Source organism: Caballeronia sp. M23-90 (assembly GCF_053574605.1).
Genome location: NZ_JBSIPA010000007.1, coordinates 1 through 47,318, shown reverse-complemented (window position 1 = coordinate 47,318; position 47,318 = coordinate 1). Strand labels below are relative to the sequence as shown.

At 59.8% G+C, this 47,318-nt stretch carries 44 protein-coding genes and 3 pseudogenes; 29 read left to right on the top strand and 18 right to left on the bottom strand.

Annotation, left to right across the window (positions count from 1 at the left end; translation table 11 throughout):
- The 5 genes and pseudogenes from ACRXB1_RS01890 to ACRXB1_RS01870 all read right to left on the bottom strand — a co-directional run.
- A pseudogene (locus ACRXB1_RS01890) lies at positions 1-127 on the bottom strand (polysaccharide deacetylase family protein); the annotation flags it as partial.
- A 447-nt stretch (positions 128-574) separates the two neighbouring features.
- A pseudogene (locus tag ACRXB1_RS01885) lies at positions 575-1,072 on the bottom strand (fused MFS/spermidine synthase); the annotation flags it as partial.
- Positions 1,073-1,296: 224 nt separating this feature from the next.
- Positions 1,297-2,988 (bottom strand): arylsulfatase, encoded by a 1,692-nt coding sequence (locus tag ACRXB1_RS01880; protein WP_449490899.1) that lies wholly within the window; start codon positions 2,986-2,988, stop codon positions 1,297-1,299.
- A 104-nt stretch (positions 2,989-3,092) separates the two neighbouring features.
- Positions 3,093-4,172 carry an HAD family hydrolase gene (locus ACRXB1_RS01875; RefSeq protein WP_449490898.1) on the bottom strand — a complete coding sequence of 360 codons (1,080 nt, stop codon included), beginning with the start codon at positions 4,170-4,172 and terminating at the stop codon, positions 3,093-3,095.
- Positions 4,173-4,216: 44 nt separating this feature from the next.
- Positions 4,217-5,449: a formylglycine-generating enzyme family protein gene (locus tag ACRXB1_RS01870; protein WP_449490897.1), complete on the bottom strand. Its 1,233-nt coding sequence runs from the start codon at positions 5,447-5,449 to the stop codon at positions 4,217-4,219.
- A gap of 470 nt (positions 5,450-5,919) precedes the next feature.
- On the opposite strand from ACRXB1_RS01870, the gene ACRXB1_RS01865 reads away from it, so the two are divergent.
- From ACRXB1_RS01865 to ACRXB1_RS01840, 6 genes are read left to right on the top strand one after another with little or no spacing between them, the layout of a single operon-like run.
- Positions 5,920-6,879 carry an AAA family ATPase gene (locus tag ACRXB1_RS01865; protein ID WP_449490896.1) on the top strand — a complete coding sequence of 320 codons (960 nt, stop codon included), beginning with the start codon at positions 5,920-5,922 and terminating at the stop codon, positions 6,877-6,879.
- A 17-nt stretch (positions 6,880-6,896) separates the two neighbouring features.
- Complete coding sequence (locus ACRXB1_RS01860) at positions 6,897-7,859, top strand: DUF58 domain-containing protein (protein WP_449490895.1); 963 nt, start codon at positions 6,897-6,899, stop codon at positions 7,857-7,859.
- Positions 7,856-8,383: a DUF4381 domain-containing protein gene (locus ACRXB1_RS01855; RefSeq protein ID WP_449490894.1), complete on the top strand. Its 528-nt coding sequence runs from the start codon at positions 7,856-7,858 to the stop codon at positions 8,381-8,383. Before ACRXB1_RS01860 ends, ACRXB1_RS01855 begins: the two co-directional genes overlap by 4 nt.
- A complete protein-coding gene (locus ACRXB1_RS01850; protein WP_449490893.1) occupies positions 8,370-9,392 on the top strand; it encodes a vWA domain-containing protein in 1,023 nt (340 codons plus the stop codon). Before ACRXB1_RS01855 ends, ACRXB1_RS01850 begins: the two co-directional genes overlap by 14 nt.
- Positions 9,382-10,971 (top strand): VWA domain-containing protein, encoded by a 1,590-nt coding sequence (locus tag ACRXB1_RS01845; RefSeq protein ID WP_449490892.1) that lies wholly within the window; start codon positions 9,382-9,384, stop codon positions 10,969-10,971. Before ACRXB1_RS01850 ends, ACRXB1_RS01845 begins: the two co-directional genes overlap by 11 nt.
- The gene (locus ACRXB1_RS01840; RefSeq protein WP_449490891.1) at positions 10,968-12,311 is read left to right on the top strand and encodes a hypothetical protein; all 1,344 of its coding nucleotides are present in this window, start codon (positions 10,968-10,970) and stop codon (positions 12,309-12,311) included. Before ACRXB1_RS01845 ends, ACRXB1_RS01840 begins: the two co-directional genes overlap by 4 nt.
- A 37-nt stretch (positions 12,312-12,348) precedes the next feature.
- On the opposite strand, the gene ACRXB1_RS01835 is transcribed toward ACRXB1_RS01840, so the two are convergent.
- Positions 12,349-12,621, bottom strand: a complete 273-nt coding sequence (locus ACRXB1_RS01835; RefSeq protein ID WP_174364295.1) for a hypothetical protein — start codon at positions 12,619-12,621, stop codon at positions 12,349-12,351.
- A 222-nt stretch (positions 12,622-12,843) separates the two neighbouring features.
- Here ACRXB1_RS01835 and ACRXB1_RS01830 point away from each other — a divergent pair, with 222 nt between their 5' ends.
- From ACRXB1_RS01830 to ACRXB1_RS01805, 6 genes are all read left to right on the top strand, one after another.
- Positions 12,844-14,133, top strand: coding sequence for a TolC family protein (locus ACRXB1_RS01830; RefSeq protein ID WP_449490890.1), 1,290 nt, complete (start codon positions 12,844-12,846; stop codon positions 14,131-14,133).
- Between the two features lie 7 nt (positions 14,134-14,140).
- Complete coding sequence (locus ACRXB1_RS01825; protein WP_449490889.1) at positions 14,141-15,592, top strand: efflux RND transporter periplasmic adaptor subunit; 1,452 nt, start codon at positions 14,141-14,143, stop codon at positions 15,590-15,592.
- Positions 15,589-18,765 (top strand): efflux RND transporter permease subunit, encoded by a 3,177-nt coding sequence (locus ACRXB1_RS01820; RefSeq protein ID WP_449490888.1) that lies wholly within the window; start codon positions 15,589-15,591, stop codon positions 18,763-18,765. The genes ACRXB1_RS01825 and ACRXB1_RS01820 overlap by 4 nt, the downstream gene beginning before the upstream one ends.
- Positions 18,762-19,112: a copper-binding protein gene (locus ACRXB1_RS01815; protein WP_449490887.1), complete on the top strand. Its 351-nt coding sequence runs from the start codon at positions 18,762-18,764 to the stop codon at positions 19,110-19,112. The genes ACRXB1_RS01820 and ACRXB1_RS01815 overlap by 4 nt, the downstream gene beginning before the upstream one ends.
- A 173-nt stretch (positions 19,113-19,285) precedes the next feature.
- Complete coding sequence (locus tag ACRXB1_RS01810) at positions 19,286-19,570, top strand: hypothetical protein (RefSeq protein WP_083637493.1); 285 nt, start codon at positions 19,286-19,288, stop codon at positions 19,568-19,570.
- A gap of 190 nt (positions 19,571-19,760) precedes the next feature.
- The gene (locus tag ACRXB1_RS01805; RefSeq protein WP_143325501.1) at positions 19,761-20,012 is read left to right on the top strand and encodes a hypothetical protein; all 252 of its coding nucleotides are present in this window, start codon (positions 19,761-19,763) and stop codon (positions 20,010-20,012) included.
- Between the two features lie 78 nt (positions 20,013-20,090).
- Here the strand turns inward: ACRXB1_RS01805 and ACRXB1_RS01800 are convergent, their stop codons facing one another.
- On the bottom strand, positions 20,091-20,477 hold the full coding sequence (locus ACRXB1_RS01800; protein ID WP_449490886.1) for an H-NS histone family protein: 387 nt from the start codon (positions 20,475-20,477) through the stop codon (positions 20,091-20,093).
- A 431-nt stretch (positions 20,478-20,908) separates the two neighbouring features.
- Between ACRXB1_RS01800 and ACRXB1_RS01795 the strand changes: the two genes are divergently transcribed.
- The gene (locus tag ACRXB1_RS01795; protein WP_449490901.1) at positions 20,909-21,226 is read left to right on the top strand and encodes a hypothetical protein; all 318 of its coding nucleotides are present in this window, start codon (positions 20,909-20,911) and stop codon (positions 21,224-21,226) included.
- Between the two features lie 98 nt (positions 21,227-21,324).
- Here ACRXB1_RS01795 and ACRXB1_RS01790 read toward each other — a convergent pair.
- Positions 21,325-21,432: pseudogene (locus ACRXB1_RS01790) on the bottom strand (DUF2934 domain-containing protein); the annotation flags it as partial.
- A 235-nt stretch (positions 21,433-21,667) separates the two neighbouring features.
- Here ACRXB1_RS01790 and ACRXB1_RS01785 point away from each other — a divergent pair.
- Positions 21,668-23,680: a VTT domain-containing protein gene (locus ACRXB1_RS01785; RefSeq protein WP_449490885.1), complete on the top strand. Its 2,013-nt coding sequence runs from the start codon at positions 21,668-21,670 to the stop codon at positions 23,678-23,680.
- A gap of 55 nt (positions 23,681-23,735) precedes the next feature.
- The gene (locus tag ACRXB1_RS01780; RefSeq protein WP_062168243.1) at positions 23,736-24,710 is read left to right on the top strand and encodes a VTT domain-containing protein; all 975 of its coding nucleotides are present in this window, start codon (positions 23,736-23,738) and stop codon (positions 24,708-24,710) included.
- A gap of 9 nt (positions 24,711-24,719) precedes the next feature.
- Here ACRXB1_RS01780 and ACRXB1_RS01775 read toward each other — a convergent pair whose 3' ends face one another.
- Together ACRXB1_RS01775 and ACRXB1_RS01770 are read right to left on the bottom strand one after the other, a co-directional pair.
- Positions 24,720-25,274 carry a carboxymuconolactone decarboxylase family protein gene (locus ACRXB1_RS01775; RefSeq protein WP_449490884.1) on the bottom strand — a complete coding sequence of 185 codons (555 nt, stop codon included), beginning with the start codon at positions 25,272-25,274 and terminating at the stop codon, positions 24,720-24,722.
- Positions 25,275-25,516: 242 nt separating this feature from the next.
- The gene (locus ACRXB1_RS01770) at positions 25,517-26,308 is read right to left on the bottom strand and encodes an IclR family transcriptional regulator (RefSeq protein WP_062001015.1); all 792 of its coding nucleotides are present in this window, start codon (positions 26,306-26,308) and stop codon (positions 25,517-25,519) included.
- Positions 26,309-26,525: 217 nt separating this feature from the next.
- On the opposite strand from ACRXB1_RS01770, the gene ACRXB1_RS01765 reads away from it, so the two are divergent.
- The 6 genes from ACRXB1_RS01765 to ACRXB1_RS01740 are packed head-to-tail and all read left to right on the top strand — an operon-like array spanning position 26,526 to position 32,312.
- Positions 26,526-27,590 (top strand): ABC transporter ATP-binding protein, encoded by a 1,065-nt coding sequence (locus ACRXB1_RS01765; protein ID WP_449490883.1) that lies wholly within the window; start codon positions 26,526-26,528, stop codon positions 27,588-27,590.
- A 36-nt stretch (positions 27,591-27,626) separates the two neighbouring features.
- Positions 27,627-28,958, top strand: a complete 1,332-nt coding sequence (locus ACRXB1_RS01760) for an ABC transporter substrate-binding protein (protein ID WP_449490882.1) — start codon at positions 27,627-27,629, stop codon at positions 28,956-28,958.
- Positions 28,959-28,986: 28 nt separating this feature from the next.
- The gene (locus ACRXB1_RS01755) at positions 28,987-29,928 is read left to right on the top strand and encodes a carbohydrate ABC transporter permease (protein ID WP_062000547.1); all 942 of its coding nucleotides are present in this window, start codon (positions 28,987-28,989) and stop codon (positions 29,926-29,928) included.
- A 13-nt stretch (positions 29,929-29,941) separates the two neighbouring features.
- Positions 29,942-30,793, top strand: coding sequence for a carbohydrate ABC transporter permease (locus tag ACRXB1_RS01750; protein WP_449490900.1), 852 nt, complete (start codon positions 29,942-29,944; stop codon positions 30,791-30,793).
- Positions 30,794-30,831: 38 nt separating this feature from the next.
- A complete protein-coding gene (locus tag ACRXB1_RS01745; RefSeq protein ID WP_062000546.1) occupies positions 30,832-31,950 on the top strand; it encodes a mandelate racemase/muconate lactonizing enzyme family protein in 1,119 nt (372 codons plus the stop codon).
- A gap of 2 nt (positions 31,951-31,952) precedes the next feature.
- Entirely contained in the window at positions 31,953-32,312 is a 360-nt protein-coding gene (locus ACRXB1_RS01740; protein ID WP_449490881.1) for an L-rhamnose mutarotase, read from the top strand.
- Positions 32,313-32,687: 375 nt separating this feature from the next.
- Here ACRXB1_RS01740 and ACRXB1_RS01735 read toward each other — a convergent pair whose 3' ends face one another.
- Entirely contained in the window at positions 32,688-32,963 is a 276-nt protein-coding gene (locus ACRXB1_RS01735) for a hypothetical protein (RefSeq protein WP_062000544.1), read from the bottom strand.
- 166 nt (positions 32,964-33,129) lie between these two features.
- A complete protein-coding gene (locus ACRXB1_RS01730; RefSeq protein WP_062168229.1) occupies positions 33,130-33,993 on the bottom strand; it encodes a LysR substrate-binding domain-containing protein in 864 nt (287 codons plus the stop codon).
- A 130-nt stretch (positions 33,994-34,123) separates the two neighbouring features.
- Between ACRXB1_RS01730 and ACRXB1_RS01725 the strand changes: the two genes are divergently transcribed.
- Genes ACRXB1_RS01725 through ggt form a run of 6 tightly spaced genes read left to right on the top strand, consistent with a single transcriptional unit; the run spans position 34,124 to position 41,277 of the window.
- Positions 34,124-35,164: an ABC transporter ATP-binding protein gene (locus tag ACRXB1_RS01725; RefSeq protein ID WP_449490880.1), complete on the top strand. Its 1,041-nt coding sequence runs from the start codon at positions 34,124-34,126 to the stop codon at positions 35,162-35,164.
- Positions 35,161-36,258, top strand: coding sequence for an ABC transporter ATP-binding protein (locus tag ACRXB1_RS01720; RefSeq protein WP_062168226.1), 1,098 nt, complete (start codon positions 35,161-35,163; stop codon positions 36,256-36,258). The genes ACRXB1_RS01725 and ACRXB1_RS01720 overlap by 4 nt, the downstream gene beginning before the upstream one ends.
- A 16-nt stretch (positions 36,259-36,274) precedes the next feature.
- Positions 36,275-37,777 (top strand): ABC transporter substrate-binding protein, encoded by a 1,503-nt coding sequence (locus ACRXB1_RS01715; protein ID WP_449490879.1) that lies wholly within the window; start codon positions 36,275-36,277, stop codon positions 37,775-37,777.
- Between the two features lie 6 nt (positions 37,778-37,783).
- Positions 37,784-38,728, top strand: a complete 945-nt coding sequence (locus ACRXB1_RS01710) for an ABC transporter permease (RefSeq protein WP_449490878.1) — start codon at positions 37,784-37,786, stop codon at positions 38,726-38,728.
- A complete protein-coding gene (locus tag ACRXB1_RS01705; protein WP_062000538.1) occupies positions 38,728-39,591 on the top strand; it encodes an ABC transporter permease in 864 nt (287 codons plus the stop codon). The genes ACRXB1_RS01710 and ACRXB1_RS01705 overlap by 1 nt, the downstream gene beginning before the upstream one ends.
- 48 nt (positions 39,592-39,639) lie before the next feature.
- Complete coding sequence (ggt, locus tag ACRXB1_RS01700) at positions 39,640-41,277, top strand: gamma-glutamyltransferase (protein WP_449490877.1); 1,638 nt, start codon at positions 39,640-39,642, stop codon at positions 41,275-41,277.
- Positions 41,278-41,337: 60 nt separating this feature from the next.
- On the opposite strand, the gene ACRXB1_RS01695 is transcribed toward ggt, so the two are convergent.
- Together ACRXB1_RS01695 and ACRXB1_RS01690 are read right to left on the bottom strand one after the other, a co-directional pair.
- A complete protein-coding gene (locus ACRXB1_RS01695) occupies positions 41,338-41,967 on the bottom strand; it encodes a flagellar biosynthesis sigma factor (RefSeq protein ID WP_449490876.1) in 630 nt (209 codons plus the stop codon).
- Positions 41,964-43,043: a DUF2515 family protein gene (locus ACRXB1_RS01690; protein ID WP_449490875.1), complete on the bottom strand. Its 1,080-nt coding sequence runs from the start codon at positions 43,041-43,043 to the stop codon at positions 41,964-41,966. The genes ACRXB1_RS01695 and ACRXB1_RS01690 overlap by 4 nt, the downstream gene beginning before the upstream one ends.
- Before the next feature lie 268 nt (positions 43,044-43,311).
- On the opposite strand from ACRXB1_RS01690, the gene ACRXB1_RS01685 reads away from it, so the two are divergent.
- Complete coding sequence (locus ACRXB1_RS01685) at positions 43,312-43,590, top strand: hypothetical protein (RefSeq protein ID WP_062000536.1); 279 nt, start codon at positions 43,312-43,314, stop codon at positions 43,588-43,590.
- A gap of 49 nt (positions 43,591-43,639) precedes the next feature.
- On the opposite strand, the gene ACRXB1_RS01680 is transcribed toward ACRXB1_RS01685, so the two are convergent.
- A complete protein-coding gene (locus tag ACRXB1_RS01680; protein WP_062000535.1) occupies positions 43,640-44,863 on the bottom strand; it encodes a DUF2252 domain-containing protein in 1,224 nt (407 codons plus the stop codon).
- 77 nt (positions 44,864-44,940) lie between these two features.
- A complete protein-coding gene (locus ACRXB1_RS01675) occupies positions 44,941-45,441 on the bottom strand; it encodes an MgtC/SapB family protein (RefSeq protein WP_449490874.1) in 501 nt (166 codons plus the stop codon).
- A gap of 108 nt (positions 45,442-45,549) precedes the next feature.
- Here ACRXB1_RS01675 and ACRXB1_RS01670 point away from each other — a divergent pair, with 108 nt between their 5' ends.
- Positions 45,550-45,942, top strand: coding sequence for a RidA family protein (locus ACRXB1_RS01670; RefSeq protein WP_062168217.1), 393 nt, complete (start codon positions 45,550-45,552; stop codon positions 45,940-45,942).
- 1 nt (position 45,943) lies between these two features.
- Here ACRXB1_RS01670 and ACRXB1_RS01665 read toward each other — a convergent pair whose 3' ends face one another.
- Together ACRXB1_RS01665 and ACRXB1_RS01660 are read right to left on the bottom strand one after the other, a co-directional pair.
- Positions 45,944-46,555 carry an alpha-ketoglutarate-dependent dioxygenase AlkB family protein gene (locus tag ACRXB1_RS01665; RefSeq protein WP_449490873.1) on the bottom strand — a complete coding sequence of 204 codons (612 nt, stop codon included), beginning with the start codon at positions 46,553-46,555 and terminating at the stop codon, positions 45,944-45,946.
- Positions 46,556-46,626: 71 nt separating this feature from the next.
- Positions 46,627-47,318, bottom strand: a 692-nt coding sequence (locus ACRXB1_RS01660) for an ABC transporter permease (protein WP_449490872.1), incomplete at its 5' end; no start/stop codon positions are given.

The following is a 47,318-nucleotide window of genomic DNA, read 5'->3' as shown; positions in this document are numbered from 1 at the left end:
AGAAATGGCGGAAGCCGGCTTCGCGAGCAACACGCAGGTAGTCATCGTCGAAGAAACCTTGCGGCCAGCACAAGTGATCCGACACTTCGCCCATGCGGGCGCTGAACGCTTCGCGAGCATCGATCAGCATGCTGCCGGTCGCGCCGAACATCATCTTCGATACCCACGCTTGCCCTTGCAATAGCCAGTCGCCCAGGAACGCGACTCCGAGCATCGCGGCGAGTCCCGCAGCAACGATCAGCAACGCGAACATGCTCCACGGATCGCGTGCCCGATCGGCTTGACGGGACACGAGCGCGCTGCCGGCCACGAGTCCGCAAAGATAGGTCGCAAGCACGATGGCAAACGCGAAGCTCCGTGTGCTGATGAACTGAACGATGGCTTGGGACCAGACGACTTCATAGCCGAGCGCAATGCCGCCGGCGATGGCATACAGAACCAGCGCCAGCCGGGCGCGATTCCTTTCTTCGCTGGTTGGGGCCATATCGACAGGCGTAGAAGCGGGTACGTACCGGCTGAGAACGAATGAGAAAATTGCTGCCGCAGCGTTCAACGCGGCCGCGGCGATAGCGCTGCCTTGCACGCCGAGCGCGGGAATGAGGATGAACGGAGCCGCGAGTGTCCCCGCGATAGCGCCCGCGGTATTGGCTGCATACAAACGCCCGCCTGCACGCCCGACGTCGCCACTCAGTGGAGCGACGGCACGCATCAAAACCGGTAGCGTGCCGCCCATCAACACGGCGGGCACGCCGACCAACGCGAACGGAAGCGCCCACGCAAGCACGCCGATATGATCCTGCATCGTGGCGAACGAGCGCGCCGAATGAGCCAGCGCGAGCGTCGTGCCAACGGCCAGAATGAGTGCAAACGATTCTAGCCACGCATACACGTGCAGCGGATGCTTTTGCCGGTCGGCAAGGCGTCCGAATAGCCAGCCGCCCAGCGCGAGCCCCGCAAAAAAAGCGCTGACGCCTGTCGTCACGGCCTGCACTTCAGCGCCCACGACGAGCGCGAGCTGCTTGATCCAGAGCACCTGGTAAATCAACGATGCCGCGCCCGATGCGAACAACATCAACGCGGGCCACGAAATATTCAGTGAAGGACGGGCCGGCTTGCCGGTCTGAGCGAACGCTTCCGGACGTCGTGGTGCACTTGCGCGTTTATCGCGATGTTGCGCCTTGGCACGCGTGGCAAGCGTCTGGGTCATGGTCGAATCAGCAAATGAGCCGCGTCCACCGGCTGTGAGACCGGTGGACGCGGCGGGTTGAAAACATGCTCAACGCGTTGCCTGAACACTCATTCCAGGCCGCGCTTCTTGAACGACTCATCGATCTTCTTGTCCACCTGCCGGCGCACGCCGTCGACGCTGAAGCTTGCCGGCCTCTGGCTCGGCGGATAGTTGACGAAGGTCTGCAGGAACGTCGATGCCTTTAGTGTGGCGACGCCATTCAGGTAGACGTTTTTCGTCGCCCAGTCGTTGTACTGATCCGAGGTGATGTCGGCTCGCTCGTACGGATCCATACGCAGGTTGAATAGCTTTGGCAGACGCAGGCAGATGAGCGGGTCCTGCCAGATGTTCAGGTTCCCTTGCGCGCGCTGCTCGCAGAACACAGCCTTCCACGCAGTGCCTTCCGAATCCCATCGCATGGCAACGAGATCGCCGTCGTCGTCGAAATAATAGAACTCGGTCCGTGCTCCCTTGGGTGACTTGCCTGTGAGATACGGCAACTGGTTGAAGCCATCGAGGTGATTCTTGAAACTCGTCCCGCCGGCTTTTGGCGACCAGCCTTTCAGCAGCCGGTCCTTCACGCCGCCATCGCCTGCTGCGGCAAGCAACGTGGGGAACCAGTCGAGCCCGGAGAACAACTCGTTCGATACCTCTCCCGGCTTGATCATGCCCGGCCACCGAACCATTGCAGGGACGCGGAAAGCACCTTCCCAGTTGGAGTCTTTTTCACTTCGGAACGGCGAGGTCGCGGCGTCGGGCCAGGTGAATGCATTAGGTCCGTTGTCCGTGGTGTACACAACAATGGTGTTCTTCGCGATCTTGAGATCGTCCAGCAGCTTCAGCAGCTTGCCGACGTCCTGATCGTGCTCCCACATGCCGTCAGCGTATTCGTTGCCCCGCATGCCGCTTTTGCCCTTGAACTCCGGCCGCACGTGCGTGAAGACGTGCATGCGCGTGAAGTTCATCCATACGAAGAACGGCGTATTGGCCTTCACCTGCTTCGTGATGAAGTCGGCGGCTTTCTGGCCCGTCTCGTCGTCGATGGTTTCCATGCGCTTTGCATTGAGCGGGCCAGTGTCTTCGACCTTGCCGTCAGCCGTGCTGTGAATCACGCCACGCGGAGAAAAGTTCTTCACGTAGGGATCGTTCTTGTCCTGCGGCCAGTTTTCGCGGTCGGGTTCTTCCTCGGCATTCAGGTGATACAGGTTGCCGAAGAACTCATCGAAGCCATGATTGGTCGGCAAGTATTCGTTGCGGTCGCCAAGGTGATTCTTGCCGAACTGGCCCGTCGCATAGCCCAGCGGCTTGAGCGCCTGCGCGATGGTGATGTCGCCCTTTTGCAAACCGACCGGTGCGCCCGGCGCGCCGACCTTCGAAAGTCCGGTACGCAGCGGAGTCTGGCCGGTGATGAACGACGAACGCCCGGCGGTGCAGCTATTCTCCGCGTAGTAGTCCGTGAACATCATGCCTTCAGCGGCAATCCGGTCGATATTCGGCGTCCTGTAGCCGACTACACCATGCGCGTATGCACTGATGTTTGCCTGACCGATATCATCGCCGAAGATCACGAGAATGTTCGGCTTGGACGAACTCTGGTTAGCCGGTCTGGCTGCGCTGGTTGCGGCGGGTGCGGCGGGCTTGACCGCCCCCTGCGTCTGCGCGGTCAGCCTGGTGGGAGGAACCACCAGCGCGATCACTGCCGCGAGGGCGACAAGCGATACCCCCAGGGCATAGCGCCCCTTTCGAAAGAACGGTCTCATCGTGTTGCTCCATGACGTTGTTGCCGGTCGTTGCTTCTCGCTTGTAAAAACGATGCGCATGACCTGATCGATCGCGAGTCCCTTGCTGATCGTTATTGCTTTTGCTATTGCCCTGTGCCCGGGTAAATCGTCTGCCAGTCGTCTTTCATGCTCACCACGGTCCAGCCGTCTTTCATGGCTTCGTCCCAGGCTTTATCGAGCTTGCCTACCTTCGATTGCCGGTCGTACGCGAACTCGCGCGTGGCGTCGTCGTGATGCACGAGCAGCGCGAGATGCGGACCGGCGCCCGCAGCCGTGTACTGCAGCATCTGCAGATCGCCGTCCGAGTTGCCGAACGCGAGGATGGGCTTGCGACCGATGTTCCGATAAATCCCGACTGGCTTGCCCGGACCGTCATCGACGAAATCGAGCTTCGGCATGCGTATGAGCGCGGGCTTGCCATCGACGAGTTCGTACTTCACGACCTGACTCGATCCGATCACCTGTTCCGGCGGAATGCCGTAGACCTTTTCCGCCCAGGGGCGCATGAACTCGATCGTCCCGCCCGACACAATGAACGTCTTGAACCCGTTCGCGCGCAAGTAGCCGAGCAGTTCCAGTTGCGGCTGATAGACGAGCTCGGTGTAGAGGCGTTTGAATTTCGGGTGTTGCGCCGTTGCAAGCCAGCCGCGGATGGTCTTGTCGTAGTCATCCACGCTCATGCCGCTGTTTGCAACCGCGATCAACTGCATCAACTCCTTTTGCTGACCGGCGAGCGCGCCGTAGTCCTTCGCGACCAGCGCCTTGAACGCCGGATTGCTCTTCCATTCCGGATGACTCGGTGCGGCTGCCTTGACCTGGTCCAGCATGAACACAAACTGGAAGTACAGCGGCTGCTCGCTCCACAACGTGCCGTCGTTATCGAATACAGCGATACGCTCTGCAGGCGGAACGAAGTTTGGCGAGCCTTCGCGCGTGACATCCGCTACGAACTTGCGGATGGTTTGCTTGGCCGCGCCGTCTCTCCAAGAAGGCAGCGCGTCGGACGTGCTCGCAACCGGCGCTGTGCTCGGCGTTGAGCTTGGAGCTACGGACGTGTTCGATGTGCCCTGGCCCGCGCAGCCGGCGAGGCAAAGTGCGACGAATGCTACGCCGGCATTTGCCGATAAACGGGTGAGCCAATGGCGTCGGGTGTGAAGCAGCATCGAGCGTGTCCATCCGAAGTAATGCGATCAGTTGACCGGCGCGTCTAACCGCCCGGCACGTCGGCGCGCGCCAACTGCTGGTGCTTGTGCAGATCTGCCCACGCGCTCTCGTCCATGACCAGCCTGAAACCGAGGTGCGACATGCTGTTGTAGGGGTCGGTACCGCGCCGTGCGCTTGGCCGGTAGCTCAGGCAGTAGTCTTCGTTGCAAAGAAACGATCCGCCGCGTGTCACGCGTTTGGGCGCTTCAACGGGCACGCCTGCATCGGCCGGATCCCAGGAATTCGACGGTCCCACGGGGTTCTCCACAACGCTCGTAGCGCTCGCCTCGCGCCTGAACTGATCCGCCCGATACCAGTCGGCAACCCACTGCCACGCGTTGCCGGTCATGTCGGAGAGGCCGTAGCCGTTGGCCGGGAAAGTGCCCACAGGACTGGTTCCCACTGCGCCGCCGGCCTTCGGATTGACGACGGGAAACGACTGCGGTTGCTGCCCTTGCCACACGTTGGCCATCTGCTTGCCGCCGGGTGCGAACTGATTGCCCCACGCATAGGTGGCCTGCTCCAGACCGCCTCGTGCGGCGAACTCCCATTCCGCTTCGGTGGGCAGGCGCTTGCCGGACCACTTGGCATAAGCCTGCGCATCTTCATAAGAAACCTGCACCACAGGGTGATCGTCTTTCCCCGCGATGCTGCTGTCCGGTCCGCTCGGATGACGCCAGTCGGCGCCCGGCACATAGCGCCACCAGCGCGAATAATCTTCCAGCGGTACGGGCTGACCTGTGCCGACAAAAACCATCGCGCCCGCGACCATTGCGCTGTCAGGCGGTCGTGGCGTGCCCGGCGGAAGCTGGACTTTCAGCGATTCCCAATCGGGTTTCTTTTCCGCCGTCGTGACATAGCCGGTTGCTTTCACAAACGCGGCGAACTGGGCGTTGGTAACGTGATGACGATCCATCCAGAAACCATGCACACGTACCTTGTGCGCCGGACGTTCGTTCACTTGCGCCTGCTTCGAGTCGCTTCCCATCTCGAACTGGCCGCCCGGAATCCACGCCATTTCCAGCGGACCACGTGATCCATCGCCGAAAACGATCTGCGGATGTGGCGTCTCGTGCGACTTCACGGCCAGACTGACTGCCGCGCCCACCACCGCCGGTGCGAGGACCAGCAAGGCACCCCAAAGCACCAGCTTGCGCCACGGTTTTGCAACGCGCGCCGATCTCTGATCGCTGCCTGCAGTAGCTGTTTTCACCGATGCCGGTTTGCGTACGCTCATGGCTTGTTCTCTCACGCGGGTTCGACGTGTCGCGCCGATTGGCGCATGAATTCAGTCATAGTTCGGAAATTTGCGCAGGCGCGATTCCTGTTTCTTATCGCGGTGGATTAAATTAGTATTTCTAATAGTCTGATTCTGACTAACGAAAAATGGACGTTATTCATGGCTTTAAAAGCTTGCGTCTTTGATCTCTTTCAAACAGAAAAATCGGAGAGGCGTGCTTCATCACATACGCTAGAAGGGCCGCTTCAAGCGATGCCGAATCCTTATTCACTGTTCCGACGTCACCGTCATCAGTAACCACCAATCTCATATTTGCCAGAAGCAGGCAACAACTTTTCTACGGCACTTCGAGGATTTTTTAGCGGTCGCTGAATCTTTGACGAACGGGCCAACGTGCATTAACGTCCGGGAGGACAAGCGGTATCAGCCGGACATCCGGGATTGAAACGTTCAGGGGATTCAGGGCCATGCGTGAAACGATCCTTCGCTTCGAAGCGAGCGTCTGCGAGGCAATAGTCGGGCAAGAGGCAGTCGTCCGTCAGGTTCTGATCGCGCTTCTCGCCGACGGCCACGTCCTGCTCGAAAGCCTCCCCGGGCTCGCGAAGACGCGTACGGTCAAGGCGATCGCCACGCGGTTGGCGGCGAGCATGAGCCGCATTCAGTTCACGCCCGACTTGCTTCCGTCCGACATCACCGGCGCGGAGACGCTCCTGCAGTCCGGTACCGAACGAACGCTGCGCTTTCAGCCCGGCCCCATATTCGGCAACCTGATTCTCGCCGATGAAATCAATCGCGCGCCTGCCAAGGTCCAGTCCGCCCTGCTCGAGGCGATGGAAGAACGGCAGATATCGGTCGCGGGACAAACCCACGCAATGCCCGAGTTGTTCCTCGTCATGGCAACGCAGAATCCGATCGAACAGGAGGGGACCTATCCGCTGCCCGAGGCGCAGATGGATCGTTTCCTGTTCAAGGTGCTGATCACGTATCCATCCCCTGAAAGCGAGCGCGAAATGTTGCGTATGCTCCGACGTGAAAGTAACGACTCGCCCAAGGTCGCCGAGACGCTTGCTCAGGACGTCATCTTCGAGGTGCGCCGTGCCGTGCGGCAAATCAGGGTAGCACCAGCTATCGATGAATACATTGTGTCGCTCGTCAATGCGACGCGGCATGGCGCAGAGCTGGACCCTGACCTCGGCAAGTGGATCGAGATCGGCGCAAGTCCGCGGGGCGCGATCGGTCTTGATCGTGCGAGCCGCGTGCATGCGTGGCTTGAAGACCGTAGCTACGTCACGCCCGATGACGTGCGCGCTGTCATCCATCCAGTCCTGCGTCACAGGCTGATTCTTTCCTACGATGCCAACGCCGACAACATCAGCGCTGACAGCGTGATCGATCGTCTCATCGAAAAAGTGGCCGTACCGGCATAAGGCGCGGGAGGACCATCATGGTCGTGGCATCCGGGTCAGATATTGGCCGCGTGTACGTGGACGCGGCGCACCTCGCCAAGCTCGAATTTCGTGCGCGCGGGTTGAGTTTCATCGCGCCGGCGCCGGTGTCGAGCATTCTGTCGGGAGGCCATGCGTCGCGTTTGCGCGGACGCGGGCTCAACTTCGAAGAGATCCGCGCTTATCTTCCTGGCGACGACATTCGCCACATCGACTGGAAGGTCTCGTTGCGTCTGGGCAAGCCGCAAATTCGCGCTTATACGGAAGAGCGGGACCGGCCGCTGCTCGTCGTTATCGATCAGCGCATGAGCATGTTTTTTGGATCGAGCCGCGCGTTCAAGTCGGTCGTGGCGGCGGAGGTCGCGGCGCTTGCGGTGTGGATGGGATTTGCTTCGGGGGATCGTGTGGGCGGCGTGATCTTCGACGACAGCAGCGTCGTTCGCATCCGCCCGCTGCGCAGCCGCAGCCGCATCAAGGTTCTGTTCGGCACCATTGCACGCATGAACCAGGCGCTGCATGCGGAAAGTGCCGCGAGAACCAATTACGATCAACTCGATGCCGCGCTTCAAGGCGTGTTGCAGCTTGCAGGACACGATTACCTGATCTGCATCGTGAGCGATTTTGCGGGCGCCACCGAGCGCACGCGCAAGCTTTTGCGCCAGTTGGCGAGGCATAACGATGTAATCGCTGCAATGGTCTTCGATCCGCTTTGGCAGCGCATGCCGGAACATCGCGCGCTGGTTGTCAGCGAAGGACGGCTGCAAGTGGAATTGCGTATCGAAAAGGAAAAGGTGAGGGCGCCGCTTGCCGAACTGTTCAAGGATCGCACCGATGAAGTCGCCGCGTTGCTGCGATCGAGCGGCGTGCCGCTGATGGCGTTATCGACCGATGAACCCGCGGTCGATCAGGTACGCCGCTTGTTCGGCGAACGCGTGCGGCCGACGCTTGCGAGCGGCTTATGAGCGACACGCAAAACGCTTCGCTGCGACCCGACGGCACACCGGCCGCACTCACCGCGCTGCAGGAATTGCCCCTGCCGGATCCGGTCTCGTGGGCGCCACAAACAGTCGGATGGCTTGCGGTTTTAGTCGTGTTGCTTTTGGCTGCGCTTTGGGCCGCCTGCGCAGGATGGCGACGTCACAAGAGGGCGCTTTACAGGCGGGTTGCACTGGCCGAGCTTGGTCAGATCGAAGCGGCTTTGCATGACGCATCCGTCCGTGCGGCGACGCTCACCGCCATTCCCGCACTCATCAAACGAACATCGCTTGCAGCGCGTCCAAAGGAACACGTCGCCGCGTTGAGCGGTGACGCGTGGCTCGAATTTCTCAAGCGCACAAACGGTCATTTCGATGAACGCAGCGGCGCGCTGCTGACGCTGATCAGCTACGCGCCCGCTGAACAGATCGCGGCGCTTCCAAAGAAAGAAGTCGACACGTTGCTAAGCGCGACACGCGACTGGATCGAGCGCCATCATGTGGAAATTTGACTTCCCGTGGATGTTCTTGTTGCTGCCCGTGCCGCTGATCGTATGGTGGTTCGCGCCGGCGTGGCGAACGACTACATCGGCCATACGCATGCCGTTCTTTCACGAAATGGCGCAAGCAGCGGGTGAAGAGCCCGCGCCCGGCGGTGTGCGTTTGCGGCGCAATGTCCTGCAGCGCCTGACAATGCCGCTGCTCTGGGCGATGCTTGTCACGGCCGCGGCAAAGCCGGTATTCGTGGAGCCGCCCGTTACCCACGATGAACCCGCGCGAGACCTGATGCTTGCAATCGACCTGTCTCAATCGATGAGCACGCGCGACTTCGTCAACCCGGCGACGGGCGAACGCATGGACCGGCTGACGGCGGTCAAGGGCGTGGTGAAGGAGTTCGTGGCGAAGCGCAAAGGGGATCGGATTGGCGTGGTGGTATTCGGCGAGGCCGCGTATCCGCAAGCGCCGTTGACGCTGGATCATGACAGCGTGCTGTTGCTGCTCAACCAGATGCAGATCGGCATGGCGGGCCCGCGCACGGCGATAGGCGATGCCATTGGCCTGACGGTCAAGCTCATGGACAAGTCGCAAGCAGAGGAGAAGGTGCTGATCCTGCTGACCGACGGCAACGATACAAGCAGCGCCATTCCGCCGGAACGCGCGGCCGATATCGCGAAGAATCACAAGCTGATCATTCACACGATAGGCATTGGCGACCCGAGCGCAACGGGCGAGGACAAGGTCGATCTCGATGCGTTGAAACGGATCTCGGAGATCACCGGCGGCGAGTCTTTTCACGCGCTCGGCAATCCGCAGGAACTGGCGGACGTCTACACGACCCTCGACAAGATGACGCCCGAGAAAGTGAAGCGCGAGACGTATCGGCCGCAGCGTGATTTCTTCTGGATACCGCTTGCATTGGCGCTGTTGATCCTCACGCTGTATCACTGCCTGGCTTTGCTGCTTGCGGTGCTTCGTGCGCCGCGCCGTGAACCTGCGGAAAAGGTGGCGCATGGAAATTGATCTCACCGCATTTCATTTCCTGCGGCCGTACTGGTTATGGCTGCTGGTTCCGGCCGTGTTGTTGCCGTTCGCCTGGCATCGGAGAAACAGCGTGCATGCGCGCTGGCGGACCATCATTTCGCCTTTGCTGCTCGAACATCTGATTGTTGGCGACGCAGCGCGTCGATGGATCAAACCGGTGCATACGCTCGGCTTGTTTATCGGGCTGGCGGCCATAGCGGTCGCTGGTCCGACGTGGCAGCAAGAGCGGCCGCCGTTCAACCAGGACAAGGCGCCATTGGTGATCGTGCTCGAACTCGCTCATTCGATGGACGCAACCGATGTCGCGCCGACCCGCCTGGAACGCGCCAAGCAAAAGGTGCTCGACCTCGCAAACGCGCGCAAGGGTGCACGCACGGGGCTCGTGGTGTTTGCATCGACGGCGCATCTCGTCGTGCCGCCAACCGAAGACCCGGCCATGCTCGAGTTGTACTTGCCGGCGCTCACGCCTGCCATCATGCCGCGCGACGGCAAGAACGCTAGCGCGGGCCTCGACATTGCGGAGCAGCTTCTGGCGAATGACCCCGTAGCCGGTACGATCGTTATTATCAGCGATGGTTTCGATTCGGATCGTGCCGATGCGTTCGTCGCGAAGGCCAAACAGTCGCATCATCAACTGCTGTGGCTCGCGGTCGGAACAAAGGACGGCGGCGCGATTCGAGGCACGAATGGCGCGCTTGCGCTGGGGGCCGATGGTCTTCCTTTGATGGGTACCTTCGATGCCGACGGCATCGGCCGAGTCGCGCACGATGCAGGCATTCCGCTCGCGAGCGTGCGCGCCGACGCCGACGACGTCGCATGGGTCGAACGCCGTGCGCAAACATGGCTGGCGGAAGTCGATGAATCGAAACGCACGCCGCGCTGGAAAGAGGCGGGTTACTGGCTCGTGTTGCCACTACTCTTGGTCGGCGCGTTGGGCTTTCGCCGCGGCTGGACCGTGAAATGGCTGCCGGTCGTGTTGCTCGCACTGGCCTTCAGCGCAGCGCCTCGCGACGCGCAAGCGGCATCGTGGAACTGGGTGGACTTGTTCGCCACGCATGATCAACAGGGCCGCTGGTATTTCGAACACGCCGATTTCAAAGCGGCTGCGCAATGCTTCGACGACCCTTTGTGGAAGGGTCGCGCGTTATACCTTGCGGGCGATTACACGGGTGCGCTCGAGTCGTTCTCGAAGCTGAAGACGGCGCAGTCGTATTTCTACATTGGCAACTCGTTTGCGCATCTGGAGGACTATCCCTCTGCAATCAAAGCCTTCAGCAAGGCTCTGACGCTTCAGCCAGGCATGCGAGAAGCGACGTTCAATCGCGAGATGCTGAAGAAGCTTCTGGAAAAGCCCAAGCAGGAACCGCAAAAAGACGAAGAGGACGAAGAATCCGACGACATAAAAATCGAAAAGAAGAAAGGCAAGATCGAGCAGAGCACGCTGATTGCCGTTCCCGCCGAGGACGTCTGGATGCGAAATCTGAATACATCGCCGGCTGCGTTTTTGCATCGGAGATTCGAGCAGGAATCCGATGCCAATCCCGCGAGTGCGCCATGACCTCACGATGGATCTTGCGCCTATGTGCAATCGTGTTGCTATGCATCTCGATCACGTCGAGCTTCGCGCAAGACGCGCCCCGGCTCAAGGTTCGCGTGCATCTGGAACCATCGGGTACGGTGGTCGCGGGTTCGGACGTCAAGCTGATCGTCGAATGCCTGACAACGACGTTTTTTACCGACGCGCCCGACTGGCCGCTGTTCAATGTACCCGGCGCGTTTGTCGTTTTCCCCGATGAACAAGCGCAGAACCTTCACGAGAGCATCGACGGGGTCGAGTGGTTCGGCGTAAGCCGCGCTTACAGGATCGTCCCCCAGGCGGCCGGAACGCTCAGCATTCCCGCATTCCCGATTTCCGTTCATCCTGGCGGCTCGACTAGCCCGGTCACATTGACGACGCCCCCATTGAAGCTCGTCGCGACGGTCCCGGCAGGCGCTGAAGGAATGCGCGTGTTTTTTCCGACGGACAAACTGAGCGCGACGCAAACGATCACGCCGTCGCTACATGACCTGAAGGCTGGTGGATCGCTGACGCGCAGCATCACGCAGGTCGCCGCAGGAACCGAATCGATGCTGATTCCGCCGGTGGAGTTCGGCGAAATAGAAGGGCTCAAGCGATACGCAAAACCATCGTCGACCAAGAACGTCATTCAGGATCGTGCCGGTTTGGTGGCAGGCGAGCGCACTGATTCCGTGACTTACGTCATCGATCACAGCGGCAGTTTCAAGCTGCCGCCCGTGACAATCGAGTGGTGGAATATCGCGACGCAAAAAAGGGAATCAATCGCTTTGCCGGCCGTAAGTTTCACGGCGTTAGCTGCGAAGGAAAGGCCGCTATTCGATATTCCCGCAGATGCATTGTCCAAAGGTGGCGCGCATCGAATCCTGGTAATCGATCGTTGGCAAGCGATCCTGGTGGCCTCGCTTCTGATATTGGTGCTGGCTTTGATCTGGGTATATCCGCGGCTTGCGACACGCTTCAGGCATTTAAGCCAAGCGCTGCTGGATGCGCGAAAACGCCATGCGAACGGCGCCGGCCCGGCATGGCGAGCGTTGCGTCTTGCCGCGCGCAAGGGATCGTTGAAGTCCGCGATTCCCTTGCTTTATCGATGGATGGATCGAAGCCCTGAACTCAAGCACCCGGCGCGAGTGGACGAACTGAACTCGCCAGGCGAGCCACAGCTCAATGTACTAATTAGCGCCGTCCATGGACATTATTCTGATCAGCTTGAGACCAGGTTCGATTGGCGCAAATCGGAGAAGGCGCTTGACCGGACCATCAAGCAAAAGCGTAAATTACGTAATTCCAAGTCGCCGCTTCCGCCGCTCAACAAATACTGAGCCTTTAGAAAAGCGCTTCAGTGTCAAACCACGGAAATTATCGCTGAGCTATACTTCCCGTCGTGAAAATCCTGCGCACATTGTTCGTCTTGTGGCTTTGCTCGGTGCTGCCCTTAACAGGGCTGGCAGCCAGCGGCTCGGCCGGACCGTGTCCCATGCAGAGCATGACCATGGATGCCACAAGCGCCATGGCTGAGTCCATGCCGGGTTGTGATTCCATGGCATCGGTATCGGATTCATCATCTGGGCATGACAGCAAATCCAAAAGTTCGCCATGCAAGATGGACGTGCAGTGCCAAATAGGCTGCATGACCATTCCGGCCTCTGCGCCAAGCATTGCGCGGACCTTGCGGGCATATCGGCCTGTGTTTTTCCACGCCAGACAATCGCTCTTCGTCCGCGAGCCTGATGGCTTGTGGAAACCTCCTCGCTCACTTTAATTCCCTTCGCTAAATGTTCGCTGCTTGCGCGGCGAGGTCGTCCTGCACTCAGGACGTGATTCCCTATGGGGATCGACCGTTGGGGTTGAGAAATGCATTCATCTATTACCGTGCCGGTATTCCGGCATGGGCGTAAGCGCGCGCTCGCTTTTCTTCTATTGCTTGGCGGCGTCAAAGCCTTTGCCCAGGAAACGCCTTTGACGCTCGATGCAGCACTGCAATCGGCGACCGATCGATCTGCTTCCATGCAGGCCGCGCAGTCATCGGTCCGTGCAAGTTCACAAGGCGTCATCCGGGCTGGTCAGTTACCCGATCCGACGCTCAAGGCCGGTATCGACAACTTGCCTGTGAATGGGTCGCAAGGCTTCACCATCGGGCAGGACTTCATGACGATGCGGCGTGTTGACATCGAACAGGAATGGGTGTCGCCTGAGAAGAGGCGTTTGCGTACGGCGCTTGCCAATCAGGAAGTCGATCGCGAACGCTCCGGCTATCTCGCGCAACTGGTGAATGTGCGCGAGCAGACGGCGACCGCATGGCTCAACGCGGCTTACGCAAAGCAGTCGTTGTTGTTGCAGCAAGAACTTGTCGATCACATGGTGCACGAGTTGGCCGCGACGCAGGCGTCGTATCGAGGCGCAAAAGCGAGCGCCGCCGACGTCACGCAAGCGCAGTTCATGCTCGCGCAAACACGCGACCAATTGCTGAAGGCGCAGCAAGTGTTGCAGACGGCGCTTATCGGTTTGTCGCGATGGACGGCCGCGCCCATCAGCGATATTTCCGGCGATCCGCCCGCGCCAACGTCGGTCGTTGCGTCGCTGCCACCGGATGAATTGAAGCGTGTCGAACCTGCGTTGATCAGCGCATCGTCGGAAATCGCCGTTGCCGATGCCGACACCGCCGTCGCGCAGAGCAACCGCAATCCGAACTGGACGTGGGAAGTCTCGTATCAGCAGCGCGGCGGCCAGTACTCGAACATGGTGTCAGTGGGCGTCAGCATTCCGATCCCGCTCAACCGGCGCGACCGCCAGGACCGCGATACCGCCGAGAAATCCGAACTCGGCACCAAGGCGCGTCTCATGTATGAAGATGCTCGACGACAAGTCGATGCCGACATCCGCACCCTCTCCGCCACGCTCGCGAGCGGACGCGATCGCGTCGCCAACTTGAACACGTCGCTCGTGCCGGCCGCGGATCAACGCTTGCAGTTATCGACCGCGGCTTATCGCGCCGGAACAGGGTCGCTCGCCGACACCTTCGCCGCGAAACGCGCGGTGCTCGATGCACGCCTGCGAGTGCTCGATCTTCAACGCGATGTATCGCTCACCTGGGCGCAGCTCGAGTATCAGATCGTGCCGCCATCGATGACCTACGGACAGTGAGACCACGATGAACAAAAAAACCATCACGCGCGCTGTCCTTGCCGTGTTCGCGGCGGCCGCGTTGCTTGCGGCGGGTTACGTTGCAGGGACGCATCGCGCCAAAGACGACACGCCCGCGAAGGAAGCCAATGCCGGCCGCAAGGTGCTTTATTGGCACGACCCGATGTCGCCGAACCAGCACTTCGATAAACCCGGCAAGTCGCCCTTCATGGACATGCAGCTAGAGCCTGTTTTCGCGGACGAAGGCGGTGCTTCGACAGGCATCAAGATCGATTCGGGCCTTCAGCAAAACCTTGGCATTCGATACGCCACCGCTCGCCGAGTCGATGTATCGACGAACTTCGATGCAGTAGGAACAACGCAGTTCGATGAATCCCTCGCCGACGTCATTCAGTCGCGCGTGACGGGTTACATCGACCGGTTGTATGCGAACGCGCCGATGCAGCGCATCAGCAAGGGCGCGCCGGTTGCGTCGCTGTTCGTTCCTGACTGGCTCGCGCCGCAAGAGGAATATCTGGCGTTGAAACGCAGCGGCATGGACGATTCGATGCTCGCGGCATCGCGTGCACGCATGCGGGCGTTGTCGATTCCCGATGGCGTGGTCGCGAGCCTCGATCGCACCGGCAAAGCACAGACGCACGTCACGTTGACGGCGCCGTCGAATGGCGTGGTGAGCGAACTCGACGTACGCGATGGCGCGATGGTCGCACCCGGCCAGACGCTCGCCAAGATCGCGGGCTTGAATCCGCTGTGGCTCGTGGTGGAAGTGCCGGAAGCAATGGCGCTGCAAGTCAAACCCGGCATGAGCGTGGATGCCGTGTTCGCGGGCGATGCCGCGCAGCATTTCACCGGTCACATCCGCGAGACCCTGCCCGGCATCACTGCAGGAAGCCGCACGTTGCAGGCGCGCCTTTCGATCGACAACAAAGACTTGAAGCTCACCCCCGGCATGTTGATGCGCGCGCGCATTGGAGGCGCAACCAAGGCGTCGCGGCTTGTCGTGCCTTCGGAATCGGTTATCACAACAGGGAAGCGCTCAGTCGTGATCGTCAAGCAAGGCGATGGCCGTCTGCAACCCGTCACGGTCACAACGGGGATCGATACCGGCGGCGATACCGAAGTGCTCAACGGCTTGAACGAAGGCGAGGAAGTCGTCGCATCGGGCCAGTTCCTGATCGATTCCGAGGCGAGCTTGAAGTCGGTCTTGCCAAGGCTTGCGCCTGCGGTTCAAACCTACGAAACCACCGGCAAGGTCGAAGCCGTGACTGGCCACGACATCACGTTGTCGCATCAGCCCGTAGCTGCATTGGGATGGGGCGCGATGACCATGAGCTTCGGCAAACCGTCGCCCATCGCGTTCGCCGATGTCAAACCCGGCGAGACCGTGCACTTCGCGTTCAGGCAATCCGACGATGGCTACCAGCTCACCAAGGTGGATCGCATGGAGGCCGGAAAATGATCGAACGACTGATTCGATGGTCGATCACGAACCGCTTCCTGGTCCTGCTGGCGACGCTTCTGATCACGAGCTGGGGCATGTATTCGGTCACGCAGACGCCGCTCGACGCGCTGCCCGATCTGTCCGATACCCAGGTCATCATAAAGGCGTCGTATCCCGGCAAGGCGCCGCAAGTGGTCGAAGACCAGGTGACGTATCCGCTGACCACGACGTTGCTCGGCGTGCCGGGCGCGAAGACGATTCGCGCGTATTCGTCGTTTGGCGATGCGTTCGTGTACGTCCTCTTCGACGACAAGACCGATCAATATTGGGCGCGTTCACGCGTTCTCGAATACCTGAACCAGGTGCAAAGCCGGCTTCCACAAGGTGCGACGGTTTTGCTGGGACCCGATGCAACCGGCGTAGGCTGGGTGTACGAATACGCGCTCATCGATAAAACCGGCAAGCACGATCTCGGTCAGCTTCGCGCGCTCAACGACTGGTTCCTGAAGTTCGAGCTGAAGGCGGTGCCGGACGTGTCGGAGGTGGCATCGATTGGCGGGATGGTGCGTCAGTATCAAGTCGTGCTCGACCCCGACAAACTTCGCGCTTATGGCATCACGCAAGAGACCGTCACCGACGCGCTGAAAAAAGCCAATCAGGAATCGGGCGGGTCTGTGATCGAGCTGGCCGAATCCGAATACATGGTGCGTTCATCAGGCTATCTTCATTCGCTCGATGACTTCCGCAACGTCGTGCTGCGCACCAGTGATTCGGGCACGCCGGTATTGCTTGGCGACGTCGCGCGGATCCAGATCGGACCGGAGATGCGTCGCGGCATTGCTGAATTGAACGGTGAAGGGGAGGTCGCGGGCGGCGTGATCGTGATGCGTTCCGGCAAGAATGCGCTGACCGCGATCGACGCCGTCAAGGCGAAACTCGATACGCTCAGGAAGTCGTTACCGGCAGGCGTCGAAGTGGTCACGACTTACGACCGATCGAAGCTGATAGAACGTGCCGTCGATAACCTGCGCGACAAGCTGATCGAAGAGTTCGTGATCGTCGGGCTGGTCTGCGCGCTGTTCCTGTTCCATTTGCGCAGCGCTTTTGTAGCGATTCTTTCGCTGCCACTGGGTGTTTTGGCTGCGTTCATTGTGATGCGTTATCAGGGGGTCAATGCCAACCTGATGTCCCTCGGCGGCATTGCCATCGCGATTGGCGCGATGATCGATGCCGCCATCGTGATGATCGAAAACGCCCACAAGCATCTCGAAGCGCATGAGCACGCCCACCCGGATAAGCCAATCACCGCATCGCAGCGATGGGAACTGATCGCGGCATCGGCGGCAGAAGTCGGGCCCGCGTTGTTCTTTTCGCTGCTCATCATCACGATGTCGTTCATTCCCGTGTTCTCGCTCGAAGGCCAGGAGGGGAAGCTGTTTTCGCCGCTGGCGTTCACGAAGACGTACACCATCGCAGCGGCGGCGTTGTTGTCGGTCACGCTGGTTCCAGTGCTGATGGGATATCTCGTGCGCGGCCGCATTCCGCACGAGGACGCGAACCCGATCAACCGCGTGTTGATTCGTTCGTATCGGCCGTTGCTTGAGGCAACGTTGCGTCGTCCGTGGGTTGCGATCGCGCTTGCGGTGATCGCGCTTGGGCTGACGGCGATTCCAGTCTCGCGCTTAGGCGGGGAATTCTTGCCGCCGCTCGATGAAGGCGATCTGCTTTACATGCCCACCGCGTTGCCGGGGATATCGGCGGAAAAAGCGTCCGAGTTATTGCAGCAAACGGATCGCCTGATCAAGACCGTGCCCGAGGTTGCAACGGTGTTCGGCAAGTCGGGACGCGCCGATACCGCGACCGATCCCGCGCCGCTCGAAATGTTCGAGACCACGATCCAGTTCAAGCCGCGCGATCAATGGCGCGCGGGAATGACGCCGGAAAAACTCGTCGATGAGCTCGACAAGACGGTGAAGGTGCCGGGGTTATCGAACGTATGGGTGCCGCCTATTCGCAACCGGCTGGACATGTTGTCGACGGGTATCAAGACGCCGGTCGGCGTAAAGATATCGGGCGGCGATCTCGGCGTGATCGACAGGCTCGCAACCCAAGTCGAGGCGACCGTGAAGACGGTGCCGGGCGTGTCGTCCGCGCTCGCCGAGCGTCTGAACGGCGGTCGTTATATCGATGTGGATATCGACCGCCTCAAGGCTGCGCGATACGGCCTTGCGATTGCCGATATCCAGTCGGTAGTGTCATCGGCGGTGGGTGGGGAAAATGTGGGCGAGGTGATTGACGGCCGGCAGCGCTTCCCTATCAACGTCCGCTATCCGCGCGAGGTTCGCGATTCACTGGAGAACTTGCGACGGCTTCCCATTGTCACAGAGCGCGGCGCGCAAATCATGCTCGGCGATGTCGCGGCGCTGAAGATCGCCGACGGGCCGCCCATGATTCGCAGCGAGAATGCGCGGCTTGCGGGCTATGTGTACGTCGATATCCGGGACACCGATCTGCAATCCGCAGTGACGGCAATGCAGCGCGCTGTCGCCGAAAAGGTCGTGTTGCCGCCCGGTTATTCGATCGCGTGGTCGGGACAGTTCGAATATCTGGAGCGTGCATCGGCGAAACTTCGCACGGTGATTCCCGTCACGCTCGTGATCATCTTCGTGCTGCTGTTCCTGACTTTCAATTCCGCTGCTGATGCGTTGCTGCTGATGTCGACGGTGCCATTTGCGCTGGTCGGCGGGTTCTGGCTGATATGGGCTCTGGGTCATGCGGTTTCCGTCGCGACGGCTGTGGGTTTTATCGCGCTCGCCGGGGTCGCCGCCGAGTTTGGTGTGGTGATGCTGCTGTATCTCAAGCGGGCGCTCGATCATCGGCTTCATGGCGGAGTTGTGATGACCGAGGCGCTTCTGATCGATGCCATCCGCGAAGGCGCGGTGCTGCGCGTCCGCCCCAAGGCAATGACCGTCGCCGTCGTCCTTGCAGGGCTGATCCCCATCATGCTCGGCCACGGCGCGGGCTCGGAAGTCATGCAGCGCATTGCTGCACCCATGGTCGGCGGCATGGTCACAGCGCCGCTCTTGTCCATGTTCGTCATTCCCGCTGCATGGTTGCTCGTGAAGCGCCGGCAGTTGCGGCATCCCCTTGGCACGTTGGTGCCTTCTACTCAATCTGGAGAAATCAAATGAAGAAGCTTGTTTGTCTAACGATGGCACTCAGTGCTGCGCTCGCCGTTTCACAATCAGTTCTTGCCGACGACATGGCCGGCATGAAAATGAACGGGGCAATGACGAGTCCGGCTGCGTCGACCAAAGGCGCGTTGACCGATGCGGAAATCAAGAAAGTCGATACCGCGTCCGGCATGGTCACGCTCAAGCACGGCGCATTGCAAAACGTCGGCATGCCGGCCATGACGATGGCGTTCAAGGCGAAAGACGCTGCAATGCTCAAGCAGGCGCACGAGGGCGACAAAGTGAAGGTGCGCGTTGAAGACGTGAGCGGCACCATGACGATCGTGACGATGCAAAAGCAATAACTCATGTTGGACGATAAATCGCGCTCTGCAGCGCGATTTGTTTTCGCCTTTGCACGAGTCAAACCAATCCGAAATGAAACTTCAAATTCCCACGCTGCATCCAGCGTCCTGTAAGCCACGTATATAGCTCTGACGCGACGCAATTTCGCACTCGCGCCTTAAGGGGAACATCCATGAAAAAGGCAATGCTGAGAGTTGTGGTGGCGGGCGTTTCGGTGGCTTCGCTGTGTGCTTCGGCTGTGGTATTCGCACAAGGTGGCGGCAACGGTCAGGGCGGTACCGGCGGCGGAAATGCGCATGGAGCGGCGACGGCGGGAATGACGCACTGGGGCGATCCGGTATCGAGCACCAATAGTGTCACGTCCAGTACTGCGCAAAACCCAACCATGGACAAAAGCACGAGCATGGACGCCATGGCACCTAACAACGCTCCGGGCGCTTCCAAGACCGTGCAGTAATGCAATACGGGGGTCATTCCCCGGAAACCGGCTCGGTATCGTAATCCAAGGACACAATTGCGCTTGAACTAAGCAACGGTATTCGGTTCCTATTTAATAAGTACGGGAGACGATCACATGCTCAAGTCAATTGCATTGGCACTTTGTCTGGCTTCGCTCGGCGGCTGCGTTGTCGCGCCGGGTTACGGATATGGCCAGCCTTACGGTCCAGGCTACGCCGCGCCTGGTTATTACGGCTACGCGCCTGCATATAGCAGCGTTTATATCGGCGGCGGATGGGGCGGCGGTCATTACGACCGTGGTCATGGCGGTTACTGGGGTGGCCATGGGCACGGTGGCGGATATGGCGGTCACGGTGGCCAATGGTCCGGTGGCGCGCATGGGGGCGGCGGTGGGCACGGAGGCGGTGGTGGTGGGCATCGGTAAAGACGGGTCAGCTTGAGCGGCTTTTATTATTCAATACTGCCGCTCCCGTGCGTCAGAAGCTTTTGACCAGGTTCTGGAAGCTTTTGTCCGCCGCTTAGCCTTCCGTGCCGTTTCCAGCACTGCCATCAATCAAATACTTCGTCCGGTCCTTTACGTCCTTGATCCAGGCGGGCGGCCGCGCCCATCCGCTCCACGTAGCGCCAGTCTTGGGATCACGATACTTCGCGGGCAGCTTGCCATTGCTTGCGGATTTCGCTTTGACGGATCGCGTTGCCTTGGGTTTTGCCGTCGATCCCGCCGGACGTCCACGGCGTTTCGCAGGCGATGAAGCGTGGGCTTCTATGTCAGCGGTCGTCAGACCGTGTTTGTCCATGAGCTTGCGGATATCGTTGAGGACCGTTTGATTGCGCTTTGTAATTAACGTCTCCTCTTGCGCTTTGAGTTTTTTCAGCTTGGCCTGAATCTGTTCAAGGGTAGGCATTTTGGGTTCCTTAAGAAGTCATTTTCCGCACTATGCCACGCGCTTACTCATTGCGGAAGAGACTCAAACTGTCTTGATTTTAATTGCCAATGTATCTGCGGATTCGTTGCGTTTATTTGCAGATACTGAAGACAAGGTTAGTTGCGCGCTGTGAGCACTTGATTCTTTGGATTCATAGATGGCAAGACAGCAGCGACCCGCTGAACGCGGATCGCTGGAAACGGCTTAGTACCTATGCGCCGGCGGACGGTGACGCGGCGGCGGCCGGTGATGGTGATGCCGCGGCGGCGGAATTGGACGGCAGCGCCGCACATAATGACCATTAACCCAGACGCGCCGACATTCCTGACGCGGCCGTGCACTTGCCTCTGTTGGCACGATCGCACTTGCGGCCGCGATCAATAAAACTGCGGCTAAAACCTTACGCATGATTGCTCCATGAAACGCAGCGCAAAACGCGCTGCCATTCGCCGATAAAACATCGCGGCTCAAGTGTTGTTTTTTATTTCTTCGGAGCTTTAGCGGCTGCCTTTGTCGCGTTAGCTGCTGGCTTCGGCGCCGCCTTCCCGGAAGGCTTTGCGTCGGTGGCGGTTTTGGGTTTTACCGCGGCCTTCTTGGCCGGCTTGGCCGGCGCTTCGGCTACAGCCTTTGGTTTCTTCTCAGCTGCATCCGCGGCCTTGGGCTTTGCGGCTTTCTTGGCGACCGGTTTGCTTGCCGCTTTGGGTTTGGCTTTCGGCGCGTCGACGTGATCCGTATTAACAGGCGCCGCGTTCAATTTGGTCCGCGTAGTCTTCTTGGCAGGCGCACCACTTGCGCTATCCGCCGATGTCTCGCGTTCAAGGAGTTCGCGCGCTCGTTGCCAATACTCGTCGGAGCGTCCATGTGGACGGCCATCTGCTTCCCACAGATGATAAGCCTGCAGACGAAGGCGTTCTTCCAATGATTTATTTTCCATTCAGTTAACCGTAACGGGATAATCGTGCATTTATGTTACAGGAGCAGCATTTTGCTTGTGGGATGTTTCTCTTGAGCAATGAGCATTCCATGCGCAGACATTTTTGCTTGATAGCACGGCAAAGAGACGCTTTAGAGTCAGAGTTACCGGGTATGGATGACCGGATCGATACCCCTCTCCCGCCAACCTAAACAGCCTTAGAATCCGACAAAAGCGCAGGGTCCGGAGACGCAAGATGGAGCATGCCTATTTCAAGTTGCTGCATGTCCTGGCCGGCCACCCGGGGTGGGCGCTGACGGTCGTCGTGCTCGCGTCATTTTTTGAATCGATAGCGTTCATCGGCACATTCATACCCGGCAGCACGGCAATGTTCGTGGCCGGCGCACTGGTCGGCACCGGCGTGCTCAATCTTGGCTGGGTCTTCGCATGCGCCATCGCGGGCGCGGTTGCCGGCGACGCCGCCAGTTACTGGTTCGGATGCCGCTACAAGAACAGCATCGCGCAATTGCGGCCGTTTCGAACGCATCCCGGCATGCTGGCGGCTGGCAAGCGCTACTTCGAAAAGCATGGCGCCAAGAGCGTGATCTTTGCACGGTTCATCGCGCCATTGCGTGCGGTCGTGCCCGTGGTCGCCGGCATGCTAGGCATGCCCTCGACCCGCTTTCTCGCAATCAACATTCTCTCCGCGCTGATATGGGCGCCTTTGCATATCCTGCCTGGCGTTGTCTTCGGGGCATCGATAGAACTTGCGGGCGCCGTATCGTTCAGGCTCGTCGTCCTGCTCGCGATCGCGGTCGCGGTGACCTGGCTCACACTCAAGCTCACCACGCTGCTCGTGTCTCATGCGCGCGCCTGGACCGACACTTCGCGGCGCAACGTGCTCGACTGGGCGCGTCGCCATGACCGGGGTTTCGCAGGGCGCGTGGTGCTCGGCGTGCTCGATCCGAAGCATCAGGCCGCGGCGCTTATTGCTGTCATCTCCGTGTTGTTGCTGGTGTCGGCGAGCGTATTTTTTTCCACGCTGCACGACGTGTCGCACGGCGATCCGCTGGTTCAGGTCGACGTATCGGTGTACCGGTTCCTCCAGGCCTTCCGGTCGTCATGGGGCGATGCCGTCCTTGCCGTGTTCGCGACGCTTGGCAGCGTTCCGACGCTCGGCGCGCTTACCGTGCTCGTGGTCGTGTGGATGGCGCTCGAGCGTCGATGGCGCACCATGGCGTACTGGCTGACCGCCGTTGCCTTTTCACAATTGCTGATCCTCGCAATCCAGATCACGACCTTGCATCCGCTGCCGGGCGAAATCGCGTCCGGGCTGCGCGCATTTCCAAGCAATCACGTTGCGGCGAGCGTCGTCATTTATGGATTCCTCGCGTTCCTGATCGCGCGCCGGGTGGGGATGATCGCGAGAATCCTCACCGCGATGGCAACCGTCGCCATCCTGTTTTCAGTCGCGTTCGCGGGCGTGTACTTCGGCAACTTCACATTCTCCGATGCAGTCGGCGGCGCTGCGTTAGCGGCGACATGGGTCTTCCTGATCGCGCTGACCGCCGTGTGGCGGTATCCGGCGAAACCGCCCGCGCGTCCGGCGATGCCCATCATCGTTTTGACGCTGGTCGGCGTAAGCGTCGTGTTGCAATCCGGTGCGAGCATTCAGGCGACGGCGCACGAATCGGCGCCGGCGCCGACGAAGGTAACGGCGATGCAATGGACCGATACCGTATGGCGGACCTTTTCTTGCTATCGATCCAGCATGGATGGCGACCGGCGAGAACCGATCACCATTCAATGGAGCGCAACGGCCGCGCAAATCAGCGCGCAACTGAAGGATCGAGGATGGACGGAAGGCACGCATCTAACAGCCCGCAGCGTGTTGTCGCTGGTGTCGCCCACTGCCACGGCGACCGAGTTGCCCGTGCTGCCGCGTCTGAACAACGGCGAACCGTCGGCGCTCGTCTTCACGCGTGCGCACCTGAGCGCGGACGAGCGCGACGTCCTGCGCTTCTGGCCGACGAACTTCGTGGTCGAGCATCATGGAGGCCAGTCGCCCACGCCGATCTGGCTCGGCGCGCTGGTTCACGAGCGGCTCGTGCGTCCCACGTGGCCGTTCAATGTCTTGCGACCGGACAAAGGCCTTGCGTCGATGATTGCAACCCACAACGATACATCGCCGTGGCACGACCTGGAGGTCGCGAGAAGCGCCGGTTGCGGTGGCATTCCGGTCACGCTGGTTGCATCGGAAGGACATTGAACGCGCCGGTTGCGACGCGCGCATCGCGTAATGAAGGGTTTCGGGAGACGGCCACTTGATTCAGATTCCACCGTCGGCGATCACCACCTGGGGCAGCGCCGTGGTCTTCGTCAACGTGCTCGTGACGCGGCTTGGCGTGCCATTGCCGATCATCCCGGTGCTTCTGTTTGCGGGTTCTGCGATCGCGGCCGGTCTTCTCGCGTTTTCGCACGTGTTGCTCGCGGCCGTGGTGGCGGCGTTGATCGGCGATTTCGCGTGGTTCTCGGCGGGGCGGATCTACGGCGCGCGTCTCACGGATTTTTTCGCGCGCCGCTCGCTTTCCGTCGATGCAAGCATCCGCACCACACGCAGCCTGTTCGAGCGCTTTGGCATTGCTATCGTCGCCGTGGCGAAGTTCGTTCCGGGACTCGCGCTCATTACACCGCCGCTGATGGGCACGACCGTGATTTCGCCGGTCAGGTTCGTTGCATGGGATGCGGTCGGCACGATCGTATGGGCTTCATTCTGGTTGCTGGGCGGCGCGCTTTTCGAGCAGCAACTTGCCATGCTGCTGATGGTGTTGCGGCCATACGGCGCGTCTATTCTCGACGTCCTCGCAGCGGCGGCGCTTCTCTACTTGATCTATCGGTTCGTGCTGCGCTGGCGCATCAGGCGTTGGCTGCGCCGCAGAGTCGTTACGGCGCGCAAGCTGGATGGCATGATGAAATCGGCTTCGCCGCCCTTGATCATCGATGCACGCAAGCACGCCGATCGCGACGAGCAGAGCGTGCGGATTCCGGGCGCGAGATTGCTCGATCCGGACTCGCCCGGAACCATCGACAGATCGCTTCGGGCAAGCGCGATTGTTGTGTACTGTTCCCATTCCAACGATGTCACCGCCCGCAGAGTCTGCCGCCGCTTGCGCGCGAAGGGTTTTGTGAATGTCCGGGCGTTGTACGGCGGGCTCGACGAATGGGTCCGGCGCGGCTATCCCGTCGAACCATTGCCGCTTGAGTTCGGTGAGATGGATTCGTCGATGGTGCGGTCTTGAGTATTTGAGTTACTCGGGAAACGGCAACGTGGTTTGTCCTTGCGCGCGCATGCCGAAGGTGTTCAGCGTCATTGCAACGAGCGCGTAGTAGCCGAGCAAGCCGACGAGGTTGATCACGGTTACGTGCCCGAAGCGCGCCACCGCCTGATCGAAGGTCGCGTCCGTGACGCGCTTTGTTTCGAAGAGCTGCGTGGCGAAATCGAAGATCAGGGCGTCGTCCGCGTCTTCGAAAACGGGCGGCCGGTTGTCGTGGATGGCATCGGCGATCGCGGCCGGAAGACCCGCTTCGAGCGCGATCGGATAATGAATGTACCACTCTGCCTGAGACTGCCAGCGCGCCGCGGTAACCAGAATGGCAAGCTCTGAAAGCCGAAGCGGCAAGCCCGTTTTGTATCGGCAGAACGCGCCGAGGCGTTGAGCGTGCTGCGCCAGCTCCGGACTATGGATCCAGCCGAGAAACGGACCATTGAGATTGCCGCGAGGACCGGAAAGGATTTCATCGAGCACGGCTTTTTGCTCGTCGGTCGCGAGGGCTGGATCGAACTCGGGAAGGCGGGTTGTCATGGCTGGCTCCATTCCTATCCATACATATGTGGGGATGCGCCAACTGCACGCGCGTGGCTAAATACAGTCAACGATGCGACGGGGACAAACTGACATCAGCTCAGGAAAGCATCGGAGTATCGGGGAGCAGCAAATCCGAGGGGAGAGGTGGCGTGTGCCGGCGGCTGGACGTGGCGAGACGTCCTGTCGTCGGCGGCGCTGCTCATGAACGCTCGAGTTTGCTTAAATATGCAATGCAAATCTCAGTTGCCGCTCGCGCCCGGTTCCCAATACACATTCAATCCCATCAATTCGGTCAGCGTTTGCGCTGCGGCTTTCATCCGTTCGCCGACTTCGTTCATGGCGGGTACCGGCGCATTATCGATCCGTTCTATAAACGGCGTCGTCAACGTGGCAATCGCGTGACCGGTTCGTCCGAACACCGGGTAGGCAAGATTCTTCACGCCCCTGACTTGCCGGCTCGGCATGCGAGCATGTCCGCGTTCGCGGATTCGCGCGAGATCGGCGGCGAGCTGCTTTGCATCGACGGGAAGTTCACCGTCTACCGGAACGTGGAGCTTCAACATGCGCTTTCTTTCAAGCTCCTCCTGGAACGCCATGAGGACCTGACCCGAAGCGGTATCGGTCATGCCGATCAACGTGCCCACCTTCAACGAAAATCCAAAACGTTCCGGGCTTTCCACGCCCGCGACAATCAACACGCGGCCGTCCTGATACACGCATAGATGGAACGACTGCCGCACGTCGTTGGCGAGTTGCGTCATCAAGGGCAGCGCGGTAGTCACGAGCGATCGAACCGGCTGATGTCTATGCGCGAGCTGGAAAAGCAAGAGCGACAACACGTATCGATCGCCTATCGCGAGGAGATATCCGCGCGCTTCCAGCGTCACGACCATGCGAAAGATTTCCGCTGTAGTGCGCCCGAGCGTCTTGCCGAGATCCGCCAGCGACAACCCCTCCGGATGACCCGCCAGCAATTCGATGATGTCCAGCCCCTTCTCGAGCGCCGGCGCCGAATATCGCGTGTTGTCCAAGATCCCTCCAAAGTTGTGCGTACTTGCGTGGCGTGATTGTAGACCGGGAAAAGCGGCATCTCCGGCCGAAAACGCGCGCATGCGATCCTCGGGAAAACACCGACGTAAATTCATCTATGAAAGACCGTTTTATCTTTAAAATGATTTGCATCGGTGGAAAACGAGTCTGCGAGATGCGCGGACATGCTGACGCCGGTCGACAAACGAGGTAACGCTGATGGCTGAAGTGGCATTCAAGCAGGTGCAGAAATCGTTCGGCGCCGTGCAGGTGTTGAAGCAGATCGACCTGACGGTCAAGGACGGCGAGTTCCTCGTGCTCGTAGGACCAAGCGGTTGCGGCAAGTCGACATTGCTGCGCGCGCTCGCCGGACTGGAAGGCGTGACGCAGGGCCGGATTCTTATTGACGGACGCGTGGTCAACGACCTGCCGCCGAAGGATCGCGACATTGCGATGGTGTTCCAGAACTACGCGCTGTATCCGCATATGAGCGTGCTGGAGAACCTCACGTTTGCGCTGAAGTTGCGTGATCTGAAGCCCGATGAAATCGCGGCGCGCGCCAATCAGGCCGCGACCATTCTTGGGCTTCAGGACTTGCTCGGCCGTTATCCGCGGCATTTGTCGGGCGGCCAGCGTCAACGGGTGGCAATGGGGCGCGCAATCGTCCGCGACCCGAAGGTGTTTCTCTTCGATGAACCCCTGTCCAATCTCGACGCCAAGCTGCGCGTGCAAATGCGCGCGGAGATCAAGGCGCTGCATCAACGTCTGCGCGCAACGACGGTCTACGTGACGCACGACCAGATCGAGGCAATGACCATGGCGGATCGCATCGTGGTGTTGAATGGCGGCGTGATCGAGCAGATCGGCGCGCCGCTCGAACTCTACGATGACCCGGACAACCTGTTCGTGGCGAGTTTCATCGGGTCGCCTTCCATGAACTTCTTCAAAGGCAAATACGAACTGCAAGGCGGCGGAGCGCGCGTACGTATCGGTGATTTTTCGTTGCAAGTGCCGGTCGTCAACGCTCGCGATGGACAGGACGTAACGGTCGGCGTGCGTCCCGAACATCTTCTGGTGGCGGATGCCGGCGGCCTTCCATTCAATGTGGACGTGGTGGAACCGACGGGTGCATCGACTGAATTGTTCGGCACCGTCGCGGGACAACGTTGCTGCGTGATCGTGAACGGACGCCTGCCGCTCAAGCCCGCACAGAACGTCCGGCTGGCCGCGGAACTCGACAACACCCTGATCTTCGATACCGACACCAGCCGCAGGCTGCGTTGAGAACCGAGCGAAGACATATAACAAAGGAGACGCATCATGCGCCAGGATTCAATGAAAACCGCAGTGAAGATCGCCGTATCCATGCTGGCTTTGGCGGGACTGATCGCCACGACCGGAGCACGCGCCGATAACGAATACAAAGGCTATACGCTGCGCGTGAAGCTGATCGGCGGCGTGCAATACGAAGCGCTTTATACACGCATTCCGTTGTGGGAAAAAGAGACCGGCGCGAAGGTGGAGATCATCTCGCGCAAGAGTCACTTCGAGCTGGATCGTGAATTGAAGCAGGACATCGCTTCGCAACATATCGACTATTGCGTGTCGTCGAATCATACGAACTTCTCCGCGCAATATCCCATCTTTCGTGACCTCAAGGGCCTGTTCCCGGCAACCTATCTTTCGGCGTTTGCGCCCGCGTTGCTGAAGCAGTCCGAAGTCAAGGGCCAGCTCGTACAGATTCCGCGATCAACGGACATTGAAGCGCTTTACTACAACAAGACTGCATACGCCGATCCCGCCAATCGCGATGCATACAAGAAGAAGTTCGGGCAGGATCTGGCGCCGCCAAAAAACTTTGCCGACTTCACGCAGCAAGCGACGTTCTTCACCAAGGCGCCGAACTTCTATGGCACACAATTCCCGGGTAAGGACGAAGCGCTGACAGGCACGTTCTATTCATTGCTGGTCGCCAACGGCGGTCAGCTATTCGATGCAAAAATGAAGCCGACATTCAACTCGCCGGCTGGCGTGAAGACCCTCGACTGGTTCGTGAACCTGTACAAAACCGGCGTGGTTCCGAAGGGCGTTCCGAGCTACGTCTGGGACGATCTCGGCAACAACTTTGCATCGGGCAAGGTCGCGCTCGATCTCGACTGGCCGGGATTCGCATCGTTCTATAACGACCCGAAGACGTCGAAGCTCGCTGGAAATGTGGGCGTGGTTCGTGCGCCGTTGGGTGCTGCGAACAAGCGCCCAGGGTGGTCCGGCTCGCACAGCTTTTCGATCACCAAAGTGTGTGCGCGGCCTGATGTTGCAGCGAGTTTTATCCAGTTCCTGACGAGCAAGGATTCGCAACTCGTGGAGGCGCGGCTCGGCTCCATTCCTTCGCGCGTGGATGCGCAGCAGGCCATCGTGCAGGAGTTCAAGGCCAAGGACGATCACTTCATGGCGGACGCGGTGGCGACGTTCAGCCAGGCCGCGAAGGAAGACTCGTTCACGCCGCCGCGCATTGCGCAATGGAACGAAATTTCCAACGCATTGTGGCCGGAATTGCAGAAGGCGATCATCGGCGATGAAACCTCGCAGCAAGCGCTCGACAAAGCCGCGAAGAAAGTCGCCGACATCATGCAGGACGCGGCGGACCAGTAACGCTCGACCAAACATCATCAGGCTTTCGATGCAATCCAACACGCCTTATTCGATCGGCGGCGAACCCGCTCTGGCAACACCGCGCTGGCGCATTCCGCTGCCGATCAAGCTGCTTCTGCCCGCGTTCCTCGCGGTCGGACTGGTGGTCGTGCTGCCGCTGCTGTTCTCGTTTTATACGAGCTTCACGGCGTATCGCCTGACCGATCCCGACACGCTGTCGCACTGGATTGGCTGGCGCAACTACGAACGCGCGTTTGCGAACGGGGACTTCTGGGCCGCGTTCGGACGCACCATCTTGTTCCTCACCGTCGCGTTGAATCTGGAACTCGTGCTCGGTCTCGGCGTTGCGCTGTTGCTCAATCAAGTGACGAAAGGGCAGCGCGCGTTGCGCACGGTGATGATGTTTCCGATGATGTTTTCGCCCGTGCTAGTTGGCTTCCAGTTCAAGTTCATGCTCAACGACAGCACGGGCATTGTGAACAACCTCATGCAGACGTTGTTCGGCGCTAAGTCGGCATTCCCTTTCCTGGTCGATGCAAACTCGGCGCTTGCATCTTTGATTGCGGCGGAGGTCTGGAACTCCACGCCGATCTTCGCGGTGATCCTGCTGGCGGGTTTGATGGCGTTGCCGAAGGACCCCATAGAAGCATCGAAGGTGGATGGCTGCACGTCATGGCAGACCTTCCGCTATGTGACGCTGCCTTACCTGATGCCGTTCATTTATATATCGATGACGATTCGTTCACTCGATGTCGGCCGCGCTTACGACATCGTTCGCATCATGACGAACGGCGGCCCAGGCGGACGCACCGAGTTGCTCTGGACGATGGTCGGCCGAATTGCTTACGACGATTCACGCATGGGTTACGCAAACGCGATTGCGTATGTATCGGTGCTCGTGTCGATCCTCTTCACGCTGTACTTTTTCCGCAAGCTGAGCGGTGCGCGCAAACACATGGGGCCTGCCTGACACTATGAGCGATATGGCAATCAAGGGCGCGTTCATGCGCAAGTCGGCAATGTGGTTTGGCGTGTTCATCGTCATGGCGGTCATCTGTCTGCCGGGGCTTTGGGTGGTGCTTAATGCATTTAGATCGAACGTGGCGATTCTTTCCAATCAGTCGCCGTTCGCGGGTTCGAGCTACACGCTCGATAACTTCAAGAGCATGTTTGGTTACGGACAAATGGCGTCGCTGCCCATCAGCCAGTACTTCGTCAATTCCGTGATCATTTCGTGCGTGAGCACGGCCGCAGCGCTCGCCGTCGGTGTACTCGGCGGCTATGCGTTCGCGCGTTTCGACTTCAAGCACAAGAAGGTCATGTTCGTCACGCTAATGCTGACGCGCGCCATTCCGGGCATTGCGTTGTCGTTGCCCATCTTCATGCTATGGGCATGGACAGGTTTGCTGGACACACGCATTGGCGTGATCCTGGTTTATCTCGCGATGAACGTGCCGTTCACCGTCTGGCTTATCGACGGCTTCTTTCGTGAAGTGCCGATCGAGTTGTCTCAAGCCGCGCAGATCGATGGCTGCAATCGCTGGCAAGCCTTCTGGCGCATCGAGTTGCCGCTCGCAAAAAGCGGCATTGCATCGGCGGGGATCTTTGCGTTTCTCACGAGCTGGAACGAGTTCGCGCTCGCCACGCAATTATGCCGAAGCCCCGATACAAAAACGCTTCCAGTCGGGCTCATGGATTTCACCGCGCAATTTTCGGTCGATTGGGCCGGCATGTGCGCGATGGCGGTGATCATCATCATTCCGGCAATCGTGCTGACCTTCATTGTGCAGAAACATTTGATCGCGGGGCTGACGCTCGGCGGCGTCAAAGGCTGAACGAATCGGTTGAACCCAGGCTTTAGAGGAAACAGGAAATGGCAACTATCGATACCGTCGACATCCGTCAGGTCGATCTTCAACCCAAGGTCAAACGCACGGACGCGATCCAGTCGTTCGTGGTCCAGGAAACCGTGCTCGTCACGATCCATTGCAGCGATGGCAGCACGGGCACGGGTTATACATACACCATCGGCACGGGCGGGTCGTCGATCGTCGCGTTGCTGCACGACCATCTCGTGCCGCAACTCATCGGAAGAAATCCATCGGAATACGAAGCAATCTGGCGTGACCTGTTTTTTCATACGCACGCAACGGCCGTCGGCGCGATTACGAGCCTGGCGCTCGCCGCTATCGACACCGCGCTGTGGGACCGCAATACGCGCGTCGCGAACGTGCCGTTGTGGATCGCGGCGGGCGGCGCGAAACCGCGCACCCGCACGTATTCGACAGAGGGCGGCTGGCTGCATTTATCGGCGAAGGAACTCGTCGATCAGACCCTCCAGGCACGCGACGCCGGTTTTCACGGCGCGAAGATCAAGGTCGGCCGGCCGCATCTGGCCGAGGACATGCGCCGGCTGACCGCCGTGCGCGAAGCCATGGGCGATGATTTCGAAATCATGGTCGATGCCAACCAGGGTTTCACGCTGTCCGAAGCCATCCGCCGCGCGAATGCTTTCGAGCCGCTGCGTCTTGCGTGGCTCGAAGAACCGATGCCCGCTGAAAACATCGCCGCGCATCAGCGGCTCAACGCGGCAAGTTCAACGCCGATAGCGGTTGGCGAATCGATGTATCACCCGGGGCAGTTCGGCGACTATCTGAAAGCGGATGCCTGCTCGATCGTGCAGGCGGACGTGGCGCGCATCGGCGGGATCACGCCGTGGCTCAAAGTGGCGCATCTCGCGGAAACCATGAACGTGTCGATCTGTCCGCATTTCCTGATGGAGTTGCACGTGAGCTTGTGCGCGGCAGTGCCGAACGCCACGTGGCTTGAATACATTCCGCAACTAGATTCGTTGACGGGCAAGCAGGTTCGAATCGAACACGGCTACGCGGTTGCGCCGATGGAGCCGGGCATTGGTATCGATTGGGATTGGGACGCCATTCAGGGGACGCAACGCACGCATGTTCGTGTGGATGCCCGCGCGGCCGCCTGAAGATGAGCGCGTCCATTACACGCCATTGCCTGATGCTCGATCTGCGCGATGACCCTGCGGTCATCGCGCAATACGATGCTTATCACGAAGCTGTCTGGCCCGAAGTGCTGGACGCGTTGAAGGCGTCCGGGATTGTCGATATGACGATCTGGCGGCGCGACACGCGGCTTGTGATGCTCATTGAAACGGAGCCGGATTTCAGTTTCGGCAAACTCGTCGCCGGTCCCGATGCTCATCCGCGAGTGACCGAATGGAACGCGCTGATGGGAAGTTTTCAGAAGCCGCTGCCGAATGCAACGACCGGGGAATGGCAACCAACGAAACTGGCGTTCAACATGAACGCGCAGATGAGAGACGCGTGACGCTCAGGCAATGTGCAGGATCAGCGAGAAGAGCCCGACCGCAAGACCCACGCCGCCGATAAGACAACCCGCCACCACGCACAATCGCCAAAGCGTTTTCATTTTTTGCGGACTCAAAAAAGAAGGCCGCTAGGCGGCCTAAGAGGGGTACAACAGGGGGGTCATGTGGCTACTGTAAGCGGCGATCCTTAAGGCAACATTAAGCCGCGCTCGCGGCGCCGTGCACTCCTTACCCAATCTTTTCCTGCAATGAAAAAGCCGACGCCGGATGAACTTGTAGTCCATCCGGCATCGGCGTTACCGCTTCCTACGTTTTGCGTTAGTCGCGGATGTGGGTCACGCTGACGATCGCGATATCACGCAATTTCATCGAGCTTAGTTATGCGAGTACAGCGACTGCGTAGGGTTCGCACGAACTCGGCTGCCCGATTGCGATTGCGTGTCCTGCACGCCACCGTACGACTTGGCATCAGCGGCCGATTGTGCGTTTTCAGCGGCAACGGTTTGTGCGCTTTGGCCGCGCTGCGAGGCGGGTGCGCCGACCGTCGGGTTATACGACGGTGCCGGGCCGTAGCCGCTGCTTGCGAATGCGGGTGCAGCCAAGGCTGCGGAAGTGGCGATCAACAACGTGGCGATAAGGTTCTTTTTCATGATGCGCTCCGATATTTCGTTGTAAGGGGCGCAGTGGCTGGTTGGTTCTGCTCACTGCGTCGATGAAATGCAGTGTATACCCTTACTATCGATTTATTGTATTCGATAGGCGCAAATCAGTTTTCGGGATAGACGAATAATGAGATGACGGGATACGCCTACAAATCTAGCCGTGGAGCGTCTCGATAATCGCCGCCGTTATCCCGCTGCGGCCGTACGACGCCCTCTCGATCATTCCGACAGTACGCAGGATCGGCGGGTGCGCAATCGGAATCAACCGCAGCGACGGGTCTGCCTGCCACCCCGCGCGATGTAGCTCCGGCAATACCGTCACCCCAACGTTCTTCCTGACCAGCGCCGCGATCGTTTCGATGGAGTTCAGCTCCAGATACTCCTTCACTTCCAGCCCGAGCGCCGTAAGCGCCTGATCCACGACCACGCCGGTGCGCACGCGCCGGTCGAACCGCAAGAACCCGTTCGACGCCAGGATGCGCTGCGGATCGGTATCGGTGATTTCGCGGCTGACGATCAGCATCAGCCTCTCCGTGTAAAGCGGCGTCCATTTCAGCGTGTCGGGCAGCGTCTGGTCGGGCCGCGCCACCACGGCGGCGATATCGACTTCACCTTGCTCGACCATCACCGTGAGTTCGTCCGACCGCGCCGATAACAACCTCACATCGAGCCCCGGGTGCGCGGTCTTGAGTTGCGCCACGCCCAAGGACAATGCGCCGATCACCGATACCACCGCGCCAATCGCGACCGGTCCCTGCATGGAATCCGCGGGTGTGGCTTCAAGTTCGTCGAGCAGATCGAGGATCTGCTCGACCTTCGATCGGATTTCGCGGCCCTGACGGCTGAGCACGACCTGCCTCGCGCTGCGATCGAAGAGCTGCCGCCCGAGCGCGTGTTCCAAACCGCGCATCTGCAGGCTGACAGCCGCCTGCGTGAGCGCCACCTTGTCGGCGGCGGCGGCAAAAGAGCCAGTCCGAGCGACCGCGCGAAAGGTCTTCAGCATCCGGATAGTGGGCATCGGCGTTACTCAAGTTAATTTTAAGTGTCGAAAAGAAAGTTTAATATTTCCTGATGCATCGCGCCCGACATAATGATGATGAAAGTTTGGTGAAGAGCATCCCTTTTGTCGTGCAGCGGAGTATTGAAATTTGTCGACGTCGAATCAGCCGCCTCTCAATCAGCCCACGAAAATTCCCGTACTCGAAGTCAGCGGTTTCTCGCTGAAATTCTCGCGCGCTGTGAATGTGCCGAATCTCGTTGAAGATGTGTCGTTCTCGGTGAACGCGGGCGAGACGCTGTGCATCGTCGGGGAATCGGGTTGCGGGAAAAGCGTCACGTCGCTGGCCATGATGGGTTTGCTGCCGAGCCCGCCGGCGAATATCGTCGCGGGAAAAGCGCTGTTCGACGGCCGCGATCTTTTCAAGCTCACCGAACGCGAACTCGCCGATATCCGCGGCAACCGCATGTCCATGATCTTCCAGGAGCCGATGACATCGCTCAATCCGGCGTTCACCATCGGGCATCAGATTGCGGAGTGCGTGCAAAGGCATCGTGGATTGAAGGGTGCGGCGGCGCGCAAGGAAGCGCTGGAAATGCTGCGCCTCGTGCGCATTCCCGCGCCTGAAAAACGGCTCGACGCGTATCCGCACGAACTCTCGGGCGGCATGCGTCAGCGGGTGATGATCGCGATGGCGCTCGCCAATCGCCCGCAACTGCTGATCGCCGATGAACCCACGACCGCGCTCGACGTCACCATCCAGGCGCAGGTTCTCTTGCTGGTGCGCAACCTGCAGGCCGAAACCGGCACGGCGATGGTCCTGATCACGCACGACCTCGGCGTGGTCGCGGAAGTCGCGGACCACGTCGCCGTGATGTACGCGGGGCGAATCGTGGAGTACGGATCGGTGGATGAGATCTTCGATGACCCGCAGCATCCGTACACGATCGGTTTGATGGGCGCGATTCCATCGGTGGGAAAACGCGAAGGGGCGTTGGCGACGATTCGCGGCTCGGTGCCGTCGCCCGAACAGATGCCGAAGGGGTGCCGCTTCGCGCCGCGCTGTCCGTTTGTGGAGCAGCGGTGTATCGATCAGGCGCCGCCCGACAAGACGATCGACGGTTCGCATCGCGTGGCGTGCTGGGTCGCGCCGGTCGAGACCGTCGCCTTGTATGACGAGGCCGCCGCATGAACCCGCCGATCATCGAAGCGCAGGAACTCACCAAACACTTTGGCGGCACGCGCAGCATGTTCACGCGCGCGCCGACCGTCTACGCCGTGAACGGCGTCTCGTTTTCCGTGCAGCAGGGCGAGACGTTTGCCATCGTCGGTGAATCGGGTTGCGGAAAGTCGACGCTCGGGCGCCTGTTGCTGCGCCTGATAGACAGCACCGAAGGACGCGTGATGTATCAGGGCAAGGACATCACGCATCTTGGCACCGAGCCAATGCGGCGTCTGCGCCGCGAGATGCAGATCATCTTCCAGGACCCGTTTGCATCGCTGAATCCGGGCATGACGGTGGGCCAGATCATCGGCGAGCCGATTGCGTTGCATGGCCTCGCGAAAAGCGCGGCGCTGCAGGAACGCGTCGCCGAGTTGCTGCGTACGGTCGGTCTGCAACCGGGTTATGCCGAGCGCTATCCGCATGAATTTTCGGGCGGCCAGCGCCAGCGGATTGGCATTGCTCGCGCGCTCGCTGGCGAGCCGAAATTGATCGTGGGCGACGAACCCGTGTCCGCGCTCGACGTCTCCGTGCAGGCGCAAGTGATCAACCTGCTCGAGTCGCTGAAGCAGGAACTCGGCCTCACGCTGATCATGATCGCGCACGATCTCGCGGTGATCCGCCATATGAGCGACCGCGTCGCGGTGATGTATCTGGGTGAAATCGTGGAGATGGCGGACGTCGACGATCTCTTCGATCAACCCTTGCACCCCTACACACAAGCATTATTGCAGGCGATCCCGGCGAGCAGTCCGCGTCAGCGCCGTAGCAAGGCATCGCTCACGGGTGACTTGCCGAGCCCGACTTCTCCGCCTTCCGGTTGCCGTTTTCATCCGCGCTGCCCGCATGCAAAAGCACGTTGCGCCGACGAACAGCCGGTCAACGAAACTCGGCCGGACGGGCATCGCGTGGCCTGCCACTTCTGGCGCGAGATCCAGAACGCGGGCGGTGGCGCGCCGCTTGTTTCCATCGTGAGTCCGAAGCTGACCGAGCGGCTCGCGGTGTATCGGCAGCGTCAGACGGCTGTAGATGGCGCGCTCAAAGAACATTCGAATACACGATAAAAACGGGGAATTCCAGATGCGCAAACTTCTTTTGGCCGCGACGCTTGCGACAAGCACGAGTGCTGCGATGGCTCAGACAAGCTCGACTATTCGTATTGGTCTGCAGGACGATATCGGCACGCTCGATCCGGCGCGAAGCAGCCAGGTGGTCGACCGGATCGTGTTCAGTTCGCTGTGCAATTCGCTGGTGGATATTGGCCCGGATCTGAAGATCGTGCCGATGCTCGCCACCTCGTGGAGCATGAGCGCCGACAACAAGACACTCACGTTCAAGTTGCGGCAGGGCGTCAAGTTCCACGACGACGAACCGTTCAACGCCGCCGCCGTGAAGGCGAACCTCGACCGTTCGCGCTCCATGCCGGCGAGCAATCGCAAAAGCGAGCTGGCGTCGATCGATCATGTGGATGTTGTCGATGCAAACACCGTCGCCATCGTTTTGAAGGCGCCTGACGCCGCGCTGCTCGCCACGCTCACCGATCGCGCCGGCATGATGCTCGCGCCGAAGACGCTGACCGACGACGCCGGCGTGTCCACGCATCCGGTCTGCTCGGGCCCGTACAAGTTCGTGCAGCGCGTGCAGAACGACCGCGTCGTGCTCGAGAAATTCGCGGGCTACTGGGACGCCGACAAATACCCGATCCAGAAGGTCATCTTCCAGCCGATTCCGGACAGCACCGTGCGTCTTGCGAACCTGCGTTCCGGTTCGCTCGATATGCTCGAACGTCTTGCACCTTCCGACGTGGCATCGGTGAAAAGCGACAAGAACCTCAACTTCATTTCGATGAGCGGCTTAGGCTTCTACGACCTTACGTTTAACGTATCGAACGGCGCGCGTGCCCCGAAGGCGTTCAAGGACAAGCGTGTGCGCGAGGCGTTCGAATTGGCAATCGACCGCGATGCGATCAATCAGGTCATCGGCGGCGGCATCTTCGCGCCGATCAATCAGGCGATCCCGAAGAACAGCCCGTACTTCGATGCATCGCTGAAGACCACCAGACGTGATATCCCGAAGGCGAAAGCGTTGCTCAAGGCGGCGGGTTTCGAGAAGCTCGACGTGGAGCTGACGTTCGGCAATAACACGGTATCGAACCAGATGGCGCAGATGCTGCAAGCCATGTTGTCCGAGGCCGGCATCAACCTGAAATTGCGTCCGACCGATTACGCCGCGGCGCTCAACGCATCGACCAAGGGCGACTTCGAATTGCTCTATCTCGGCTGGTCGGGCCGCACGGACCCGGATGGCAACCTGCATCAGTTCGTGACGTGCAAGGGCAACCTGAACTACGGGCGTTATTGCAATCCCGACGTCGACAAGCTGCTCGACGATGCCCGCGTGAAGTCGACCGTCGCCGATCGCAAGACGGCTTACGATGCCGCGCAAAAGATCCTGGCCGACGAAGATCCGATCATCTATCTCTACGCACAGCCGTGGCCGTACGCAATGTCGAAGAAGGTGCAGGGCTTCACGCCTTACCCTGACGGCTTGATTCGTCTGCGCGGCGTAAGCATCAAGGGATAACCGTTCATGTTGCGAATCATCGCCAACCGTGCGCTCGTCGCGATCCCGACACTGATCCTGGTGTCGATGATGATCTTCGGCCTGCAAAAAATGCTTCCCGGCGATCCGGTTCTGGCGATGGCCGGCGAAGACCAGAATCCGCAAGTCATCGCAACGTTGCGCCTTAAGTATCACCTCGATGAACCCGTGCCCGTGCAATACGCGCTTTGGGTACGGGACATCTTTCATGGTGATCTGGGCGCGTCGTTGCGTACCGATGTTCCCGTGACAAAGCTCATCGCGCAGAAGTTGCCGGTGACGCTGCAACTCGCCGTCATGGCGATGATCATCGCAATCGGGATCGGCATTCCGCTCGGGGTTTTATCGGCGGCGAACAAGGGCAAGGCGCTCGACTACGGCGCGAATATTCTCGCGCTCACCGGCATGTCGATACCGAATTTCTGGCTCGGGATCATTTTGATTTTTGTGGTGTCGGTGAAATGGCAGTTGTTGCCGTCGTCGGGATACGTGTCGCCTGTCGAGGACTTCTGGCTGAGCATCAAGACCATGTTGATGCCCGCGTTCGTGCTCGGCGCGGCGCTCGGCGCGCAGTTGATGCGGCATACGCGCAGCGCAATGCTCAGCATCTTGCGCAGCGATTACATTCGTACGGCGCGTGCGAAGGGGTTGTTGAAAGGCACGGTGGTCGTGAAGCACGGCTTTCGCAACGCGTTGATTCCCATCGTCACGGTGCTTGTGTTGCTGTTCGGCGAGTTGCTCGCGGGCGCCGTGCTGACCGAGCAAGTATTCACCATTCCGGGCTTCGGCAAGCTGGTTGTCGATGCAGTTTTCAATCGTGATTACGCCGTGGTCCAGGGCGTGGTGCTGGTCACGGCGGTCGGGTTTATCGTGGTGAATCTGTTCGCGGATGTTCTTTACATTCTCCTCAATCCGCGCTTGAGGAGAAGCTGATGGCGACTATCGTGGAAACTGCCTTGCCGCGTAAGCGCAACCGCGCGCTCGGCCGCTTCATGCGCAATCGCGCGGCCGTTGCGGGCGCGGCGATCGTGCTGCTCGTGATTCTCGTTGCGGTGTTTGCGCCGTGGCTCTCGCCCTACGATCCCATTCAGGCGAGTTTCATGACAGTTCGGCAGGCCCCCTCGGCGAGTCACTGGTTCGGAACCGACGAACTCGGCCGCGACGTCCTCACGCGTTTGCTCTGGGGCGCGCGGGCTTCGTTGCTGGCGGGCGTGGTATCGGTGGGAATCGCCGTCGTGATCGGCGTGCCGCTGGGATTGCTCGCGGGCTACTTCGGCCGGTTCGTCGATGGCGTCATCTCCCGCTTTACCGATGCCCTGCTGTCCATCCCGTTCCTGATCCTCGCCATTGCGCTGGCGGCGTTCCTTGGCCCAAGCCTCACCAACGCGATGATCGCCATTGGTGTCTCGGCCATGCCGCGCTTCGTGCGCCTGACACGTGGCCAGGCAATCAGCGTCAAAGCGGAGGATTATGTGGAGGGCGCGCGTGCAATCGGGCTCGGGCATTTCCGCATCATCGTCCGATACATCTTGCCGAACGTCCTGCCGCCGATCATCGTGCAGGCGAGTCTCACCGTCGCCATGGCGATCATTGCCGAAGCCAGCCTGTCGTTCCTCGGGCTTGGGCAATTGCCGCCGGCGCCTTCGTGGGGATCGATGCTGAACACCGCGAAGGACTTCGTGAGCCAGGCGCCCTGGATGTCGATTTTCCCGGGCATTGCGATCTTTCTCGCGGTCCTCGGCTTCAATCTTCTCGGCGACGGACTGCGCGACGCGCTCGATCCGCGCGAGCTTTGAACACTGTCGAACCGCAACATTTTCACTAATCAAAGAGACGAGTTTCCCATGACCCGCTTTAACTGGCAGAACCCGTATCCGACACCGCGCTTGCCGGTGTTCGCGCGCAATATCGTGTCCACTTCGCATCCGCTTGCAGCGCAAGCGGGCTTGCGCATGTTGTGGAAGGGCGGCAATGCGGTCGACGCCGCCATCGCCGCCGCAGCAGCGATCACGCTGGTCGAGCCAGTATCGTGCGGTCTGGGCGGCGACGCGTTCGCGCTCGTCTGGGACGGCAAGAAACTGCACGGGCTGAACGCGTCGGGTGTATCGCCGGCGGCGTGGAACGTCGATTACTTCAAGAACAAGTATGGCGAGCAGAACGGCATCGCGAATAATCCGAAGCGTGGTTGGGACGCAGCGACAGTGCCGGGCGTGATCGCGGGATGGGAAGCGCTGCACGCGAAATTCGGCACGCTGCCGTTCGCCGATCTGATGGAACCGGCTATCGAAATTGCCGAGCGTGGTCACGCGGTGGCGAGCATCGTTGCTTATAAATGGGCGGCCGCCATTCCCGAGTTGAAGGACTATCCCGGTTTCGCCGAGACGTTCATGCCACGCGGCCGCGCGCCTGAAATCAGCGAACTGATGCGTTATCCGGGGCACGCGAAGACGCTGCGCACCATTGCCGAGAAAGGTCCGCGCGCGTTCTACGAAGGCGAGATCGCCGAAAAGATCGCGGCGTTCGCGAAGCAGGGCGGCGGTGCAATGACCGCCGACGATCTGCGCAATTACAAGGCGGATTGGGTCGAGCCGATCTCGAAGGATTATCGCGGATATACCGTGCATGAAATTCCGCCGAATGGGCAGGGCATCGCGGCGCTGATCGCGCTCGGCATTCTCGACAAGTTCGACGTGAAGGCGCTGACCGTCGATAAAATCGAGTCGCAGCATTTGCAGATCGAAGCCATGAAGCTTGCTTTCGCCGATGTCTACCAGTACGTCGCCGATCCGCGCTCCATGGACGTCACGCCCGAGCAAATGCTCGACGACGCATATCTCACCGAGCGCGCGAAGCTCATCGATCCGAACAAGGCCAGGCATTTCGACTTCGGCATGCCGCCGGCGGGCGGGACCATCTATATGTCGGTGGCGGATGAGCGCGGCATGATGGTGAGTTTCATCCAGTCGAACTACATGGGTTTTGGATCGGGCGTGGTCGTGCCGGACACGGGTATCGCCATGCAGAATCGTGGCTTTGGTTTTTCGATGGACCCGAAATCCGCGAACGTGGTGGAAGGCGGCAAGCGTCCGTTCCACACCATCATTCCGGCGTTCCTCACGCAAAAGGTGAATGGCACGGAAGAAGCGGTGATGAGCTTTGGCGTGATGGGCGGCGACATGCAGCCGCAGGGGCATCTGCAGTCCATCGTGCGAATGCTCGATTACGGCCAACAGCCGCAAGCCGCCTGCGATGCACCGCGCTGGAAGGTCAATCGCGATTTCACGGTGGATGTCGAAGCGACGCTCGACGTTAATACGGTGAAGGCGCTGCAAGGGTACGGCCACACGATCAAATCGGTCGATGATCCTTATATGGACTTCGGTTCAGGCCAGTACATCTGGAAGCTGGATCGCAACGATCCCGAGCGTGGTTATGTGGCTGCGAGCGATAGCCGGAGGGATGGGTTGGCGGCGGGGTTCTAATTTGTGGGCCCGTGCATGTTCGTGAAATTTATACGCTATTCGAACGGCAGGGCCGCTGCATCAATCGCTGAGCCGGTCCGTCATTAAAGGTGGACCGCTTAGCTGCAGAGTTATTAGATATCGCTCGCCATTTCCCCAACTCTCACTATTGAAGCGGCGGATATCGAGAGACACCTGATATCGGTCGCCAGCCAGCCAAAAAGTCTGCGGGTTGGCTCCCGAGTGTATTGCGGCGCGCATGGCTGGCGTATTCATGATGGGCGGGTGGTCGACGGTGAGAATCGATCTCCAGTGCGCACGCCGGAGTTGATCTTGCAAATTTACGGCTACTGAGACGGCTTCGTCGAGCGGCAGCGTCTCTACTTGGGGCGATAGGGTGAGCTGCGCGACATTGCCATTTTTGTCCGCGTAAAGGCTCAAGAATTTTGCAGCCGGCGTCACAAACCCGTATTGTGGATCGCTAAACCTTAGGACGGCCGGTCGTCGAACATAAAGGTTAATCCTGTTCTCGCTGGTAAGTACCGGTAGTGTCGAATGCGATTGTTGCCGTATCTGCGTATAAGATTCGCCAATGGTCAATATGACTTCATCTGCCGGCTTCGCTTTGACACAGAGCGCCCCAACAACGGCCAATCCGAGAACTACGGACGCAACCCACCGAAGCCATTTGTTGGTTCGCGCGTTGGTCATCGTGCACCACTTCGCGCGAGCAAAAACAAAGAGTTTTCAACGGAATGCTGCTCGATCGGATGGCGCAGCAATTCATCGAACCGCTGCGCTGCCCTCAGCACAAATGCCATTCTCTGATCCGCATTGGCTAGATTCGCTAACGGCTGCCTGCTGAAAATTTCGTATTTACCATTCGCGCCCGCGACCGTGCATTGATTGACGAGCGCCAACTGGATTTCCCGCGCCGATCCGGTCGGGATATTCAAGGCCCATGCAAACTGATTTGCTCGCATCAGCATGGCAAAACCCGAATCGTCGTACATGGCAGGTTGCAGGATATTGAGTTGTTCGTGGCGAGCAAGTTGGGCAACGCCTTCGGTGAGTTCACCCGCATCGATTGCGCTAAATCCGCGCCGGATTTCATCCTTGACTGTACCGAACGGAACTTGATCGGCTATTGGCCACGTGACCGATCCGCGTAATTGAGCACGCTCCGTCAGGCACCGGTCAAACCTTTGCAATCCGAATTCCTTATAAAACATGTGCAGGGGCCATACATCGAGGAACAGCGCAGTGTTTCCCTTCGCCAGCATCTCGTACACCTTGCGAGCGCCCTCACCAAACGCCTGATCAGTAACCGGCATTCGAGGCGAGGCATAAGGTGAAAGCCGTTCAAGGGGCGAACTGGTTTTGTCCCAGCGCTGATATGCGTCCCGCTCCTGGTTTGACTTGCCAATCATTTCTGCGGCGTTGAGCAAGCCGCAGCCTACCTGCTTGGATGCAAATGCAGCGAGCCCGGCCCATTGAAATCGATGATCATCCAGCCACAACTGCGCATAGGCAGCATTGATGCGCCGGTTGCGTGCAACGGGATCATCAACGGAGACGATAGCCTCGGCCTTCTTCTGATAGACGCGCCAGCAGTTAATGCAGTCATGCTTGTCGTCGTCCGCTCGTTTTCTTGCAGCGGCCTGTTCGTCTTTCCAATTCGGGTAACAGATCGGACATCTGGGGTTGTCGCACTTTTTCATGCACTCTTGCTCGATGCTATCCACTTCGTCTATACGCACCGCGACGGTCGTTCGCGGCACGCCCATACGAGGTCATTCCGTTTCAAACACCAAATGGCCCCCTTCGTTCAAAGTGAAGCTAACAGATTGCCGGGCCATCGTGTTTTTGGGATGGGGAGTGGTATTTGTTCGGTGTGAGATCACAATGTTGCCGGAGGGATGGGCTGGCGGCGGGGTTCTAATTTCAAGATACGCTCGGTTACTTTTATCGCATTCCGGTAGCACCTGTATCAAGACGTCGCTCCTACACTTGGCTGCATACACCAAGAGCACGACAAGTGCGCGGAGAGACTGGATGAACAAGAAGATACTGGGTGCAGTACTGGGGTTGGGCGTACTGATGGCATCGGCGGCGGCTTCAGCGCATGTCAATGTGGACGTGGGAATCGGCGTGCCGGGGTATTACGCGCAGCAGGCTCCTGTTTACGTGGCGCCGCCTCCGCCTGTGGTGGTCGGGTATGGCGGCTACGGCGGTTATCGTGACGATGGCTGGCGTGAACGCGAATGGCGTCGCCGTGAGTGGCGGCATCATGAGTGGCGTGAGCATCGTTGGCATGATCGCCACGGATACTAGAATTCAAAAGGCCGCTCGATCACACCGAGTGGCCTCTTTCGTTGTGGCGTTACAAAGCCGGCGTCAACGCATACCGCCGGCAATGTTCCAGATACCCCGCTTCGTGACTGCTCACCAGCGCCACGATGCTGTTCCAAAGCCACGACGGCGCATCCAGCGACTTGCTTCGCGCTCGCCGCAACTCGGATAACCACGCGCGCCGCCCAGACTTGTCCATCTGCCGCGCGTGCGCTTTGCCGACCACCATCGCGAGGAAACGCGCCGCTTTCATCGCTTCCTCTTGCGTGAGCTGTTCGACGGTAAGCTTCATGTCCTGCGGCAACAATTCACGAATCACCACCGAACGATCATTCAAACGCGCCGAACGCATGCGCTCACCCAGCGCCGGCGTCAAATGCCTCGCGCCCTCGACGATCCGCTCGCCGTTATCGCGCGGCATGTCCTGACCGGGGTAACGCGGCGCGGCGGCCTTCAGCCCTTCCTTGATATCGATAAGACAAAGGTCGTCGCCTTCCACCACGCCACCATCGACGTCCAGCAGCACCGCATACCGCAAGCGTCCGAGCGAGCTGCAGCCTTTGACCCAATACGCGGCATCGATGACGGAGACGTTTTCTTCATCGGCATTCTTGCGCAGGGCCGTCGCAATGTCGGCGATCTCGCGACGCTCGAACAGGGCTTCTATCTCGCTGCGCTCTTTTTTATCGAGCGGCCAGAAACGCTTGCCGAGGGGAATGCTCGGCTCCGTATCGTCGATACGTTCAACCGCCAGTTGCTGCCACGTTCGCCGCACAGCTTCCTTCATCATCACGCGCACGGCTTCGGGCTTCGTGTTCTTGATCGGGCGATCCTTGGTGGTGGCATCGAACGCGTGTTCGTAGCCCTCCGACAGCGCTTCGATCATGCGTGCGGTCGTGACGCCGGGCAGGTCGGAACCCCGCGCAGCCGTCGCCAGCGATAACCCCAGCCGCACGATGTCATGCGCCGGATTGCCGATCACAGTCTGGTCGAGATCGCGAATCTGGATCTCGACCTCGCCGTCGGTGTTGGCAACCGGCCCGAGATTGCCGGTATGGCAATCGCCGCAGATCCAGATGGCCGGACCCTCGGGAAGCGTGTGACCTTCTATGCCGTCGAGCCATTCATAGAACTTGCTCGTGTTGCCGCGCACGTAGGCGTGCGCGGATTCGGCCATCTTCATGTTGCGGCGCGCGTTGAGCAGCGGCTGACGATCATTGATGCCGGGAAGGGCGGGGGATTTTTTCTTGGGCATGGGGGATCGTCCTGTTAGTGCTTGTTTTAAGCAAGCCGCATGCCGTTGATTCGTAATGCGTTTGTATGGTTCGATGGTCAACCGAGGTCTTCCAGATCTGAGCTTGCTGCACGTTCGGCAGGCGGCTTTTTTATCCATTGTCTGTGCAGTGCCTTTTCGACCTTCCGTCCAACGACCAGCAACACGATCAACATCACAGTTGCGATCAGCGCAACGCTCCACACCCCCAGCCCGCAGACGATACCTACCGCCGCCGTCACCCATATCGATGCCGCCGTGGTCAGCCCGCGAATCCGGTATTGCCCCGGCGTTTGCACGATCACGCCCGCGCCCAGAAAGCCGATGCCGGTAACAATCCCTTGGATCGCACGCGAAACGTCGCTGCTCATCGTTGCACTTTGCGTGGCGAAGCCCATCGCGGCCATGGTCGTGAGGCAAGCGCCGAGCGACACGAGCCCGAGCGTCTTCATGCCCGTAGGTTTGCCGTGCAGATCGCGATCCACGCCGATGATGCAACCTATCGCAAGCGCCCAGAACATGCGGATTACGGCATCGGTGAGAACGGGGAGAGGGAGCATTGCGGGCCTGCGATTAAATGGTCACGCCTGCATTGTGAATGCTTCTTGCGAAGCGACTTGAATTTTGACCCGTTACGGTAACGGGCTGTGCTTTTTCAAGGAGACACAATGAGCTTACCCACCTTTACGATGGTCGATGCCGCCCCCACGCCGGTCGCACCTTTTTCCCACGCGGCGGAAGCCGATGGCTGGGTGTTCCTCACCGGCCAGATGCCGACCGATCCCGACGATGATTCGAAGCCCTTGCCCGAAGGCGTCGAAGCGCAGACGCGCCGGGTGATGGATAACCTGATTCTCGTGCTGGAGGGCGTGGGGTTATCGTTGGATAACGTGGTCAATGTGCGGATTTTCCTGACCGAATTCAAACGCGATTACCCGGCGATGAACACCGTCTACAAGAGCTATTTCGAGCCGAAGCCGTTGCCGGCGCGGACGTGCATCGGCGTAACGGGATTGGCGCGCGATGCACTCGTGGAGATTGATTTCGTGGCGAAGCGTTAGCTCAGGAAGATCGTGAACGCGTACTTGCTGTCGCGTCGACGTAGCGGAAGGTGAGGTTGACGCGTTCGCCGCGCGCTTCGGGTTCTTTCGGCACACGATGTGCCCAGTCCAGTTGCGTGCGTCCCCGCATGATCAGCAAGCTGCCATGCGTGAGTTGCAGCGGATGCATCTGGCGTGTCTTCGTGTGGCGGAACTCGAAGGTCCGCGTGGTGCCGAGACTTACCGATGCGATCACCGGCTCGGGGCCGAGTTCACGTTCTTTATCGGCGTGCCAGCCCATGCTGTCCTGACCGGTCCGGTAGCGATTGAGTAACACGCTGTTGAAAGCGGTATTGGCGATTGCTTCGGCTTTCTCTTTCAACGATAAAACCGTCGGTGTCCACGGTTTCGGAACGTTGCGAATGCCTGAGTAAAAATAGACCGCGCCGGGGTCGCCCTGCCACGCGGTGAGGCGCGGAAAGGGTTTCTTCCCGCCGGGCGTGTTCATGATGTCCTGCTGCCACGTGACTTCATCGAGCAGCGCGGCCATGATGTCCGACGCCGCTGCCGCATCCAGCCACTCAGGCAGCCAGTCGATGTCCGGCTTCGGGATGTCGTCGAAAAGGTCGAACATGGCGTGGTTTCGTGGCGGGGTCGGACATCGTAAGTTAGCAGATTGTCCAACCCGGAGCTTGCGCAATCATCTCAATGCGCGAGCTTCGTCACCGTCACACGTTTCTTCAGCACCCTGGCCTGAAGCACGATCACCAGCAGCAGGAACACGCCGCGTATCACCGATTGCCAATACGCCGACAAGCTGATGAAGCCCAAACCATTCTCGAAGTTGAGCAGATTGAACACGAGCCCGAGCAAGGCAACGCCGGCGATGGTCATCGCAATCGATCCCTGTCCGCCGGTCAGCAAGGTCCCGCCGAGCACCACCGCCGATATCGCGAACAACTCCCAGCCGATACCTTCATTGGGCTGCCCCGCGCCGAATTGAGCGGCCAGGATCGCGCCGGCCAATCCGGCCAGCAACCCGCTCAACGCGTAGACGGCGACCAGTGTCCGGTCGACGTTCAAACCCATCAGCCGCGATGCTTCTTCGCTGCCGCCAATCGCCAGCGCGTGTCGTCCGAAGCGCGTGCTTCTCAGCGCAAGCCAGCCTAAAACCGCAGCCACGGCGGCGACGATTCCCGGTATCGGCAAGCCGAACAAGTCGCCCTGGCCGAAGTTGGCGAAACTGGAATCGGCGGCCGCGGCAATCGATACCGCATCGTTATGGCCCAGCAACAGCGCCATGCCGTGCGCGCCGAGGCTTGTTGCGAGCGTCACGATGAACGGCAGGATCCGCATGTGCGTGATCACGAGGCCGTTCAACACGCCGACCGCCAGCA

Bases quoted from the DNA above. Each gene is read 5' to 3' on its own strand.
- ACRXB1_RS01880 (WP_449490899.1), bottom strand. From the start codon at position 2,988: ATGAGACCGTTCTTTCGAAAGGGGCGCTATGCCCTGGGGGTATCGCTT.
- ACRXB1_RS01875 (WP_449490898.1), bottom strand. From the start codon at position 4,172: ATGCTGCTTCACACCCGACGCCATTGGCTCACCCGTTTATCGGCAAAT.
- ACRXB1_RS01870 (WP_449490897.1), bottom strand. From the start codon at position 5,449: ATGAGCGTACGCAAACCGGCATCGGTGAAAACAGCTACTGCAGGCAGC.
- ACRXB1_RS01865 (WP_449490896.1), top strand. From the start codon at position 5,920: ATGCGTGAAACGATCCTTCGCTTCGAAGCGAGCGTCTGCGAGGCAATA.
- ACRXB1_RS01860 (WP_449490895.1), top strand. From the start codon at position 6,897: ATGGTCGTGGCATCCGGGTCAGATATTGGCCGCGTGTACGTGGACGCG.
- ACRXB1_RS01855 (WP_449490894.1), top strand. From the start codon at position 7,856: ATGAGCGACACGCAAAACGCTTCGCTGCGACCCGACGGCACACCGGCC.
- ACRXB1_RS01850 (WP_449490893.1), top strand. From the start codon at position 8,370: ATGTGGAAATTTGACTTCCCGTGGATGTTCTTGTTGCTGCCCGTGCCG.
- ACRXB1_RS01845 (WP_449490892.1), top strand. From the start codon at position 9,382: ATGGAAATTGATCTCACCGCATTTCATTTCCTGCGGCCGTACTGGTTA.
- ACRXB1_RS01840 (WP_449490891.1), top strand. From the start codon at position 10,968: ATGACCTCACGATGGATCTTGCGCCTATGTGCAATCGTGTTGCTATGC.
- ACRXB1_RS01835 (WP_174364295.1), bottom strand. From the start codon at position 12,621: ATGCAGCCTATTTGGCACTGCACGTCCATCTTGCATGGCGAACTTTTG.
- ACRXB1_RS01830 (WP_449490890.1), top strand. From the start codon at position 12,844: ATGCATTCATCTATTACCGTGCCGGTATTCCGGCATGGGCGTAAGCGC.
- ACRXB1_RS01825 (WP_449490889.1), top strand. From the start codon at position 14,141: ATGAACAAAAAAACCATCACGCGCGCTGTCCTTGCCGTGTTCGCGGCG.
- ACRXB1_RS01820 (WP_449490888.1), top strand. From the start codon at position 15,589: ATGATCGAACGACTGATTCGATGGTCGATCACGAACCGCTTCCTGGTC.
- ACRXB1_RS01815 (WP_449490887.1), top strand. From the start codon at position 18,762: ATGAAGAAGCTTGTTTGTCTAACGATGGCACTCAGTGCTGCGCTCGCC.
- ACRXB1_RS01810 (WP_083637493.1), top strand. From the start codon at position 19,286: ATGAAAAAGGCAATGCTGAGAGTTGTGGTGGCGGGCGTTTCGGTGGCT.
- ACRXB1_RS01805 (WP_143325501.1), top strand. From the start codon at position 19,761: ATGGCCAGCCTTACGGTCCAGGCTACGCCGCGCCTGGTTATTACGGCT.
- ACRXB1_RS01800 (WP_449490886.1), bottom strand. From the start codon at position 20,477: ATGCCTACCCTTGAACAGATTCAGGCCAAGCTGAAAAAACTCAAAGCG.
- ACRXB1_RS01785 (WP_449490885.1), top strand. From the start codon at position 21,668: ATGGAGCATGCCTATTTCAAGTTGCTGCATGTCCTGGCCGGCCACCCG.
- ACRXB1_RS01775 (WP_449490884.1), bottom strand. From the start codon at position 25,274: ATGACAACCCGCCTTCCCGAGTTCGATCCAGCCCTCGCGACCGACGAG.
- ACRXB1_RS01765 (WP_449490883.1), top strand. From the start codon at position 26,526: ATGGCTGAAGTGGCATTCAAGCAGGTGCAGAAATCGTTCGGCGCCGTG.
- ACRXB1_RS01760 (WP_449490882.1), top strand. From the start codon at position 27,627: ATGCGCCAGGATTCAATGAAAACCGCAGTGAAGATCGCCGTATCCATG.
- ACRXB1_RS01755 (WP_062000547.1), top strand. From the start codon at position 28,987: ATGCAATCCAACACGCCTTATTCGATCGGCGGCGAACCCGCTCTGGCA.
- ACRXB1_RS01750 (WP_449490900.1), top strand. From the start codon at position 29,942: ATGGCAATCAAGGGCGCGTTCATGCGCAAGTCGGCAATGTGGTTTGGC.
- ACRXB1_RS01745 (WP_062000546.1), top strand. From the start codon at position 30,832: ATGGCAACTATCGATACCGTCGACATCCGTCAGGTCGATCTTCAACCC.
- ACRXB1_RS01740 (WP_449490881.1), top strand. From the start codon at position 31,953: ATGAGCGCGTCCATTACACGCCATTGCCTGATGCTCGATCTGCGCGAT.
- ACRXB1_RS01735 (WP_062000544.1), bottom strand. From the start codon at position 32,963: ATGAAAAAGAACCTTATCGCCACGTTGTTGATCGCCACTTCCGCAGCC.
- ACRXB1_RS01730 (WP_062168229.1), bottom strand. From the start codon at position 33,993: ATGCCCACTATCCGGATGCTGAAGACCTTTCGCGCGGTCGCTCGGACT.
- ACRXB1_RS01720 (WP_062168226.1), top strand. From the start codon at position 35,161: ATGAACCCGCCGATCATCGAAGCGCAGGAACTCACCAAACACTTTGGC.
- ACRXB1_RS01715 (WP_449490879.1), top strand. From the start codon at position 36,275: ATGCGCAAACTTCTTTTGGCCGCGACGCTTGCGACAAGCACGAGTGCT.
- ACRXB1_RS01710 (WP_449490878.1), top strand. From the start codon at position 37,784: ATGTTGCGAATCATCGCCAACCGTGCGCTCGTCGCGATCCCGACACTG.
- ACRXB1_RS01705 (WP_062000538.1), top strand. From the start codon at position 38,728: ATGGCGACTATCGTGGAAACTGCCTTGCCGCGTAAGCGCAACCGCGCG.
- ggt (WP_449490877.1), top strand. From the start codon at position 39,640: ATGACCCGCTTTAACTGGCAGAACCCGTATCCGACACCGCGCTTGCCG.
- ACRXB1_RS01695 (WP_449490876.1), bottom strand. From the start codon at position 41,967: ATGACCAACGCGCGAACCAACAAATGGCTTCGGTGGGTTGCGTCCGTA.
- ACRXB1_RS01690 (WP_449490875.1), bottom strand. From the start codon at position 43,043: ATGGGCGTGCCGCGAACGACCGTCGCGGTGCGTATAGACGAAGTGGAT.
- ACRXB1_RS01685 (WP_062000536.1), top strand. From the start codon at position 43,312: ATGAACAAGAAGATACTGGGTGCAGTACTGGGGTTGGGCGTACTGATG.
- ACRXB1_RS01680 (WP_062000535.1), bottom strand. From the start codon at position 44,863: ATGCCCAAGAAAAAATCCCCCGCCCTTCCCGGCATCAATGATCGTCAG.
- ACRXB1_RS01675 (WP_449490874.1), bottom strand. From the start codon at position 45,441: ATGCTCCCTCTCCCCGTTCTCACCGATGCCGTAATCCGCATGTTCTGG.
- ACRXB1_RS01670 (WP_062168217.1), top strand. From the start codon at position 45,550: ATGAGCTTACCCACCTTTACGATGGTCGATGCCGCCCCCACGCCGGTC.
- ACRXB1_RS01665 (WP_449490873.1), bottom strand. From the start codon at position 46,555: ATGTTCGACCTTTTCGACGACATCCCGAAGCCGGACATCGACTGGCTG.